Origin of the sequence: Flavobacterium terrae (assembly GCF_900142035.1) — a bacterium.
GTDB lineage: Bacteria > Bacteroidota > Bacteroidia > Flavobacteriales > Flavobacteriaceae > Flavobacterium > Flavobacterium terrae.
Genome location: NZ_FQZI01000002.1, coordinates 749,729 through 802,779 on the forward strand (window position 1 = coordinate 749,729; position 53,051 = coordinate 802,779).

The 53,051-nt window shown below is 32.3% G+C and carries 47 protein-coding genes and 2 tRNA genes (1 of these 49 cut by a window edge); 29 read left to right on the forward strand and 20 right to left on the reverse strand.

The window, feature by feature from the left end; all coding sequences use genetic code 11:
• The 6 genes from BUC09_RS07725 to BUC09_RS07750 all read left to right on the forward strand — a co-directional run.
• Positions 1–261 carry the 3' portion of a DUF6370 family protein gene (locus BUC09_RS07725; RefSeq protein ID WP_073310266.1) on the forward strand. It extends 66 nt beyond the left edge of the window, so the window shows 261 of its 327 coding nt (coding positions 67–327); the start codon falls outside the window, past its left edge; the stop codon is at positions 259–261.
• A gap of 3 nt (positions 262–264) precedes the next feature.
• Entirely contained in the window at positions 265–840 is a 576-nt protein-coding gene (locus BUC09_RS07730; RefSeq protein WP_073310268.1) for a Crp/Fnr family transcriptional regulator, read from the forward strand.
• Between the two features lie 263 nt (positions 841–1,103).
• A complete protein-coding gene (locus BUC09_RS07735) occupies positions 1,104–1,820 on the forward strand; it encodes a pirin family protein (RefSeq protein WP_200778482.1) in 717 nt (238 codons plus the stop codon).
• A gap of 92 nt (positions 1,821–1,912) precedes the next feature.
• Positions 1,913–2,443, forward strand: a complete 531-nt coding sequence (locus BUC09_RS07740; RefSeq protein WP_073310272.1) for a YceI family protein — start codon at positions 1,913–1,915, stop codon at positions 2,441–2,443.
• 386 nt (positions 2,444–2,829) lie between these two features.
• Complete coding sequence (locus BUC09_RS07745; RefSeq protein WP_073310274.1) at positions 2,830–5,634, forward strand: TonB-dependent receptor; 2,805 nt, start codon at positions 2,830–2,832, stop codon at positions 5,632–5,634.
• Positions 5,635–5,763: 129 nt separating this feature from the next.
• Complete coding sequence (locus tag BUC09_RS07750) at positions 5,764–6,156, forward strand: DUF1801 domain-containing protein (protein WP_073310275.1); 393 nt, start codon at positions 5,764–5,766, stop codon at positions 6,154–6,156.
• A gap of 59 nt (positions 6,157–6,215) precedes the next feature.
• On the opposite strand, the gene BUC09_RS07755 is transcribed toward BUC09_RS07750, so the two are convergent.
• The 4 genes from BUC09_RS07755 to BUC09_RS07770 all read right to left on the reverse strand — a co-directional run bounded on the left by BUC09_RS07755 (position 6,216) and on the right by BUC09_RS07770 (position 12,491).
• Positions 6,216–7,652 (reverse strand): TolC family protein, encoded by a 1,437-nt coding sequence (locus tag BUC09_RS07755; protein ID WP_394333002.1) that lies wholly within the window; start codon positions 7,650–7,652, stop codon positions 6,216–6,218.
• Positions 7,639–10,851 carry an efflux RND transporter permease subunit gene (locus BUC09_RS07760; RefSeq protein ID WP_073310277.1) on the reverse strand — a complete coding sequence of 1,071 codons (3,213 nt, stop codon included), beginning with the start codon at positions 10,849–10,851 and terminating at the stop codon, positions 7,639–7,641. The genes BUC09_RS07755 and BUC09_RS07760 overlap by 14 nt, the downstream gene beginning before the upstream one ends.
• A gap of 23 nt (positions 10,852–10,874) precedes the next feature.
• A complete protein-coding gene (locus tag BUC09_RS07765) occupies positions 10,875–11,942 on the reverse strand; it encodes an efflux RND transporter periplasmic adaptor subunit (protein WP_234972530.1) in 1,068 nt (355 codons plus the stop codon).
• A gap of 135 nt (positions 11,943–12,077) precedes the next feature.
• Positions 12,078–12,491 carry a hypothetical protein gene (locus BUC09_RS07770; protein WP_073310281.1) on the reverse strand — a complete coding sequence of 138 codons (414 nt, stop codon included), beginning with the start codon at positions 12,489–12,491 and terminating at the stop codon, positions 12,078–12,080.
• Between the two features lie 186 nt (positions 12,492–12,677).
• On the opposite strand from BUC09_RS07770, the gene fabD reads away from it, so the two are divergent.
• The 5 genes from fabD to BUC09_RS07795 all read left to right on the forward strand — a co-directional run bounded on the left by fabD (position 12,678) and on the right by BUC09_RS07795 (position 15,559).
• On the forward strand, positions 12,678–13,547 hold the full coding sequence (gene fabD, locus BUC09_RS07775; protein WP_073310283.1) for an ACP S-malonyltransferase: 870 nt from the start codon (positions 12,678–12,680) through the stop codon (positions 13,545–13,547).
• Between the two features lie 84 nt (positions 13,548–13,631).
• Positions 13,632–14,426 carry a HipA family kinase gene (locus tag BUC09_RS07780; protein ID WP_449404147.1) on the forward strand — a complete coding sequence of 265 codons (795 nt, stop codon included), beginning with the start codon at positions 13,632–13,634 and terminating at the stop codon, positions 14,424–14,426.
• The gene (locus tag BUC09_RS07785; RefSeq protein ID WP_073310286.1) at positions 14,404–14,787 is read left to right on the forward strand and encodes a DUF3037 domain-containing protein; all 384 of its coding nucleotides are present in this window, start codon (positions 14,404–14,406) and stop codon (positions 14,785–14,787) included. Before BUC09_RS07780 ends, BUC09_RS07785 begins: the two co-directional genes overlap by 23 nt.
• Before the next feature lie 126 nt (positions 14,788–14,913).
• Complete coding sequence (locus tag BUC09_RS07790; RefSeq protein ID WP_073310288.1) at positions 14,914–15,165, forward strand: hypothetical protein; 252 nt, start codon at positions 14,914–14,916, stop codon at positions 15,163–15,165.
• A gap of 184 nt (positions 15,166–15,349) precedes the next feature.
• The gene (locus BUC09_RS07795; protein ID WP_073310290.1) at positions 15,350–15,559 is read left to right on the forward strand and encodes a hypothetical protein; all 210 of its coding nucleotides are present in this window, start codon (positions 15,350–15,352) and stop codon (positions 15,557–15,559) included.
• 50 nt (positions 15,560–15,609) lie between these two features.
• On the opposite strand, the gene galE is transcribed toward BUC09_RS07795, so the two are convergent.
• Positions 15,610–16,629 carry a UDP-glucose 4-epimerase GalE gene (gene galE / locus BUC09_RS07800; RefSeq protein WP_073310292.1) on the reverse strand — a complete coding sequence of 340 codons (1,020 nt, stop codon included), beginning with the start codon at positions 16,627–16,629 and terminating at the stop codon, positions 15,610–15,612.
• A gap of 77 nt (positions 16,630–16,706) precedes the next feature.
• Entirely contained in the window at positions 16,707–17,846 is a 1,140-nt protein-coding gene (locus tag BUC09_RS07805; protein ID WP_073310294.1) for a DegT/DnrJ/EryC1/StrS family aminotransferase, read from the reverse strand.
• Positions 17,847–17,939: 93 nt separating this feature from the next.
• On the opposite strand from BUC09_RS07805, the gene BUC09_RS07810 reads away from it, so the two are divergent.
• The 4 genes from BUC09_RS07810 (at position 17,940) to BUC09_RS07825 (ending at position 22,782) form a co-directional block, all read left to right on the forward strand.
• Positions 17,940–19,187: a 3-deoxy-D-manno-octulosonic acid transferase gene (locus tag BUC09_RS07810; RefSeq protein WP_073310295.1), complete on the forward strand. Its 1,248-nt coding sequence runs from the start codon at positions 17,940–17,942 to the stop codon at positions 19,185–19,187.
• Positions 19,188–19,194: 7 nt separating this feature from the next.
• Positions 19,195–20,130: a hypothetical protein gene (locus BUC09_RS07815; RefSeq protein ID WP_073310297.1), complete on the forward strand. Its 936-nt coding sequence runs from the start codon at positions 19,195–19,197 to the stop codon at positions 20,128–20,130.
• A gap of 88 nt (positions 20,131–20,218) precedes the next feature.
• A complete protein-coding gene (locus BUC09_RS07820; RefSeq protein WP_073310299.1) occupies positions 20,219–22,378 on the forward strand; it encodes a S46 family peptidase in 2,160 nt (719 codons plus the stop codon).
• Between the two features lie 194 nt (positions 22,379–22,572).
• Positions 22,573–22,782 (forward strand): hypothetical protein, encoded by a 210-nt coding sequence (locus BUC09_RS07825; protein ID WP_073310301.1) that lies wholly within the window; start codon positions 22,573–22,575, stop codon positions 22,780–22,782.
• Between the two features lie 66 nt (positions 22,783–22,848).
• On the opposite strand, the gene BUC09_RS07830 is transcribed toward BUC09_RS07825, so the two are convergent.
• The 4 genes from BUC09_RS07830 to mutS all read right to left on the reverse strand — a co-directional run bounded on the left by BUC09_RS07830 (position 22,849) and on the right by mutS (position 26,300).
• Positions 22,849–23,214 carry a DUF1508 domain-containing protein gene (locus tag BUC09_RS07830; RefSeq protein ID WP_073310303.1) on the reverse strand — a complete coding sequence of 122 codons (366 nt, stop codon included), beginning with the start codon at positions 23,212–23,214 and terminating at the stop codon, positions 22,849–22,851.
• Between the two features lie 161 nt (positions 23,215–23,375).
• Positions 23,376–23,460 (reverse strand) — tRNA-Leu (locus tag BUC09_RS07835).
• Between the two features lie 24 nt (positions 23,461–23,484).
• Positions 23,485–23,557 (reverse strand) — tRNA-Gly (locus BUC09_RS07840).
• Positions 23,558–23,696: 139 nt separating this feature from the next.
• Positions 23,697–26,300 carry a DNA mismatch repair protein MutS gene (gene mutS, locus BUC09_RS07845; RefSeq protein WP_073310305.1) on the reverse strand — a complete coding sequence of 868 codons (2,604 nt, stop codon included), beginning with the start codon at positions 26,298–26,300 and terminating at the stop codon, positions 23,697–23,699.
• A gap of 144 nt (positions 26,301–26,444) precedes the next feature.
• Between mutS and BUC09_RS07850 the strand changes: the two genes are divergently transcribed.
• Both BUC09_RS07850 and BUC09_RS07855 read left to right on the forward strand, forming a co-directional pair.
• The gene (locus BUC09_RS07850) at positions 26,445–26,930 is read left to right on the forward strand and encodes a DUF1573 domain-containing protein (protein ID WP_073310307.1); all 486 of its coding nucleotides are present in this window, start codon (positions 26,445–26,447) and stop codon (positions 26,928–26,930) included.
• A gap of 64 nt (positions 26,931–26,994) precedes the next feature.
• A complete protein-coding gene (locus BUC09_RS07855) occupies positions 26,995–27,528 on the forward strand; it encodes an RNA methyltransferase (RefSeq protein WP_073310309.1) in 534 nt (177 codons plus the stop codon).
• Here the strand turns inward: BUC09_RS07855 and folK are convergent.
• Positions 27,525–28,661: a 2-amino-4-hydroxy-6-hydroxymethyldihydropteridine diphosphokinase gene (folK, locus tag BUC09_RS07860; protein ID WP_073310311.1), complete on the reverse strand. Its 1,137-nt coding sequence runs from the start codon at positions 28,659–28,661 to the stop codon at positions 27,525–27,527. The genes BUC09_RS07855 and folK overlap by 4 nt on opposite strands.
• A gap of 121 nt (positions 28,662–28,782) precedes the next feature.
• Here folK and sppA point away from each other — a divergent pair, with 121 nt between their 5' ends.
• Positions 28,783–30,561 (forward strand): signal peptide peptidase SppA, encoded by a 1,779-nt coding sequence (sppA, locus tag BUC09_RS07865; RefSeq protein WP_073310313.1) that lies wholly within the window; start codon positions 28,783–28,785, stop codon positions 30,559–30,561.
• 148 nt (positions 30,562–30,709) lie between these two features.
• Positions 30,710–33,349 carry an AsmA-like C-terminal region-containing protein gene (locus tag BUC09_RS07870; protein ID WP_073310315.1) on the forward strand — a complete coding sequence of 880 codons (2,640 nt, stop codon included), beginning with the start codon at positions 30,710–30,712 and terminating at the stop codon, positions 33,347–33,349.
• 27 nt (positions 33,350–33,376) lie between these two features.
• On the opposite strand, the gene BUC09_RS07875 is transcribed toward BUC09_RS07870, so the two are convergent.
• Positions 33,377–34,171 (reverse strand): DUF2797 domain-containing protein, encoded by a 795-nt coding sequence (locus BUC09_RS07875; protein ID WP_073310317.1) that lies wholly within the window; start codon positions 34,169–34,171, stop codon positions 33,377–33,379.
• An 83-nt stretch (positions 34,172–34,254) separates the two neighbouring features.
• Between BUC09_RS07875 and BUC09_RS07880 the strand changes: the two genes are divergently transcribed.
• Positions 34,255–35,772 carry a GH3 auxin-responsive promoter family protein gene (locus BUC09_RS07880; RefSeq protein ID WP_073310319.1) on the forward strand — a complete coding sequence of 506 codons (1,518 nt, stop codon included), beginning with the start codon at positions 34,255–34,257 and terminating at the stop codon, positions 35,770–35,772.
• A 158-nt stretch (positions 35,773–35,930) separates the two neighbouring features.
• Positions 35,931–37,499 carry an OmpA family protein gene (locus BUC09_RS07885; RefSeq protein WP_073310321.1) on the forward strand — a complete coding sequence of 523 codons (1,569 nt, stop codon included), beginning with the start codon at positions 35,931–35,933 and terminating at the stop codon, positions 37,497–37,499.
• 49 nt (positions 37,500–37,548) lie between these two features.
• Here BUC09_RS07885 and clpX read toward each other — a convergent pair whose 3' ends face one another.
• From clpX to BUC09_RS07915, 6 genes are all read right to left on the reverse strand, one after another.
• The gene (gene clpX / locus BUC09_RS07890) at positions 37,549–38,781 is read right to left on the reverse strand and encodes an ATP-dependent Clp protease ATP-binding subunit ClpX (protein WP_073310322.1); all 1,233 of its coding nucleotides are present in this window, start codon (positions 38,779–38,781) and stop codon (positions 37,549–37,551) included.
• A 65-nt stretch (positions 38,782–38,846) separates the two neighbouring features.
• Positions 38,847–39,503 (reverse strand): ATP-dependent Clp endopeptidase proteolytic subunit ClpP, encoded by a 657-nt coding sequence (gene clpP, locus BUC09_RS07895; RefSeq protein WP_073310324.1) that lies wholly within the window; start codon positions 39,501–39,503, stop codon positions 38,847–38,849.
• Positions 39,504–39,645: 142 nt separating this feature from the next.
• Positions 39,646–40,971, reverse strand: a complete 1,326-nt coding sequence (gene tig, locus BUC09_RS07900; protein WP_073310326.1) for a trigger factor — start codon at positions 40,969–40,971, stop codon at positions 39,646–39,648.
• Between the two features lie 96 nt (positions 40,972–41,067).
• Complete coding sequence (locus BUC09_RS07905) at positions 41,068–41,409, reverse strand: phage holin family protein (RefSeq protein ID WP_073310327.1); 342 nt, start codon at positions 41,407–41,409, stop codon at positions 41,068–41,070.
• An 18-nt stretch (positions 41,410–41,427) separates the two neighbouring features.
• Entirely contained in the window at positions 41,428–42,195 is a 768-nt protein-coding gene (locus tag BUC09_RS07910) for an alpha/beta fold hydrolase (RefSeq protein WP_073310329.1), read from the reverse strand.
• A gap of 1 nt (position 42,196) precedes the next feature.
• A complete protein-coding gene (locus BUC09_RS07915) occupies positions 42,197–42,922 on the reverse strand; it encodes a pyridoxine 5'-phosphate synthase (protein ID WP_073310331.1) in 726 nt (241 codons plus the stop codon).
• Positions 42,923–43,020: 98 nt separating this feature from the next.
• Here BUC09_RS07915 and BUC09_RS07920 point away from each other — a divergent pair, with 98 nt between their 5' ends.
• From BUC09_RS07920 to murI, 8 genes are all read left to right on the forward strand, one after another.
• Complete coding sequence (locus tag BUC09_RS07920; protein ID WP_073310333.1) at positions 43,021–43,680, forward strand: CBS domain-containing protein; 660 nt, start codon at positions 43,021–43,023, stop codon at positions 43,678–43,680.
• 3 nt (positions 43,681–43,683) lie between these two features.
• Positions 43,684–44,568, forward strand: coding sequence for an NAD kinase (locus tag BUC09_RS07925; protein WP_073310335.1), 885 nt, complete (start codon positions 43,684–43,686; stop codon positions 44,566–44,568).
• Positions 44,569–44,697: 129 nt separating this feature from the next.
• Entirely contained in the window at positions 44,698–45,384 is a 687-nt protein-coding gene (gene porG / locus BUC09_RS07930) for a type IX secretion system protein PorG (RefSeq protein WP_073310336.1), read from the forward strand.
• Between the two features lies 1 nt (position 45,385).
• Positions 45,386–46,126: an isoprenyl transferase gene (locus tag BUC09_RS07935; RefSeq protein ID WP_073310338.1), complete on the forward strand. Its 741-nt coding sequence runs from the start codon at positions 45,386–45,388 to the stop codon at positions 46,124–46,126.
• Complete coding sequence (locus tag BUC09_RS07940; RefSeq protein ID WP_073310339.1) at positions 46,059–48,833, forward strand: BamA/OMP85 family outer membrane protein; 2,775 nt, start codon at positions 46,059–46,061, stop codon at positions 48,831–48,833. The genes BUC09_RS07935 and BUC09_RS07940 overlap by 68 nt, the downstream gene beginning before the upstream one ends.
• A gap of 39 nt (positions 48,834–48,872) precedes the next feature.
• A complete protein-coding gene (locus BUC09_RS07945; RefSeq protein WP_073310341.1) occupies positions 48,873–49,883 on the forward strand; it encodes an OmpH/Skp family outer membrane protein in 1,011 nt (336 codons plus the stop codon).
• Between the two features lie 46 nt (positions 49,884–49,929).
• Positions 49,930–50,427, forward strand: a complete 498-nt coding sequence (locus BUC09_RS07950; RefSeq protein WP_073310415.1) for an OmpH/Skp family outer membrane protein — start codon at positions 49,930–49,932, stop codon at positions 50,425–50,427.
• Positions 50,428–50,492: 65 nt separating this feature from the next.
• On the forward strand, positions 50,493–51,272 hold the full coding sequence (murI, locus tag BUC09_RS07955; RefSeq protein WP_073310342.1) for a glutamate racemase: 780 nt from the start codon (positions 50,493–50,495) through the stop codon (positions 51,270–51,272).
• Positions 51,273–51,399: 127 nt separating this feature from the next.
• Here murI and BUC09_RS07960 read toward each other — a convergent pair whose 3' ends face one another.
• Both BUC09_RS07960 and BUC09_RS07965 read right to left on the reverse strand, forming a co-directional pair.
• Positions 51,400–51,909: a gamma carbonic anhydrase family protein gene (locus BUC09_RS07960; protein WP_073310344.1), complete on the reverse strand. Its 510-nt coding sequence runs from the start codon at positions 51,907–51,909 to the stop codon at positions 51,400–51,402.
• 41 nt (positions 51,910–51,950) lie between these two features.
• Complete coding sequence (locus BUC09_RS07965) at positions 51,951–52,955, reverse strand: PorP/SprF family type IX secretion system membrane protein (RefSeq protein WP_073310346.1); 1,005 nt, start codon at positions 52,953–52,955, stop codon at positions 51,951–51,953.
• Between the last annotated feature and the right edge of the window lie 96 nt (positions 52,956–53,051).

A 53,051-nucleotide genomic window follows, 5' to 3' on the forward strand; every position in this document is an offset into this window, starting at 1 on the left:
GAAATAAAAGACCAAGTTGTCGAAGCTTCTTGCGGTCAATGTAACTTTGGGATGACTTCAAAAAAAGGTTGTGATTTAGCCGTAAAAATAGATGGCCATTCGTACTTTGTAGAAGGAACAAAGATTGACCAACATGGGGATGCACATGCTGAAAATGGATTTTGCAATGCTGTGAGAAAAGCAAAAGTTAGTGGCGAAATCAAAAATGATAAATTTATAGCAACTGATTTTGCATTGGTTGACGAAAAAACAAAAAAATAGTTCTTGAACCTTCTTCTAGAAAACATAGCAAAACACGTTTCACTCACTTCACAAGAGCAGGAACGTGTTTTATCTTTTACAGAACCTTTACAATTCAAAGCTAAAACCATACTTCTTAAATCAGGTGAAGTTTGTACCCATTCCTATTTTGTAACCAAAGGTATTATTCGTAGTTATAACATGGATGAAAATGGTGTCGAACATGTAGTAAGTTTTGCTTGTCCGGGTTGGTGGATTGCCGATATGTATAGTTTTCTATCACAACGCCCAGGCCAATTATACATCGAAGTGAACGAAGACGCTGAAGTTCTTGCCATATCTAAAGAAAATCAAGAAAAAATGTATTCGGAAGTTCCTAAACTAGAACGTTTCTTCCGCATTATCATAGAAAACTCTTTAGTTGCGAGCCAGCAACGTCTTATCGACAACATGAGCTTTACTGCCGAAGCTCGTTATGATAAATTCCTTAAAAAATTTAACGATTTGGCACATTGCATTCCTCAAAAGCAAATTGCCTCTTATATAGGAGTAACTCCTGAATTTTTCAGTAAAATGAAAGCGCGACTTTTGAAGAAATAATTCTAAAACAAGGAAGTTCTTCTTTCGACTTTCGACTTTTGATCTAAAAACATTTCTTAATCTAGGTTAAGTACTTAACCCTACCTCCTGATATAACTTTGTACTATCAAAATGAACAAGTTATGAACCGAAAAGATTTTATCCGAAAAGTAGCTTTAGGTAGCGGAGCAATTCTAACAGGAACTGCTTTAGCTAAAAAAACTACCGAATCCGAAAAAGAAGCCATCGGATTCAATCACATCCAAAACACAAATTCAAAAATTATGGAAAATATCGTTTTACACAAAGCAGACACACGCGGTAATGCTAATCATGGTTGGTTACAAAGTTTTCACACCTTTAGTTTTGCTAATTATTTTAATCCAGAGCGAATGAATTTCGGGGTACTTCGAGTACTTAACGACGACACTGTTTCGGCTGGAATGGGTTTTGGTAAACATCCTCATCAAGACATGGAAATTATTAGTATTCCGCTTGAAGGTGATTTAGAGCACCAAGACAGTATGGGCAATAAAACTGTGATCAAAAATGGCGACATTCAGGTTATGAGTGCAGGAACTGGAGTACAACATAGCGAATACAATAAAAATGAAGATGAAGCTGTAAAATTCCTCCAAATTTGGGTTATTCCTAACAAAAAAGGGGTTACTCCACGCTATGATCAAATCACGTTAAATCAAGAGGATCGTCATAATAAATTACAACAGATTTTATCTCCAAACGCAGATGATGCAGGAGTTTGGATTCATCAGGATGCATGGTTTCACTTGGGTAAATTCGATAAAGATTTCACAACTGAATATACTTTTAAAAAACAAGGTAACGGATTGTATGTTTTTGTACTAAATGGAGATATAACTGTTGGCGGACAAGCCTTAAACAAAAGAGATGGTCTAGGAATTTGGAATACTAAAAATTTAACCATTAAAGCAGATTCTGATGCAGAATTTTTATTGATGGAAGTTCCAATGCATATCTAAAATTTCTTAATCTAGGTTAAGTAGTTGAACACCAACCTCAACATAACTTTGTCGTATCAAATTAGAATAATAAAATTTAAAAAATAATAATTATGTCAACAACAAAATGGGCAATAGATCCAACACACTCAACAGTAGGTTTTAAAGTAAAACACATGATGCTTACTAATGTATCTGGAAAATTTGAAAACTATGATGCAAACATTGTAACAGAAGGTGATGATTTCACAAAATCGAATATCGAATTCTCAGCAGACATCAATTCTATTGATACACGCAATGCAGATCGTGACAATCACTTAAAAAGCGCTGATTTCTTTGATGCAGAAAATCATCCAAAAATGACATTCAAAGCTTCTTCACTAACAAAAATTGATAATGAGAACTATGAAATCGCTGGTGATTTGTCAATGAGAGGCGTTACCAAATTTGTAAAACTACCAGCAGAATTCAGTGGTTTAATGACTGATCCTTGGGGAAATACTAAAGCAGGTTTAAATATTTCTGGCAAAGTAAATCGCAAAGATTGGGGACTAAACTGGAATTCGGCTCTAGAAACTGGTGGCGTTCTAGTAAGTGAAGATGTAAAATTAGATATAGAATTACAATTGGTTAAGCAATAAATTAAAATGGTTAAGTAGCAATAAGCCAAAAAGTTTTATTCTTTTTAAAGCTTTTTGGCTTTATTAATTAATTCAAATACCAAAAAAACAAAAGATTAAAAAATAACAGCACAACACACATTACCTTCTTTTTATAACATTTTTTTGTTGTTTCCTAAAACTATTCTTACAATACTATGAAAAACAAAAGAAATGGGAACCTCAAAAATCTTTAACATTTAACCTGAAAGAATAATAAAAAAAGTTAACCATTTTTATATATTATCTCAATAAAGCCAGTTAAAAAAACGATATAGTAATTTCTAAAGGCCCGTAAACAGAGCTGCTTTTTTTCTGTAAATAAAACAATCCTTAGTTTTGCCGCCCAAAATTAATTACTTACACAAATGAAAAAAAGCCAAATCATTTTTTATCTAATCCTATTCTTTCTGTCCATTTTCACAACATTTGGACAAAATACAATAACAATTAAAGGTGTCATTAAAGACTCAAATACTTTTGAGAATATTTATGGTGCAAAAATTTCAATTCTACCAAATGAAGGTGATAACGAATTGACCTCTTCATACTCAGATATGACAGGTACATTTAGTCTAAAAACTAATATAACTGAAAATCGTATCAAGATTAGTTTTCTAAATTACAAAACAACATTCATAGTAGTTAACCAAGTCTCTCTTAAAGATTCAAAGACAATTGACTTAGAAACTATTTTCTTAGAAAATGACATCAACAAACAAATTGAAAACACTTCATCAATTGTCGATGTTGTTGAAAATAGAAAATCACCAATTGCTTCTTCAACTTTATTTCAATCAGACATTCAAACTCAAGCTTCAAATAAAGACTTCATTGAATTAGTAAGTGATATGCCTGGAGCTTATGTTTCAAGAATGGGTGGTGGATTTGGAGACTCACAACTTAGAGTTAGAGGATTTGACCAAAACAATTTAACCCCTATGGTTGATGGTATTTCTCTTTATGACCTTGAAACAGGAAATGTAGACTGGACTGGATTAATGACAATTAATGAAGCAGTAACTTCAATTCAGTTGCAAAAGGGGCTAGGAGCATCAAAACTTGTGAATTCATCGGTTGCTGGAACTGTAAACTTTATTTTAAAAGATGCATTTTCTCCAAGAGGTGGAAGTTTGTTTACTTCAACAGGTAACAACGGATATAGAAAATTTGGAGCATCTTATGGTACTGGAAAAATGGAAAATGGATTTGGTTTCAATTTCATGTTAAACAATGTATCTGGTGATGGTTATGTTAACAATACTAACTTTAATGCTACAGGTTATTTTATTGCATTTGGTTATGAAAATAATAAAAATAACTTTCAGTTTAAATTACTAGGAACTCCTCAATGGCATAACCAACGAAATACGCCAATTGCACTTTTCCAATATTTTGATGCTAACGAAGAAAAAATGAATTCTCATTACAACAAAGATTGGGGTTACTACAATAATGATACTTATACTGCTCAAAGCAATAATAGTCATAAACCAATGGCTACCCTTCAATGGGATTATAAATTCAACAATACAGATCAATTATCTGTTAAAGCTTATGGTACAAAAGGAAAATCTAGTGATATTAGATTGAACGGAGACAATGTTGTATTTAACGGTTCACCCTATTTAACTTCAGAAAATGGAGTATTAAATAATACTGCACAAATAGATTTTGACTTTATACACGGATATAATAGCGGACAACTTTCTTACTTTAGATATGACCCTAGCATTAATGGATATAGAGATGCAATAAATGGTTTATATCTAAATTCAATTGTTGGAGAACAAACCTACACAGGTGTTTCTCAAATTGCCAACAATAAAGAAATCAATTCATATGGTTCAATTGTCAATATAGACAAACAATTAGGGAAATTTTTCAAAGTAAATACTGGTATTGATTATCGTAAAACTTCTTACCAAAATTACAGAACAATAGAAAACTTATTTGGAGCTGATGGATATGCTATTAACAATAATTATGGCGAACTTACTTCAACAGTTAATGCGTATCAAAACTATGTAACAAATGGTTATTCAACAGAAAGTAACATCTGGAATATATTCAAAAAAGTAGGCAATGAAAAGAAAGTAAATTATGATTACACATCAAAAATTGACTACTTAGGTGCTTATGCTCAATTAGAAGCTAACTTCAAAAAGGTTAATTTATTAGCACAAGGAGGTTTTAACAGACAATTTTTAAGTCGTAAATCAAACAACTTACTTACTAACGAGAGTAAGAACTCAAGCTCTGTTAATATTGATGGTTATAATGTAAAATTAGGAGCTAACTTTAATATTACAGACAAACACAATTTATGGATTAATGGTGGTATTGTTTCTAGAGCACCTATATACACTAATATTTTCTCAAGTTATTCAGAAATTCCTAATCAACAATTTAAAAATGAGCAATTTTATTCTGCAGAAGCAGGATACGGATTTACATCTTCAATTGCTACTTTTAAAATCAACGGTTATTATGCAAATCATGAAGATTCGACAATTCCTTATGCAAGTGAATTCTCAGGATTTTTAGGAGCGACTACAGATATTAACCGTAAAAATTATGGTGTTGAAGCTGAATTAAATATTAAACCAACTAAGAAAATAGACATCTATGCTTCTTTTTCTTATGGAGAATGGAAATACACATCTGATGCTAAATTCACTTATTATGACAGAGATGAAGTAGATACTCTTTTCGTAAAAGACAATAATGTTGGAGGGATTCCTCAAACTATGATTAACTTGGGAGTAAAAACTTTTATTGCAAAAGGACTTCAATTTGGTGTAAAAGGTAGATACAATGATCGTTTTTATACTAATGCTCCTATTGAAAGATTTGACCCTGTTACTTACGAAAACAACTATTTTAACTCAGTAGTTGAACTACCAAGTTATTTAGTATTTGATACTTTTATCAATTATACTTTAGCATTACAAAACCAACATAAATTAAATATTTGTTTCAATTTAGACAATACGCTTGACAGAAACTACATAATGGAATCTAATTCAAGTTATGGTAACAACCAACAAATTTCTACTACAAGTACTACTTATGGTGAAGTTTTTGGGAACTACAAAGGAGTTTCTAAAATAAACAATGCTTATTTAGGTTTTGGAAGAACATGGAATTTATCAGTTAGATATAACTTCTAAGATATACTTACTATATAAAAAAGGCAGCACTTAAGTGCTGCCTTTTTTTATTAATATAATTCAAATCTCGAAAAACAACTCGTACTTACTACAACATATTTTCCTTAACTTTAATTAAAATACTAGTTAATGAATTCAGAAATCCAAAAATATAATGACAAACAAGAACCTGAGGAAAAATTCATCTGTCAAACTTTAGAAAAAGAAATAAACAAAGGTATTCCAGAAGCTGAAAGCAAAATTTGGCACGCTCACCCAGTCTGGTTTTTAGATGGAAATCCTATTGTAGGTTACAGCAAACAAAAAGCTGGTATTCGATTAATGTTTTGGAGTGGGGCAGATTTTGATGAAGAAAAACTAAAATCAGGAACTGGTAAATTTAAAGATGCATCCATTTTTTATACCCAAGCGAGTCAAATTAATTCTAGCGAATTACAAAGATGGCTAGAAAAAAGCAGAAACATTCAATGGGATTATAAAAACATCGTAAAACGTAAAGGAGTATTGGAAAAGCTTAAATAAAAACTAAAGCCATCATACATAATGTATAATGGCTTTATAACTAACTCAAATGTACCCTTTTAATTCCAACCACCACCTAGTGCTTTGTAAATATTTACCATAGCATTAAGCTGTTGCATTTTTGTCTCTATTAAATCAAATCTCGATTCTAGTGCATCACGTTGCGTTAATAAAACTTCCATATAATCTGCTCTTGCAGAACGAAACAATTCGTTTGAAATCGAAATTGAAGCCGTAAGCGCCTCAACTTGTTGAGCTCTTAAATTATAACTTTTTTCTAAGTTGCTGATTTTTGAAACTTGATTAGCCACCTCAACATAACTGTTTAAAATTGTTTGTTCATAGTTATAAACTGCCTGAATTTGTTTTGCATTTGCAGTATTATAACTTGCTTTTATTGCATTACGATTTATAAGCGGTGCTACTAAATCACCAGCTAAAGAATATAGTAATGATTTTGGTTTAAAAACATAACTAGGATCAAAAGCCTGATAACCTATTCCTGCTGTAATACCTATAGAAGGATAAAATCTAGCTCTTGCAGCCTTTACATCTAATTTAGAAGCTTCTAATTCAAATTCTGCTTGGCGAATATCAGGTCTGTTCTTTAAAAGTTGAGATGGAATTCCTGCATGCACAATATTTGGCAAAATATCATTAAACGCTACTGTACTTCTATCTACATGTTGCGGAAATCTACCTACTAAAAAGTTGATTTTATTCTCTGTTTCAACAACTTTTTGTTGCACCTCAAACTGAAGACTTTTTGTTTTAAATACCTCAGCTTCAAATTTTTTCACTGCCAATTCAGTAACACGAGCAGCTTCTTTTTGAACTTTTACAATTTCTAAAGCATTACTTTGAATTTCAATATTTTGATTAACAATCAGTAATTGATTGTCTAAAGCTAATAACTCATAGTAAGAGTTTGCAATCTCACTAATTAAATTAGTAACCATAAAATTTTTACCTTCAACTGAAGAAAGATATCTATTTACAGCTGCTTTTTTTCCATTACGAAGCTTTTTCCAAATGTCTAACTCCCAATTGGCAACTATTCCAATATTGTAATCTTGTAAAGGCTCAGGCATTTCTTTTCCTTCTTCAATTTCGGTATTAGCCTCCATTGCACCAATATTGGTATAACGAGCACGTTTATCAACTGCCGCTCCTGCTTTTAATCCAACAAATGGAAGATACTCTCCTTTTCGTGCTTTAATTTCATTTTTTGCAATTTCAATTTCTTGCATTGTAATATTCAGTTCCTGATTATTTTTCAACGCCTCATCAATTAGTGCTTGCAGGTAAGTATCATTAAAATACTCTTTCCATGAAATTTTTGCAGAATTAACAGTATCCTGAACAGTCGCAAACTGTTCAGGCATATTTTTATTTTCATTTCTTTTAGCAACATCAGGAGTTTTACAACTAATTATAGTCAACAAAACTAAAGCAGAAGCTACTAACGAAATTTTAAAATTTTTATTTACTCTCATCATTTTCTTCGTCGTGTTTATTTGTTTTAAAATCATCTATCATGTGAACAAAATTCTCTGTTAAAGAACTTTCCTCTTCATCTTTAATTAACTTTCTACCATCTGCTAATGTTCCAAAAATGTAATACAAACCAGGAACAATAATTACTCCGAAAATAGTTCCAAATAACATTCCTCCTAGAGCTGCACCACCAATGGTTCTATTACCAATTGCTCCAGCTCCTGTTGCAATGATTAATGGAATTAATCCGGCGATGAACGCAAATGATGTCATCAAAATTGGACGGAAACGAACTTTAGCTCCTTCAATAGCCGCATCTAGAATCGTAAATCCTTCATTGCGCTTCTGGATGGCAAACTCAACAATTAACACGGCATTTTTACCGAGTAATCCAACAAGCATGATTAATCCAATTTGGGCATAAATATTATTCTCTAAGCCCATTAACTGTAGTACAAGGAAAGAACCAAAAATACCTACAGGAAGAGAAAGTATTACCGATAACGGAATAATGAAACTTTCATACTGTGCTGCTAATACAAAGTATACGAATGCTAACACAATTAAGAAAATATAGATTGATTCGTTACCTCTGTTTGATTCATCAAACGAAAGTCCTTCCCAAGCAATATCATATCCTTTTGGTAATGATGTTTGAGCTACTTCTCGTATTGCTTGAATAGCATCGGCAGTGGTATAGCCTTCAGCAGGTAAACCTTGAATAGCCGATGAATTATACATGTTATAACGTGTAATCTCATTTGGTCCTTGCCCCTTTTTAAGTGTCATAAACGCTGAATACGGAACCATTTCTCCATGATCGTTTTTAACAAACATGTTTAGGATGTCTGAAGGAAGTCTTCTAAATTTAGGATCCGACTGAACATACACTTTAAAGAAACGGCCAAACTTAATGAAACCTTGTTCGTATGTACTACCAATCATAATGTTAAGGTTCTCCATAGCTTTCCCTATAGAAACTCCTTTTTGCATTGCTAGGTCATTATTAATCTCTAATTCATATTGAGGATAATTAGCCGCAAAGAATGTAAACAATCCAGTTAACTCTTTACGCTTACCTAAATCTTCCATGAATTTTTTATTAATTCTGTCAAAATCTTGGTAATCAGTAGTTGTATTTTTATCTAACAAACGCATAGAGAAACCTCCAGAAGAACCAAATCCTGGGATTGCTGGTGGCTCAAAGTACTCCACAATAGCTCCTAATCCATGAGACTTTTCTTCTAAATCTTCCATTATCTCTTTTACAGTATGCTCACGCTCATCCCATGGTTTTAAGTTGATAAGACAAGTTCCTGCATTAGATCCTCGACCTTCCGTCATAATTTCATAACCTGCTAATGAAGATACTGACTCAACACCATCAACTTTTTCACATATTTTTTGAAGTCTTTGTGAAACTTGATTTGTAGTTTCTAATGTAGATCCAGGAGGCGTTTGAATAATAGCATAAATAGTACCTTGATCCTCACTTGGAATAAATCCAGAAGGTAAAATTTTGTTCACATAGAAAGTACCAGCACAAAACACTAATAGCACTCCAAAAGTTACAACTCTTCTACTAACAATTGATTTCAATAAGGCTACATATTTACCTGTCATTTTATCAAATGCCATATTGAACTTATCTAATGCTTTTGTCAATATATTCTTTTTGCGTTCATGACCATGATGATTTTTCAACATGATAGCACATAAAACAGGCGTTAACGTAAGAGCGATTAGTGCCGAAATCACAATTGAACTCGCCATTGTAATCGAGAATTGACGATAGAAAGTTCCTACTGGACCGCTCATGAATGAAATTGGCAAAAATACCGAAACCATTACCGCAGTAATTGCGATTACCGCACCACTTATTTCTCCTAATACTTTTTTAACAGCTTTGTATGGTGTAATATGTGGATCTTCTTCAAACTTGGCATGCACCGCCTCCACGACGACTATGGCATCATCGACCACAATACCAATAGCTAGTACTAATGCAAACAATGTCACTAAGTTAATTGAAAGTCCAAAGAACTGTATTACAAAGAAAGCTCCAATTAACGATACCGGAACCGCTAAAATAGGAATCAAAGTAGAACGCCAATCCCCTAAGAAAACAAACACTACCAAAGCCACAAGAATGAAGGCATCACGTAATGTATCTATTACCTGCTCGATTGAAGCATCTAAGAACTGTGAAACGTCATAACTAATTTTATAATCTACTCCCGGAGGGAAAGATTTTTTCATTTCTTCAAGCTTGGCTTTAATTTCCTTAATTACATCACTTGCGTTACTTCCATAATTTTGTTTTAATACAATTGCTGCTGAAGCATGTCCATCTAGATTTGAGTAAATATCAAAGAATTCACTTCCTAACTCAACTTTTCCAATATCTTTTAAACGAATGCTTTCTCCTTGCGAATTAGCTCGAATAATTACATTTTCATACTCACTAGGCTCACTATATCTTCCTTTGTATGTTAATACATATTCTAATGATTGCGCGGCAATACCCGAACTTTGTCCAATACGTCCTGGACGACCAATGATACTTTGTTCACCAAGTGCATCCATTACTTCATCTACAGAAATATTGTAAGCTCTCATACGATCTGGATTTAACCAAACACGCATAGCATAGGTTCTACTTCCTAATATTTGCGAACGAGCAACTCCTTTTAATCGGTTGATTTCAGGAATCATTTTAACACTAGCATAGTTGTACAAGAATTTTTCGTCGATACTCTTATCTTTTGAAAATAAATTCACGTACATCAACATACTTGGCTGGATAGGTGTAATTACTACTCCTTCACGCTGAACCAATTCAGGTAAAAGAGGCATTACTTGATCAACCCTAGTCTTTACTCGAACTACAGCTTGATTGGGATCTGTTCCAGGTTCAAAAATGATTCTAAGGGTAGCTTCACCAGCACTAGTAGCATCTGTAGCCATGTAACGCATTCCTTCAACACCATTTATGGAATTTTCAAGTGTAATAAGCGTTGATTTAACTAAAACATCGGCACTAGCTCCTGGGTAAGCAATAAATATGTTTACCGTGGTTGGTGCGATTTGGGGGAACTGAGATATTGGCAATTGTTTGATTGCCAATGACCCTACAAAAAGTATTATGATTGAAATTACAATCGCAAATACAGGTCTATGTATAAATTTGCTAAACATTTTTCTCTTTATTTACGATTAAATTATTCGGCGTATAGTTCTAAATGAGACAATACAGATTGTGGCTTAACAAACTCAAATTCAATCTTTTCATTCTCTTTAACTAGTCTTAATCCTTCCAAAAGAATTTTATCTCCTTCAGATAAACCACTGCTAATAGCAAATATGTGTGGTAATTCAGCAGCAATTGTAATAGCTCTTGATTTCACCTCATTGTTTTTATCAATTACATACACATACTTTTTCTCTAATACTTCAAAAGTGGCTTTTTGCGGAATCAACAAAGCATTTTTAAGAGGAAGACTCACTTGTACACTTCCTGTTTCTCCATGACGCAGTAATCCCTTAGGATTAGGGAATGTAGCTCTAAAAGGAATGTTACCTGTTTCGTTATTAAAGTCGGCTTCGATAGTTTCAACTACGCCTGTGTAGGGAAAAATTTCATTGTTAGCCATTAATAGACTTACCTTTGTTTTAACATTGGTACTTGCTTTAGACTTATAATCTAAATATTCAGCCTCAGGAACATTGTAATACGTCCACATCTTACTGTTATCAGACATATTTGTTAGTAGTTCACCTTCTTCAAGCAAACTACCTAAGCGTACGTGAAATTTATCTACAATTCCATCAAAAGGAGCTCTAATCTCTGTAAACTGTAGATGAACTTTATTTAAAGCTAATTCAGCGTTAGCTTTATCCAATTTGGCCTTTGCCATAGCCAATTCGTTTGGAGAGACTACATTTTTATCTGAAAGCTTCTTAGTGTTTTGGTATTCAATTTGAGCAAAATTAGCTTCTGCTTGTGCTCTTTGTACTTCAGCTCTGTAAAGATTAGGCATAATTTGGAACAACAATTGTCCTTTTTTTACAAATTGACCTTCATCAACGAAAATCTTTTGCAAATAACCTCTTTCCTGAGCTCTAAGCTCTATATGGTTGATAGATTGGATTTGGCAAACGTATGATTTAGTAATTAAAGTATCCTTTTTAACAGGACTAGTTACTAAAAATTTTGTTTCTTCTTTTTTTTCTTCTTTTTTGCTGTTGCAGCTAGCATTAAACAATAAGCCACATAAGCTAACTAGCATTAAAATTCTTTTAGCCATAATAATAAACAATAAATAAATGGAAATAATTTCGGGTAATAATCAAATCTTAAAGCAGTCAAAAAAAGACATACTTATAGATGCTAATTATTAAAAAATGATGTTAATTGTGAAAAATCAAATTCTGTAAACACAGAAAATAATGTGTAAAGAATCAATTGTCGATAAGTACGACATGAACTTAAAAGAGCTAAGTCCGTTCTTTTTTACAATATCATAATTTCCAGAAAGAATTCCAGAGAAGAAATTTAAATAGTAAACTGGTGAAGCAAACGACTGAGAAGGAACATGGTAATCTTCTGTATCATTCTCATTTTCTGAAATCTCAATTACATCTCTACTACTTTCTAACGTTGAAACATAATGCTTGTAATGAGTTCTTAAACTAAACTCAGAAAATTTTACACCTGATGGTGTTGTTTGATCAATATTTAGTAACGAAGTATCATCCTTTGTCGAATAAGCAAATACTGCATTTCCAATCAACAAGGATACTAAAAAGAAAAAGATATATTTTAAAAATCCCTTCATACTTGGCGCAAAAGTATACAAACTAAACATTTAATACAATAAGTAAATGTATAATTTACTGTTAATAAATCACTATTTCATTAAAATCATTTAATAATACACAGAAAATTCAGAGTCATTTTTAGTACAAAATTTGTGTATTTTTGCTTTTACAAATAAAACAAAATCAATTTATAATTTAATATAATGAAAGCATACGTTTTTCCTGGTCAAGGTGCCCAATTTACAGGAATGGGTAAAGATTTATACGAATCATCTGAATTAGCAAAAGAGTTATTTGAAAAAGCTAATGAAATTTTAGGTTTCCGTATCACAGACATTATGTTTGAAGGTACTGCCGAGGAATTAAAAGAAACAAAAGTAACACAACCAGCCGTTTTTTTACATTCCGTTATTTTAGCCAAAGTATTAAATGTAAAGCCAGATATGGTTGCTGGTCACTCACTAGGAGAATTTTCTGCACTTGTTGTAAATGGAGCATTATCTTTTGAAGATGGTTTAAAATTAGTTTCTCAAAGAGCATTGGCTATGCAAGAAGCCTGTGAAATTACTCCAAGTACTATGGCCGCTGTTTTAAACCTAGAAGACAAAGTAGTAGAAGACATTTGTGCTTCTATTGACGGAGTTGTAGTAGCGGCAAATTATAATTGTCCTGGTCAATTAGTAATTTCAGGAGAATTAAAAGCGGTAGAAGTTGCATGCGAAAAAATGAAAGAAGCAGGAGCAAAACGTGCATTAATTTTACCAGTTGGCGGTGCTTTTCACTCACCAATGATGGAACCCGCAAGAGAAAAACTTGCTGCTGCTATTGAAGCAACCATTTTCAACACCCCGTCTTGCCCTGTTTATCAAAATGTTACAGCAAGTGCAGTAACTGAACCATCTGAAATCAAGAAAAATCTAATTGCTCAATTAACTGGAGCAGTAAAATGGACTCAATCTGTACAACAAATGATTGCAGATGGAGCAACTAGCTTTACTGAGGTTGGTCCTGGAAAAGTGCTTGTAGGTTTAGTTAATAAGATTAACAAAGAAATTGAAACGATTTCCGCTTAATCTACAACATAGATATATAGAAACTCCGATGCTAAAACGTCGGAGTTTTTTATTTTAGTAATATATTTGTTTCAGAAGATTTCTATTATGACTCCAATTGCTTTACGAAAAATTAACGTTATGCGTTACATCACTCCTTTACGGGAAGGTGGTTCATTGCCTGCTTTGGCAGAAGCCGATGATGATTTCAAATATGTATTAAAATTTCGAGGTGCTGGGCATGGCATAAAAGCCTTAATTGCCGAATTATTAGGTGGGGAAATTGCCCGTTATTTAGGTTTAGCAGTTCCAGAATTGGTTTTTGCCACTTTAGATGAAGCCTTTGGTCGTACTGAAGCTGATGAGGAAATTCAGGATTTATTAAAGTTCAGCCAAGGATTAAATTTAGGTTTGCACTATCTGTCTGGAGCCATCACGTATGATGCCTCAGTGAATGATTGTGACGAATTGCTTGCTTCAAAAATTGTATGGCTAGATGCTTTTATCACCAATGTAGATCGCACATTCCGTAACACCAACCTGTTAATCTGGCACAAAGAATTGTGGTTAATTGACCACGGTGCTTCATTTTACTTTCATCATTCATGGAATAATTGGGAAGCCAGCGCCATTACACCTTTTGCACTAATCAAAGATCATGTTTTGTTACCGAAAGCAACAAAATTAGAAGAAGCTCATAAGGAATTTACATCAAAATTAAACGAAGATGTACTGCGTAAAATTGTAGCACTAATTCCTGAAGATTGGTTACTTTGGGAAGACCATTCCATTACTCCAGAAGCAATCAGAAACGTTTATTTTCAGTTCTTGATGACCCGTTTACAAAATGCCGATTTATTCTTAAAACAAGCCCAAGATGCACGAAAAGTACTTATATGAATATGCCGTAATTCGTGTTGTGCCAAGGGTGGAACGCGAAGAATTTCTAAACATTGGACTGCTTCTTTTTTGCAAACAAAAAAAATACCTTCGCATGGAATATGTTATTCCGTCGGATAAAATTAGAATGTTGTGTGCGGATTTCGACTTAGAGCAGTTAGAAGAAAACATGTTTTCTTTTTGCAAAATATCAACAGGAAGTCCGGATGGAGGACCCATTGCACAATTAGATGTTGCAGAACGTTTTCGTTGGCTCACAGCAGTACGAAGCTCCAGTATTCAAATCTCAAGACCACATCCAGGATTCAGCTTTGAATTAGACATGACTTTTCAGAAACTTTACCACGAATTAGTTTTATAATGTAATGTTTTAACCTATCTCTTAACAATGATCTCTGCATAATTATTAAAATATTTGGATTTTTGAAATATTTTACTTAATATTTGCGTTAAATAGATTCATTATTAATTCTAAAACCTACAAAAAATGAAAAAAACAATTTTTAGCCTAGCACTAGTTGTTGCTTTAATGACATCTTGCAAAGAAAAAACTCAAGACGAAGCTGCTGAAGCTGTTGATGCTGTTGGAACTGAAATGACAGAAGCTGTTGACTCAGCTGCTGCAACCATGGACTCAGCTGCAACAGAAGTAAAAGACGCTGCTAAAGACGCTGCTGCTGCAGGAGCCGCTACAGTGGAAGAAGGAGCAAAAGCAGTAAAAGAAGAAATGAAAAAATAATTTTTTATCATTCTATAAAAAATAAAATCTGCCATAGTGCAGATTTTTTTTATCTCTAAAACCTTGATTTTAAAGGTTTTTTTAATTTTTTTTTACTGGGAAGAAAAAAAATTTTTTTTGATAAGATATTTTTATAATTTTGCGCCCGAAAATATTATTATTATTAATTCTAATTTACAACGAAATGAAAAAAACAATTTTAAGCTTAGCTTTCGTAGCTGCTTTAATGACATCTTGCAAAAATAATGATACTGCTGCTGAAGCTACTGCTGAAACTGTAGATACTGCTGCTGTTGCTGTTGATTCAGCTGCTACAACTGTAGATACTGCTGCTGTTGCTGTTGATTCAGCTGCTGCTGCTGCTGCTCCAGCTACTGAAGAAGTTAAAAAATAATTTTTGACTACTCAATAAATAAAAAAAACCGAGCAATGCTCGGTTTTTTTTTATTGAACTTTTCTAATTTTTTGTTCCCATTTCCAAGCAGAACTTAAAGCATCTTCAAGTGTTAATTTTGCTTTCCATCCCAAAATCTCATTAGCTTTTTGAGTATCTGCATAAGCCTCAACAACATCCCCGTCTCTTCTTCCTACTATTTTATATGGCAACTTATGATTTGTAACTTTTTGAAATGACTGTATAACTTCTAATACTGAGCTTCCTTTGCCTGTTCCAATATTAAAGGTCTCAACTCTCTCAATATTCTTCTTTTCTATTAACCTCTTCAAAGCTATCACGTGTGCTTTTGCCAAATCGACCACATGAATATAATCTCTTATTGCTGTCCCATCTGGTGTTGGATAATCATTACCAAAAACAGATAATTCTTTTCGCAAACCCACAGCAGTTTGTGTTATGAAAGGCACTAAGTTTTGAGGCACTCCTAGAGGCAATTCACCAATTTCAGCCGATTCATGTGCACCAATTGGATTAAAATAACGCAACAATATCGCATTTATAGAAGAAACCCGAGATACATCTATAATAATTTCTTCCCCTATTTGCTTAGTATTCCCGTAAGGCGACATTGCCTTTTGAACTGGAGCATTTTCAGTTATTGGCATTATTTCAGCCTGACCAAAAACAGTACAAGAAGAACTAAATATTAACGAAGACTCATTTTTTCTCTGTAACTCTTGCAGTAAATAAACCAAAGAGTTGATGTTATTTTCGTAGTACAACAAAGGATTTTCGACGCTTTCTCCTACAGCTTTACTAGCTGCAAAATGAATTACACCACTAACATCATTATATTTTTTAAAAAAATCTTGAACCGATTGCTTTTCTCGCAAATCCAAATTTTCAAATTCAGGCTTTTTCCCGGTAATATTTTCTATTCCTTGCAAAACATCAACTGAAGAGTTTGATAGATTATCTACAATAACAACCTCAAAACCCTCATTTTGCAATTCCACAACGGTATGAGAACCTATAAAACCCAAACCTCCTGTTACTAGTATCTTCATTTTAATTTAGATGAAAAATAATAGACTTTTAGATAATAGATTTTCTAGTTCCTAAAAGTCTTTTATCTATTTGTCTTTTATCTATTTGTCTCTAAAAACTCTAAAACTGAATCTGTGATAAATTTAATTTGCTCATCATCTAACTCGGTATGCATTGGCAAAGCAATAACTTCTTTAACTAATTGATTTGTTACTGAAAAATCTTCTTCTTTATAACGAGCATCCACATAAGCTTTTTGACTATGTAGTGGAATCGGATAATAAATTGCACACGGAATACCTTTAGACTGTAAATGCTCTAATAAAGCATCACGCTTACCATTTAAAACTCTAAATACATATTGATGAAAAACATGGCAATCACATGCTTCACAAATTGTTGGCACCCAAACATTAGAACTCACTCCTAAAGCCAAAGAATACTTACGTGCAGCCTCTTGACGCGCTTTATTATAGGTATCTAAATGAGGTAATTTTGCCTTTAAAACACCAGCTTGTATACTATCTAAACGAGAATTAACTCCAACAACGTCATGATGATAACGCACATACATTCCGTGATTTACAATCCCTCGAATAATATGAGCCAACTGATCATCATTAGTAAAAATTGCGCCTCCATCTCCATAACATCCTAAATTTTTAGACGGAAAAAACGAAGTTGCTCCTACATGTCCTATTGTTCCAACTTTTTTCTTAGTACCATCTTTTGAAGTATAATCCGCACCAATAGCTTGAGCATTATCTTCAATTACATACAAATTATGTTCAGTTGCAATTTCCATAATTGCGTCCATATTAGCAGCACGTCCAAACAAATGCACAGGGACAATCGCTTTTGTTTTTGGAGTTATTGCTTTTTTGATAGCTTCAATAGAGATATTCATGTTATTCATATCAACATCCACTAAAACTGGAGTTAACTGCAATAACGCAATCACTTCAACTGTAGCCGCAAAAGTAAAATCGGCAGTAATTACTTCATCTCCTGGTTTCAAACCAAGTCCCATCATCGCAATTTGTAATGCATCAGTACCGTTAGCACATGGAATTACATGTTTTACACCTAAATATTTTTCTAAATCCGCTTGAAACTGATGCACTAACGGACCATTTATGTATGTTGTAGTATCTAAAACCTCTTGAATTGAGGCATTTACTTCGTCTTTTATTTTATCATATTGACTTTTTAAGTCAACCATTTGTAGCTTTTTCATGAACTAAAATTTAGAATGCAAATCTACTAATTTAATACCTTTTTTAATAAGTTTTAGAAAACTAATGTATTTTAGCAACACAAAATACAAACTATGTTTTTTCTTTATACTTTACTGACAGAAGTAGTACAACAGTTACTCAAGATAGTAGCACTTTTTAATCCAAAAATTCAATTGTTTGTCAATGGTCGAAAAGATGTTTTCAAAACATTACAAACAAAACTTTCTAAAGAAGACAAAACCATTTGGTTTCATGCTGCTTCTTTAGGTGAATACGAACAAGGATTACCAGTTATGGAAAAAGTAAAAATTAAATTTCCTAACCACAAAATAGTCCTTACATTCTTTTCCCCTTCTGGATACGAGGTTCGTAAAAACAACACCGTTGCTGATGTGACTATTTATCTTCCACTAGACACTAAGTCGAATGCAAAACGTTTTTTAGACATCGTAAATCCTGAAATTGTTTTTTTCATCAAATACGAATATTGGCCTAATTACTTAAATGAACTAAAAAACAGGAACATAAAAACCTATTTAATTTCTGGAGTCTTTAGAAAAAAACAAGCCTTCTTTAAATGGTACGGTGGGTTTTACAAAAATGCTTTAAAAAGTTTTAATCATTTTTTTGTACAGAATAACACTTCAAAAGAGCTAATACAAAGTCTTGGCTTTACTAATGTCACAGTTTCTGGAGATTCGCGTTTTGATCGCGTAGTCGCTATTTTAGAAAAAGAAAATACTTTAGATTTCATCGAAACTTTTTGCAAAAATCCATCACATGAATTTAAAATGACAACTATAGTAATTGGAAGTTCATGGCCTAAAGACGAAGAACTATTGGTTAACTACATCAACAGAACTTCTCACCGATTAAAATTCATTATTGCACCACACAATATCAAACCAGATCAAATAGCCAATTTGAAATCTGAAATTGCAAAAAAAACAGTGTTATTTTCTGAAATGGAAGGGAAAAATCTTGCGGACTATGATGTATTCATCATTGACACGATTGGAATTCTAACTAAAATTTACAGTTATGCAGATATTGCTTATGTAGGAGGAGGTTTTGGCAATCCAGGGGTTCATAATATTCTAGAACCTGCAACTTTTGGCATTCCTATTGTCATTGGACCTAACTATTCTCACTTTGCTGAAGCAACAGCTTTGGTTCATCAAGAAGGATGTATTTCTATAAATGATCAAAAAACAATGAATCAAGCCCTTGACTTATTAGTACAAAATCCTGATGAGCGCCATGAAAAAGGACATATTTGCAGCACTTTTGTACAAATGAATAAAGGAGCTACTGATAAAATACTTAAACAATTATTATAAGCCAGCTATGAAAAGAATTATTTTCATATTCTTTCTAATTACAATTTCTTGCAAAAAAGAAGAAAAAGAAAATATTATTCAGACAAATAAAATTGATGAAGTACAAAAGTTTGTTGAGCCTAAAGACAAAAACATAGACAAACTATTTGAACAATTCATAATTGCTTTTAATTCAAATAACCCTAAAAAGATTGATCCTTTTATTGATCCTAAAATAGGTTGCCTTTTTTCCTTTAAAGATGGTTATTATCCAATCCTTTTATTTGACTATTCAATAGCAAAACATATCGATTGGTATAAAAGTAAAATTTACACTACAATCGAATCGAATGATTCGCCAGAATATTTGGGAGATTTGGAATTTAAAAAAGAAGCTTTTTTCTATAAAGAATATAAAAACAAATTTTTGTTTGAAGATTTTAACAATGACTATGTAAACATTTCCGAGGAAAAATTTGAGTCTCACAAAGAGATAAAAAACAAATGCAACTTTATTGGGTATGGTATTTCAAAAAACAACAGAAAAATATACAATTTCTATTTTTCAATAAATAAAAATTCTATTAATCTTGTCGCAATTGATTATGAAATTGTTTCTGATGACTCTTATGCAGACTCATCAAAAAAAATAATCCCTTTCGGTTCTGTAGAAGAAGTTCAAGCTTTTATTGAGGAAAAACAGTTATTCGAAGACAATAAAAATCATGCCTATGTTGATTTTTCAAAAAGAGAAATAATTTATTGTGATTTTGGCGATGAACCTATTCAGTTTTCATCATATAAAATAAGTGAAATAGAAAATATAAATTCAAAAATAAAAACAAGAACCATCGCCCTAATATTTTCTGAAAATCAAGAAGATAATTTCTCTTTAACCTTAACAAATAAAGGGGTTATTTTTAAACCCCCAATGGGAGCTAGACCTCCATATGAATACCGATAAAGCTTATATTTCTTAACAAAACCTTAAATAAAAAAGTCGATTTTTATAAAAATCGTACATTGCAAACTCAAAATCAAAAATTAGAATAATGAAATTTTTACGATTACTTATTATTTTATTCGTTTTACCCACATTTGCGCAACAAGGCGGAATGTGGATTCCTTCTCTTCTAAAAGGGATGAACGAAACAGAAATGAAAAATTTAGGCATGAAAATCTCTGCCGAAGACATTTACTCGGTTAACAAGTCAAGCTTAAAAGATGCTGTTCCTCATTTTGACGGAGGATGTACTGCCGAGGTAATTTCTCCAAAAGGATTAATTTTAACTAATCACCACTGCGGTTACGACAATATTCAAAGCCATTCAACTGTTGAACACGATTATTTAACCAATGGTTTTTGGGCTTATAAAATGGAAGAAGAACTTCCAAACAAAGATTTATTTGTAACCTTTATTGTTCGTATTGAAGATGTAACAACAAAAGTATTGGAAGGCGTTGCTGCAATATCTGATGAAGCTTCAAAACAAAGAACAATCCAAGAAAATATTGCAAAAACCATCAAAAGTTCAACAAAAGAATCTTGGCAAGAAAATCAAATCAAAACTTTTTACGATGGTAACCAATACTTATTATTTGTAACAGAGACTTTCCGCGATGTTCGTTTAGTGGGAGCACCTCCTAGCTCGATTGGTAAATTTGGTTCTGACACAGACAACTGGGTTTGGCCACGCCACACTGGCGACTTTTCTTTATTCAGAATTTATGCTGACAAAAACAACCGCCCAGCTGAATATTCTAAAGACAATATACCTTATACTCCCAAGCATTTCTTCCCTATTTCTATAAAAGGAATCCAAGAAAACGACTTTACAATGGTGATGGGATATCCTGGAAGAACTCAGGAATACTTACCAAGTTATGCTGTTGAGCAAATCATGAATGATTTGAATCCAGCAAAAATTGAGGTTCGTGATGCTGCTTTAAAAGTACAAGACGGATTTATGCGTAAAGATCCTGCGATCAAAATTCAGTATGCTTCAAAATATGCTTCGGTTGCCAATTATTGGAAAAAATGGATTGGCGAGACTAAAGGTTTAAATAAAACAAACGCAGTTGCTGTCAAACAAAAATTTGAAGCTGGATTAACCGAAAAAATAAACAAAGCAGGCAAACAAGCAGAATACGGAAACTTATTAAACGAATTTAAAACAAACTATAGCAATATACGTGAATATGCTATTGCACGTGATTACTATACAGAAGTAGTTATGCGTAATTGCGAAATATTAACTTTTGGTTACCGCTTATACCAGTTAGAACAAGTTTTAAACAGTAAAGGCGAACAAGCATTTAATGATAGAAAAAATAATTTAATTAATGGTTTTGAATCTCTTTACAAAGATTTCAATGCAAATGTTGATGAAAAAGTTTTTGAACAATTGATCAATATTTATGCGACTAAATCACCCAAACAATTCTTACCAATATCATTAAACAATATCAATGCAACAGAATTAGCAACGGATATCTTCAAAAATTCAAAATTAACTTCATATGATGGTTTAAAAGAATTATTGAATGGAGACGCTAAGTCGGTAATCGAAAAAATCAACCAAGACAAAGGCTATGCCTTAGTAAAATCAATCGCTGAAGCTTTTGATAAAAATGTAGCGCCTAAGTTCAATGAAATGAATTTGAAAAACATTGCTTTACAACGTACCTACATGAAAGCAATTATGGAATTAAGTCCAAAATCGGCTCGCATATTCCCTGACGCAAACAGCACACTTCGTGTAACTTACGGAAAAGTAAAAGGCTACAAACCTTCTGATGCTGTAACCTATTCTCCTGTTACTTATTTAGACGGTGTGATGGAAAAATATGTACCTGGCGATTATGAATTTGATGTTCCAAAGAAACTTATCGAATTATACAACAATAAAGATTACGGACAATATGCTGATAAGAACGGTAAAGTTCCTGTGGCTTTCATCGCAACAAATCATACTACGGGTGGTAATTCAGGATCTCCAGCATTAGATGCCAATGGAAATCTTATTGGATGTAATTTTGACCGTGTATGGGAAGGCACAATGAGCGACATTTATTATAGTCCTGAGATATGTAGAAACATAATGGTAGACGCACGATATATTTTATTCATTATTGATAAATATGCTGGAGCAAAAAATATAATTGAGGAGTTAAAAATTGTAAAAAACAAGACAAAGAAAAAAACAAAATAACCCTCTAAAAAAAAATGATTTAAGCTAATTATTTTTAAAAGTAATTAGCTTATTTTTTTGGCACACAAATTGTAAAATACATAGCAACGGTAAAAGTTTGAATTTTTGAAAAAATTTTTGAAAAAAAATATTTCATATCAAAAAATTTATATCTTTGCCACGAATTAATAATTAACCTTTTATAATTAAGTAAGATGAAAAAAGTTGTTTTAAGCTTAGCATTCGTTGCTGCTGTATTAGTTTCTTGTAAAGATCAAGCTGCTGCTGAAGCTACTGAAGCTCCAGTAATGGAAGAGGCTGTTGAAGCTGCTGCTGAAACTGTAGATACTGCTGCTGTTGCTGTTGATTCAGCTGCTGCTGCTGCTACTGAAGCTGCTCCTGCTACTGAAGAAGTAAAAAAATAATTAGATAATTTCTAATATTTTTAGTTAAAGCTCCGCAATGCGGGGCTTTTATTTTTTTAAGAATTTTTAATCTTGAAAAGCTTCTATTTCAGGAAACACAAAATCATTTGAAGCAAAATCTAAAACTTCTGCCGCAGTTGCTGCTCGCATCATTTCATCAATACCTCTTTGCATCAATAATTGTGTAGTATATTTACGGCTTGTTGCCATTTCTTTTTTATCGATAATTAATCGGAAGTAAAATTTACCACTAGACGTTTTAAAACGCATTATTGTGGCTGAGTCTAAAGCTATTTTAAGTTTTTCAATATCTTCTTCACACTCAAAACGCAATTCATAACTATCGCTAGTCAAAATTGTTTTCCCTTTTCGGGATACAAATTCAAATTTATAGTTTTCGTCTAATCGTTTACTAATTACAAAGGTAGCCATGAAGCAAATATAAAGGCAAATAGAGAACCTTAAAAAGATTGTTTTCACAAAATATCAACAAACAGCAAGAAAGCGCCTATTTATGCTGATTATAATTTTAATCACCAAAAAACGGTACATTTCAAAAACAAAAAAGCCTTAAACAATGTTTAAGGCTTTTGTACTCAAGGCGGGACTTGAACCCGCACGAACGAAATGTTCACTGGATTTTAAGTCCAGCGTGTCTACCAATTCCACCACTCGAGCAAATATATTTTAACTTGGTAGTCGAGCGAAAAACGGGGTTCGAACCCGCGACCTCAACCTTGGCAAGGTTGCGCTCTACCAACTGAGCTATTTTCGCATTGCGTTTTTTAAGAACTTCGCCATACTTGTTCCGTATTGCGAGTGCAAATATACAACAAGAAATTACTTCTGCAAGAACTTTTTGAAAAAAAATTACATGTTTTTTTTAAGCTCTTGAAATGTAATTATTTACAAAATTATTTTTTTGACAACATTCGTTTAATTTCATTCAATTTCATCAAAGCTTCAACAGGAGTAAGCGTATTGATATCTAAATTTTGGATTTCTTCTTTAATTTCTTCCAACAAAGGATCATCTAAATTAAAAAAACTTAATTGTAATTCATCTTGAGGTTTTATTCCACTCAATACTTCTCCCGAATGATTCTTTTCCAACTTCTTCAATATCTTTCCTGCTTTTTGAATCACTGTTTGTGGCATTCCAGCCATTTTAGCTACATGAATACCAAAACTATGTGCGCTTCCTCCTTTTTCCAGTTTACGAATAAACAAAACCGTATCTTTTAATTCTTTTACAGATACATTATAATTTTGAATTCGAGGCAAACTCTCAGTCATCTCATTTAACTCATGGTAATGCGTCGCAAATAATGTTTTAGGCTGTGCTGGATTTTCATGCAAGAACTCTGCGATTGCCCAAGCAATTGAAACTCCATCATATGTACTAGTCCCACGACCAATTTCATCCAACAACACCAAACTTCTATCAGAGATATTATTCAAAATAGAAGCCGTTTCATTCATTTCCACCATAAATGTCGACTCTCCCATTGAGATATTATCGCTTGCTCCTACTCTAGTGAATATTTTATCCACCACACCCATAGTCACTGCATCTGCCGGAACAAAACTTCCCATTTGCGCCAACAACACAATTAAAGCCGTTTGACGCAATATTGCCGACTTACCCGACATGTTAGGCCCAGTAATCATTATTATTTGTTGTGAATCTCTATTTAGATATACATCATTAGCAATGTAAGGTACACCAATTGGCAATTGTTTCTCAATTACGGGATGACGCCCATTTTTTATATCTAATTCAAAAGAATCGTTAATTTGAGGACAAACATAATTATGATCAATAGCTTGTTGAGCAAAAGAAGACAAACAGTCTAACTGTGCCACTAAATTAGCATTGTGTTGCACTGGCTTTATGTAAGTTGCAATCCAAGCCACCAACTGTTCAAACAATTGTGTTTCTAATTGATGTATTTTTTCTTCAGCACCAAGGATTTTAGCCTCGTACTCCTTTAATTCTTCTGTAATATAACGCTCAGCATTTACTAAGGTTTGTTTACGAATCCATTCAGATGGTACTTTATCTTTATGTGTATTCCTTACTTCGATATAATATCCAAAAACATTATTAAACGAAATCTTTAATGATGGAATCCCTGTAGCTTCAGATTCCCTTTTTTCGATTCCTTCTAAATATTCTTTTCCTGTATTTGAAATCGTACGCAATTCATCTAATTCAGGATTCACGCCAAAAGCAATTGCATTCCCTTTATTAATAGCAACGGGCGCATCTTGGTTTAAAGTTGTTGCAATTTTTTCGCGAAGCAAATCACAAGCATGTAAACTATCACCAATCACTTTCACAGCTTCTTGTGGACTCTTCAAAGCCAATTCTTTAATGGGCACTATCGCGTCTAAAGATTCTTTTAGATAAATCACTTCTCTTGGAGAAATTCTTCCTGCTGCTACTTTTGAAATCAAACGCTCTAAATCTGAAATTTGTTTGATTTGGTATTGAATTTTCTGTAAGACTTCTTGGTTATCCTTCAAATAAGCAACCACTTCATGACGCCCAGTAATTTTATTGATATCTTTTAACGGAAGTGCCAACCATCTTTTCAACAATCTTCCTCCCATTGGCGAAAGCGTTTTATCAATCACATCTAAAAGAGTAACTGCATTTGGGTTGTAGCTATGATATAATTCCAAATTACGGATGGTAAATCGATCCATCCATACATAGGCATCTTCGGCGATTCGATGAATAGAAGTGATATGCTGAATTTTATTATGTTGTGTTTCTGACAAATAATACAAAATAGCACCCGAAGCAATAATACCATGTGCTAATTCTTCAATCCCGAATCCTTTCAATGAATTGGTCTGAAAATGATTCATCAAACTTTCTTTAGCATAATCTTCTTTATAAATCCAATCTTCTAAATAAAAAGCATGAAAATTATCACCAAAAGCTTCAAGAAAATCTTTCTTATTTTGTTTAGGAACTAAAATCTCACTTGGACTAAAATTCTGCAATAACTTATCTACATATTCTGCATTTCCTTCAGATGTTAAAAACTCACCTGTAGAAACATCAAGAAAGGCAACTCCTAATTGCTTTTTACCAAAATAGACAGAAGCTAAGAAATTATTAGACTTTGAAACCAAAACCTCATCGTTCATAGAAACACCTGGCGTAACCAACTCGGTTACCCCACGTTTTACAATAGTTTTAGTCATTTTAGGATCTTCTAGTTGATCACAAATTGCAACACGAAGTCCAGCTTTTACCAATTTTGGCAAATATGTATTCAAAGAATGGTGTGGAAAACCTGCCAATGCTGTTTCAGATTCACTTCCTGCACCTCGTTTTGTCAGTGTAATTCCTAATATTCTAGAAGCGCGAATAGCATCTTCTCCAAAAGTTTCATAAAAATCCCCCACACGAAACAATAAACAAGCATCAGGGTATTTAGCCTTGATTTCATTATACTGTTTCATTAATGGAGTTTCCTTTGGTGCTTTTTCTTTTGCTGACAAAACTTACTTTTTTAATTATTGGCGACGAATTTAACCATTTTTGGCCTAATATTTGTTTAAAATATTTAACAACAATTTTAGAGTTAATCTTAATTGTCAATTAAAATTATTTATACATTTGTTACTTAACAAAAAAATTACGTTATGAAAAAAATATTATTAATGGTTGCTGCTGTAGCTTTCTTTGGAACTTTTAATGCTAATGCACAAGAAGTTGCTGCAAAAACTAAAATTGAGAAAAAAGCTAAAAAAGCTAAAGCAGAGGCTTTACCTAAGGTTGATGGCGTAGGGATGGTTTTTGAAAATGAAACTATTGACTATGGAACAATCGAACAAAATGCTGATGGAAAACGCGAATTCGTTTTAACAAACAATGGCAATAAACCATTAATCATTAGCAATGCTGTAGGTTCATGTGGCTGTACTGTTCCAACTTTCCCTAAAGAGCCTATCATGCCAGGCCAAAAAGCTGTTATTGGTGTTAAGTATGACACTAACAGAGTTGGAGCGTTCACTAAAAACGTAACTATTACTTCTAATGCTACAGTAAATCCTTCAAAAGTTTTAACTATTAAAGGAACTGTAAATGCTCCAGCTGTTAAACCAGCAATGGATGTTCAAAAAAGCTAATTAATTTTACTTATTATATAAAAGCTCTCTTTTTAAGGGAGCTTTTTTTATTTATTTTTGTGGCATGAGAAAAATTGAGAATAGCGAATTAGAGCGAAAATCTATCGATGAGTTTAAACAAGCAGAAAAAACTCCAATTATTGTAATTCTAGACAATATTAGAAGCTTACACAATATTGGTTCAGTATTTAGAACAGGAGATGCTTTTTTAATTGAAAAGATTTATCTCTGCGGTATTACTGCCACTCCTCCAAACAAAGAAATCAACAAAACTGCTCTTGGCGCTACAGATACTGTAACTTGGGAATACAAGAAAGATGTACTTGAAGTAATACAGGATTTAAAATCGCAAAACGTTGATGTGTTTGCAATCGAACAAGTTGAAGGAGCTATTTTTCTGGATAACTTCAAAGCTGAAAACAATAAAAAATACGCTTTAATTTTTGGCAATGAAGTTTTTGGTGTAAATCAAGAAGCTGTAAAACTATGCGATGGCGCTATTGAAATTCCACAATTAGGAACCAAGCATTCTTTAAATATTTCTGTAAGCACAGGAATTGTAATTTGGGATTTATTTTGTAAACTTAAAACAGTTTAACTATCCAGTTTCTCCTGAATTGCATCAAGAATCTTAATGTAATCTGTTTGCTTTTTGACAAAATCAAATTCAGAAACATCGATGACCAATACATTTAAGTCTGTCTGTGTTTTTATGTAATCAAGATAGCCTTGATTAATTTTCTCTAGATATTCAGCAGGAATTTCTTGCTCATAACTCCTACCTCTTTTCTTGATATTCTTTAAAAGTCTATCCGTATTTTGATATAAATAAACATACAAATCAGGTTTTGGCATCTCTTTATAGATTATATCAAACAATGTTTTATACAATCTAAACTCATCTTCTTGCAGCGTTACTTTAGCAAAAATCAAAGATTTGAATATATGATAGTCAGCAACTACAAAATCTTTAAACAAATCGAATTGAGACAAATCGTCTGCCAACTGTTGGTAACGATCAGCTAAAAAAGACATCTCTAATGGAAAGGCATAACGCCCTTGATCTTTGTAAAACTTAGGCAAGAAAGGATTATCAGCAAAGCGTTCTAAAACCAGTTTCGCATTAAAATCTTCTGAAATACGTGCAGCTAGAGTAGTTTTCCCTGCTCCAATATTCCCTTCAATAGCAATATAATTGAGTAAGTTAACGCTGTATTTTTTTGTTGGCAAAATCAAATCCTCGACAGCAACACATTCACTAGTGTCATTACTATTTTTATAAAGTTGTTCTATTGATTGATGCAAAACTGGATGTTGGTAATCAACTTTCAAATCTAGCATAGGAAGCAAAACAAACTTTCTATTTTGCATTTGAGAATGCGGAATAATTAGATGTTCAGATTGAATTACTAAATCTTCAATCATAATTATATCAACATCAATAATTCTTGCCTCGTAAGATTCTGTTTTTTTACGAACCCTACCTAATTCTTTTTCAATAACTCCTATTTTCTTTAAAATTTTTTCGGCAGAAAAAGAAGTATGTATGAGTAGTGCACAATTGTAAAAAGCATCACTTTCGAACCCCCACGCTGGAGATTCATAAAGTTTTGAAACACGCAAAACCAACCCAATATTCTCATGAATTAATTGGATACAATTTTGAATATTTTCTAATCTATTCCCTATGTTACTTCCTAAAGAAAGAACTACCTTTTTTTGGCCACTCATAACTGGCACAAAATAACTAAAAAGAATTGTAGAATTAGAAGATATTCTTGAAGCTGTTAATAACTATTTTTTATGTAACATTTTTTAAAAAAAGCTACTAATCAGTAAAAAATAATATAACATGAATTTTTTAAAGAATATTTTATCTACCGTTATCGGGATTTTTGTTTTTATCTTTTTATTTTTCGTTGGAATAATTTTCCTTGGATTAGTATTTGGGGGAGAAGAAAAAGTTGAAGTAAAAAATAAATCGGTTATTGAATTAGATTTAGCTAAAGTCACAAACGATTATGGAGGAAAGTTCAACTATAAAGATATGCCTTTCCTAAATGACAAAGCCAAAAAAGATGGTTTATCAGATGTATTAAAAGCCATTGAAATAGCAGCAAACGATAATAAAATAGAAGGGATTTCTATACTTAACAACCCACTTAATCTCGGCGTTGCACAAACAAAAGCGCTACGTGATGAACTAGAAAAGTTCAAAAAATCAGGCAAATTTGTTGTAGCTTATAGCAATGTAATGTCACAAAAGGAATATTACCTAAATTCTGTTGCCTCAAAAGTGTTTTTGAATCCTGTAGGCGAGCTTGACTTTAAAGGTCTTTCAAGTTCAATTTTATACATGAAAGATTTTCAAGATAAATCTGGAATCAAAATGGAAGTTATCCGTCATGGAAAGTACAAAAGTGCTGTTGAGCCATTTTTAACTAACTCTATGAGCCCAGAAAACCGTGAACAAATCACAGTATTTTTAAATTCAATTTGGAACTCAATTGTAGAAGATATTTCTAAATCAAGAAATATTTCAGTTGAAAAACTAAACAGTATTGCTTCTGATTTGTCTGCAAGAACACCACAATTAGCTTTAGACAACAAATTAATTGACGTTGTTGCTTACGAAGACAAATACCATGATTACATCAAAAATGTAATTGGTATAAAAGATGAAAAAGAAAATTATAATAAAATTTCTATTTTAGATTATGCAGAAAGCACAATCGAAGACGAAACTTTTTCAAGTAAAGATAAAATTGCGATTATTTATGCGCAAGGCGAAATTAAAAGTGGCGAAGGAGATGTAAATGAAATTGGCGAAGGTTCTATGCGTCGTGCGTTAGAAGAAGCTCGTGAAGATGACGATATTAAAGCCATTGTTTTAAGAGTAGACAGTCCTGGAGGAAGTGCCTTAACATCTGACTTGATTTGGAGAGAAATCGAATTGACAAAAAAAGTAAAACCAGTAGTAGTTTCTATGGGTAACTTAGCCGCTTCTGGCGGTTATTACATTTCATGTAATGCAAATAAAATTTTTGCGGAATCATCAACAATTACAGGATCTATAGGCGTATTTGGGATGCTGCCAAATTTACATGGCATAGCTACAAAATATGGTTTCAATTCTGAAATGGTAGAAACCCATAAAAATGCTGGCGGTTACGATCCTTTCCAACCAATAGACAATGATTTCAAAAACTTCACTCAAGAAGGTGTAGAAAATATCTACAAAACATTTGTTAGCAGAGTGGCTGCAGGTCGTAAAATGACGTTTGAACAAGTAGATGCTATTGCGCAAGGTAGAGTATGGAGCGGAACAGATGCATTAAAATTAGGATTGGTAGATAAAATTGGTGGTATGGACGATGCCATAGCCTATGCAGCATCATTAGTGAAAGCGAAAGATTTTGTTACAATCGACTTTCCAGAATATGAAAAAGATATCGATTATTTATTTGGTGGAAACGGTTTCTTTAGTTCATTAGGTTTATTCCAATCGACTGAAATGATCCTTAAAGAAGAATTAGGCGAAGAAAACTACCAAATGATTCAAAACATAAAAAGTCTAAATTCTAAAAAAGGTGTGCAAGCCATTATGCCTTTTGAAGTAAATATCAACTAAACTAAATACTATTCAACTCACAAATCCGTTCTAAATTTAGAACGGATTTTTTTATGAAAACTTTACATCATTAATACGTCATAAATGTTATTTTTGTAAGAAGTACAATCTTAAAAAAACCCAATTCTAAAACATAAATTCAATAGCAATGAAAAAGAAAATTTTTATAGGCATAGGTGTTTTTCTGTTAGTTACCATCGTAGCCTTAGCCGCTATTCCAATCTTTTTTAAAGATCAGATTAAAGCAAAAATCGAACAAAGTATTAACGAAAATGTTGATGCAAAGGTAACTTTTGACGATGCTACTTTGAGTTTATTTAAAAACTTCCCCAATGCAAATATGGGAATAGAAAAGCTTGTTATCATAAACAAAGCACCTTTTGTGGGAGATACTTTAGTTGCTTTTGAGGAATTAAACCTTCAAATGTCGGTTACTGAATTGTTTAATGGTGAAAACGAGCCAATGAACTTAAAGGCAATTTCTGTAAAAAATGGAAAGGCAAATATTCTTTTTAATAAAGATGGTATTGGAAATTTTGATATTGCCATTAAAGACAACAAACCAAAAGAAGAAGAAACAAAAGAAAGCAAACCTTTTGCTATGAACATTCAGAATTATGAAGTTGAAAACTTCAAGTTCAAATACTATGATGAGCGTTCTAAAATTAAATTGGTTTTAAGCGAATTAAACCATACTGGAAAAGGAAATTTTGCTTCGGAAGTTTTAGACTTGGATACTAAATCGACTACTAAAATATCGTTAGACATGGATAAGATGACCTACATGAAAAATGTAGCGATTAGTCTTGACGCAATTTTAGGTATCGATTTAAAGAAAAGCAAGTACACTTTTAAAGACAATAAAGCCAAGATTAATGAGCTCCCTCTAGAATTTAATGGATTCATCCAACTTTTAGAATCAGGACAGGATTATGATTTAACTTTCAAAACCCCTACTTCATCATTTAAAAATTTCTTAGGATTAATTCCAGCAGCTTATGCAAGCAACATTGAAACAGTAAAAACTTCGGGCGATTTTACAGTAAACGGAAAAGTAAAAGGACAATTAACAGACAACACAGTTCCTAAATTTAACATTGCTATCGCATCAAACAATGCTTCATTCCAATACCCTGATTTACCAAAATCGGTACAAAACATTATAATTGACACTAAAATAATCAACGAAACAGGATTAATAGAAGATACTTATGTAAACCTTGACAAGCTATCATTTAAAATTGATCAAGACGTTTTTAGTGCCAAAGCAAATATTAGAAACGCCATAACAAACGCATTAGTAAATGCATCATTAAAGGGAACGATTAATCTTTCTAATTTTTCTAAAGCGTATCCTGTAAAATTAGACCAACCTTTATCTGGAATTTTAAATGCAGATGTAACGACTAAATTCGATATGCAATCAGTAGAAAAAAGTCAATACCAAAACATACAAAACTCTGGTATGATGACATTAACTGGATTTAATTATGCTGGTCCAGAAATGGCTAAACCAGTTCAAATTCAAAAAGCTGCTGTGGCTTTCAATACTAGTCAAATCAAATTAAACCAGTTAGACATGAAAACTGGTGGTTCTGACATTCATGTGAACGGAACATTAGATAATTTTTATGGTTTTTTATTTAGAAACCAAATTCTGAAAGGAAACTTCAACATGAACTCTAATCAGTTTTTAATTGCAGATTTCATGGAACCAGCATCAGCATCTGCTAAAAAACCTGCAGAAGAATCTTCATCAAAATCAGGTTCAGGAAGTACAGCGAAAAAAGAAGCCGTAAAAATTCCAGCGTTTTTAGATTGTGCTGTTAGTGCAAAAGCAAATACTGTTGTTTATGACAATTTAACCCTGAAAAATGTGGTTGGAAAAATGATCATAAGAGATCAAGCAGTAACTCTTCAGGATGTAAGAACAGATATTTTTGACGGACAAATAGGATTTAACGGGGTAGTTTCTACCAAAGAAAAAACACCTAAATTCAATATGAACTTAAACTTAGACAAAGTTGATATTGGAAAATCGTTTACACAATTAGACATGCTTAAAGCTATTGCTCCAATTGCAGGTGCAATTAGTGGTAAATTAAATTCTACTATCAAACTTAACGGTAATCTTGATTCAGTAGAAATGACTCCTGTTTTATCTTCTCTTACTGGAGATTTATTGGGCCAACTATTATCATCTTCTATAAACTCTAATAATTCTGAAATGCTTACAGCATTAACTTCTCAATTTAAGTTTATCGATATGAAAAAACTGAATTTAAACGACATTAAAGCAGCTATTTCTTTTGATGAAGGTAAAGTAGTAGTGAAACCTTTTAAAATAAAATACGAAGACATTAATGCAGAAGTTGGAGGAGCTCATGGTTTTGACCAAAATATGAAATACAACATCAAGATGGATGTCCCTGCAAAATATTTAGGCGGAGATGTTAATAAACTTCTAAGCAAACTAACTCCAGCTGATCAGGCAAAAATTGAAAGTGTTCCTATCACAGCATTAATGACTGGAAACTTCAAAAGTCCAAAAATAAGTACTGATATGAAACAAGCTACAACAAATTTAGCTTCTCAAATCGTACAAATGCAAAAAGACAAGCTTCTAAACCAAGGAACAGGAGCTTTAAGTAACATTTTAGGCGGCAAAAAGAATACTGCCGATACCACTAAAACTACTGAACCAAAAAAAGATGCAGTAAAAAACACAGCCAATCAAGTTCTTGAAGGTTTATTTAAAAAGAAAAAACCTGCACAACAAACACCATAATAAAAAAGCTCCTGTAAAGGAGCTTTTTTATATTTCAATCTTCACAACATATCCTTCAAAAGTTCTAATATTAAAAACAGTGCCATCTTCAAAAATGAGGTACTGCCCTTTTATACCAGACAACTTTCCTGAGTAAACTGTTGATTTATCTAAATTCAAACTAGCAACTTTATTTGGATACTGTAATACAGGATAAAACAATTCGAAAAGTTCTTCTTTAGTTGTGTCAAAATATTCTTCAACTTCTTTAGGAAGCCATTTTTTAACTTTTAACCTTTCGTCATACAAATCCGTCTTAAGCACTTCATTTTTAAGCATTTTTTGCCAGTGGGTTTTATCTACAAAATGATCTTTCAAAGCCACTTCAGTGATACCCGCTAAATACCTATTAGGAACCTCAACGATTGGAATGGCTTGTTCAGCTCCTTGATCAATCCATCTAGTTGGTACTTGAGTCTTTCTTGTAACCCCTACTTTAACTTCACTCGAAACCGCCAAATAAACAACGTGAGGTTGCAATTGAACCTTTTTTTCATATTCTAAATCACGATCCTCAATATCTAAATGAGCAGTACTTAATTCGGGTTTCATAATCCAATCTCCAGCCGAAGCGCTGCCCATAAAGCAGTCATAACAAAATCCTTGTCGAAATATTTTTTTCTTTTTTCCACATTCTAAACATTGATAGCCTTGAAAAGAAATTTCCAATTCTTTTCCAAGTAACTGATTTACATTTAAAAAGCTGTTTTCAAAAACTAAATAATATTGAATTGGATTGGCAAATTCGGTTTGCATTTTGGTTAAAACTCCTTCGTAAATCATCTGTGATTTTGATTTTATATTTTATATTTAATTTCTATTTTTGGTAAAGTTATAATTCATAACGTTAAATTCATAATTAAAAAATGCCTCTACCTATAATAAATTCTATTGCTTCTTGGGTTTTAAAACAACGCATTCACGAAATAGAGTTGTTTTTAAAATATCCTAATGAAGTTCAGGAAGAATTACTTATGAATTTAATTCGTCAAACTGAATATACCGTATTAGGCAAACAATATGATTTTAGTTCTGTAAAAACCTATCATACTTTTCAAGAAAGAGTTCCAATATCGAGTTATGAAGATTTAGAACCTTTTATAGAAAGAACTCGAAAAGGAGAACAAAATGTTTTTTGGAATGAACCAATTAAATGGTTTGCTAAATCGAGCGGAACTACAAACGCAAAAAGCAAGTTTATCCCTGTAAGTGGACAAGCTCTTGAAGATTGTCATTATAAAGCTGGAAAGGATTTGCTTTGCCTTTATCTTAACAACAACGAAGAATCACAATTATTTACTGGAAAAAGCCTTAGACTAGGAGGAAGCAAACAATTGTACGAAGACAACAACACCTATTTTGGAGATTTGTCGGCCATTTTAATTGATAATATGCCTTTTTGGGCAGAATTTAGTAGTACACCCAGCAACAAAACATCATTAATGAGTGAATGGGAAACCAAGCTAATGGCAATTGTAAATGAGACAAAAAGAGAAAATGTAACCAGTTTCGCTGGTGTTCCTTCTTGGATGTTGGTTTTATTGAATAAAATTTTAGAAGAAACTAAGAAAACTAATTTATTTGAAATTTGGCCTAATCTTGAAGTTTATTTCCATGGTGGTGTAAGTTTCGATCCATACAGAGAGCAATACAAAAGTATATTACCTAAAAATGAGTTCAAGTATTATGAAATCTATAACGCATCGGAAGGTTTCTTTGCTATTCAAGACTTAAACAATTCGAACGATTTACTGTTAATGCTAGATTATGGGATTTTTTATGAATTTATTCCAATGGATACATTTGGCACACCAAATCAAAAAGTAATCCGTTTAGCAGAAGTCGAGTTGAATAAAAACTATGCTGTGGTTATCACAACAAACTCTGGCTTATGGAGATATCTTATTGGCGATACTGTTCGATTCACTTCTCTTAAACCATATCGTATTAAAGTTACAGGTAGAACTAAACATCATATTAATGTTTTTGGCGAAGAATTAATGATTGAAAATACGGATCAAGCTTTAGCTAAAACCTGTAAACTAACCAATACCGAAGTAGTCGATTATACAGTTGCTCCTGTTTTTATGAATGGAAAAGAAAAAGGAGCTCACGAGTGGATTATAGAATTCAAAAAGAAACCAGAAGATTTGTCTACATTTAGTGAATTACTTGACCAAAATATTCAATCCTTAAATTCGGACTACGAAGCAAAGAGATATAACAACATGACTCTCAATCCACTAACAATAAACATTGCTCGTGAAAATTTATTTTATGATTGGTTAAAAAATCAAGACAAGTTAGGTGGCCAACATAAAATCCCTAGACTTTCAAATAATCGAGATTATTTAGAACAACTTCTTTCATTACAAAACAGCTAATTGGCTATTTTTCAGGCAAAAAAGCTTTTCAAAAAATCAAAAAAGTGCATTTCATCGATTTTTTTGTGTATTTCAACAATTAAATTGAATAAAACTCAGTCACACCTGTAGTTTTGTGCGAAATTTTTCAAAAACACAAACACAGACCCATTAAAATTATGAAAAAGACAACTTTTTCAATTGTATTGTTCTTTTTATTTAATACTACTATAAACGCTCAGGGTTCTTTTTTACCTGATACTCCTGTAAGCTACGGCAAAACAAAAACTATTTCTGAATTAAAAGATACATATAGTGTTAGCAGTACTAATGTTAATACCAAACAATCAGAAATTGGATCAACTTTTTTCATGGATAAATACATCATGTATTCATCTAGAAGAACTGGAGCAATAGGTGCTGGAAAAGACTCTGAAACTAATTTACCTTACAACAGTCTGTACTGCATGAGTATAGATAAAAATGGTAATCTATCTAAACCATACTTCTTTGCATCAGTATTAGACTCTAAAGGTAATGAAGGAGGATTGACATTTTCTCCCAATGAAAAAATAGTATACTATACTAAAAGTGACGAGAAAAATCCAAAAAACTATCAATTATACAAGAGAATCTTTGACGAAGAATGTCGTTGTACTTGGATTCAAGAAAGTGCAATCAGCTTTAACAGTGCAGAGTATTCTATTGAAGATCCACGTGTTTCACCAGACGGAAAAAAGTTATACTTTTCATCAAACATGCCGGGTGGACAAGGAGGATTTGACTTATATGTAGCAGATATCGAAGAAAATGGGATGCCTGTAAATCCACAAAACCTTGGAAGTAAAGTAAACACTTCTGGAGATGAAAAATACCCTTATGTTTCTACAGAAAAAGAATTGTACTTCTCTTCTACAGGTCATGATGGATATGGAAATTTTGATGTTTTTGTTTCTAGAATAAAGAAAAATAGTTTTTCTTCTCCTTTAAACCTAGGCAAAACAATAAACTCAAGCGCTAATGATGTTGCTTTTATATTAGCTTCTAAAAACAAAGGATACATTTCTTCTGATAAAGATTCAGGGCTTGGTTCTTATGATATTTATATGTTTGATTTACAAAAGAACATTATAAAAATAGAAGGAAAAACTATCGAAGAAAACTCAAAAATTGCCTTACCAAATACAACTATAACACTTCTTGACGAGGAAGGACAGGAAATAAGCTCACAAAAAAGCTCTCCTGAAGGTAATTACAGTTTTGAAGTCTCTCCTATTGAAAACTATTCAATTGTTTCTAAAAAAGATGGTTACTTAGATTCATCTAAACCTTTTTCAACAGACAACAGTAACTCAATGCTTACTATTGAAATGCAACAGAAAAAAGCTGAAATAACAGAAAAAGCAATAGTTATTGAGAATATTTATTTTGATTACAACAAAGCTACCCTTAAACTTGAATCAACTTTATCCTTAAACAAAATTGTTGACGTTTTATTAGCAAATCCTGAAATGAAAATTGCTATTAACGCACATACAGATTCAAGAGGAAGTGAAAAATATAACATGACACTTTCTGAAAAAAGAGCTCAAGAAACTAAAAAATACTTAGTAAAAAAAGGAATCAATACGTCAAGACTTTTAGCTAAAGGTTTTGGTAAATCACAACCATTATCAAACTGCGGTGACAACTGTAATGAGAATGATTTTGAAGCAGACAGACGAACTGAGTTTGTTATACTTAAATAAAAGGATGTTATTATTTTAAATGAAAAATCCCGCTTGAAGCGGGATTTTTTTATGATGCTATTTCTAATCTTTTTAATAAATTTTTTGTCAAAGCTTCTTCAACATAATGCTTGTCAATATCTAATTCATTTTCATCAGATCCAGGAATTTCATACATTGCATCTGTTAAGATTGCTTCACACAAAGAACGTAAACCTCTAGCTCCAAGTTTATATTCTAAGGCTTTATCTACAATATAATCCAAAGCTTCATCTGTAATTGAAAATTCAATCCCATCCATACCAAACAATTTCTTATACTGTTTGATTAAAGCATTTTTAGGTTCTGTTAAAATAGCGCGTAATGTAGCTCTATCTAATGGATCCATGTGTGTTAAAACTGGAAGACGACCAATAATTTCAGGGATCAAACCAAATTCTTTAATATCCTTTGGTATGATATATTGTAATAAATTAGTTTCATCAATTTTATCTGTCTCTTTAGATGCACTAAAGCCCATTGCTTGTCGGTTCAAACGTTTTGAGATTATACGTTCAATACCATCAAAGGCTCCACCAGCGATAAATAAAATATCTTTAGTGTTTACTTCAACAAATTTTTGATCAGGATGCTTTCTCCCTCCTTTTGGTGGAACATTCACAACTGTACCTTCTAATAATTTCAATAAAGCTTGTTGAACTCCTTCACCAGAAACATCTCTTGTAATTGATGGATTATCACTTTTACGAGCAATTTTATCTATTTCGTCAATAAATACAATTCCTCTTTCTGCTTTAGTAACGTCATAATCTGCAGCTTGTAACAATCTTGTTAAAATGCTTTCCACATCTTCTCCCACATAACCTGCTTCAGTCAAAACTGTTGCATCAACAATTGCTAAAGGTACATCAAGCATTTTCGCAATAGTTTTAGCTACTAAAGTTTTCCCTGTACCTGTTTGCCCAGCCATAATGATGTTACTTTTTTCGATTTCAACATCATCACCATGATCTTGCTGCATCAATCTTTTATAGTGATTGTATACTGCTACCGACATGACTTTTTTTGTTTGATCTTGACCAATAACATATTTATCAAGGAAAGCTCTGATTTCTTTTGGTTTTTTTAAAACTAAATCGGTTGTGTTTTTTGCAATACCGTTTGCTCTTAATTCTTCCAAAACAATTCCATGAGCCTGCTCAATACAACGATCACATATATGCGAATTGATTCCAGCAATCAAAAGGTTGGTTTCGGGTTTCTTTCTTCCGCAGAAAGAACATTCTAATATTTCTTTTGCCATTTTTATTTGGTAAGCAGTGAAGTTTTTTTGACAGCATTAAAACTGAAAAGAAAACTAAACCTGAATTATCTTCTTAATACTTCGTCGATCATTCCGTATTCTTTTGCTTCATCTGCAATCATCCAATAATCACGTTCGCTGTCTTTATATACTTTATCAAACGTTTGTTTTGAATGTTTTGCAATGATTTGATATAGTTCATCTTTTAATTTCAACATTTCTTTTAAGTTGATTTCCATATCTGTAGCTACACCTTGTGCACCTCCTGATGGCTGATGAATCATTACTCTTGAGTGAGGTAATGCAGAACGTTTACCCTCTGCCCCTGCACACAATAAAACCGCCCCCATAGAAGCTGCCATTCCTGTACAAATAGTTGCTACATCTGGCTTAATATACTGCATCGTATCATAAATACCTAAACCAGCATACACACTCCCTCCAGGAGAGTTTATGTAAATTTGAATGTCTTTAGAAGCATCTACACTTTCTAAAAACAATAACTGTGCTTGAATGATATTAGCCATGTAATCATCTACTCCTGTTCCAAGAAAGATAATTCTGTCCATCATTAAGCGTGAAAAAACGTCTAGTTGTGAAATATTCAATTGACGCTCTTCTATAATATACGGAGTCATACTGCCAACAATTTTGTCATAGTACATACTATTAACTCCGTGATGCTTTGTTGCAAATTTTTTGAATTCTTTACCGTAGTTCATGCTAACGTATTTAAGAGGTTGTTTATCTAAATCATTAAGACAATGTAGCAAATTTCGTACCTTTTTGAAAATATGTCATTTTGTCTATAAAAAAAGCGTCAAATTTAAAATCTGACGCTCAAATATAATGATTTTTTGAAAATTATTCTCCGTACATTTCTTTAACAAACTGATCAAAAGAAACTTCTTTAGTTTTTGCGTTTAATTTTTCTTTAAACAAGTTTAGCATTTTTTCACTCATAACTTGTTCTGACAAACGACGCACCTCTTCTTGATTAGACATTACACGCGCAACGATTCCATCTACATCAGCATCACTTGGGTTTGTTTGACCAAATTGAGCCATTTGTTTTTTAATAACGTCAGCAGTGTGTGCTTTTAAATCTTCAAAGTTGATTTGTAAATTATTGTCAGTAATAATTTTACTTTCAATTAATTGGTAACGTAAACCGTTTTCAGACTTATTGTATTCAGCCTCTGCCTCTTCTGCAGAAAGTGGTTTTTCACCTACTGTTTGAATCCATCTTTTCAAAAATGCAGCAGGTAGTTCAACTTGGTTGTTTTCAATTAAGAATGAAGTTGCATCATTATAGAATTTTTGATCTGCTTGTTGAGCAAATTGCTTTTCAGCATCTTCTTTAATTTTAGCTTTTACTTCTTCAACAGATGATACAACACCAGCACCAAATAATTTATCAAATAATTCTTGGTTTAATTCTGCAGGCTCGCTAGTTGTTACTTCTTCGATTTTGAAATCTACATTAATATCTAAACCATGAACATCATCATGACCTACTTGCAAATAATCCATTAATTTGTGATCATCGTCAAATAATCCTTTTGTTCCAATAGTAACAACATCACCAGCTTTTTTGCCAATGAATGCTTTAACCGCTGCTTTACTTTTGAAAATATCTAAAGTAATTTGAGCAGGTGCATTGATTCCTTTTTCTTCGTTTACAAAAGTACCACGGATATCATCTCCTTCAGCAACTTCAGTTTTAGAAATCATTTTACCAAATTGTTTTTGAATTCTTACAACTTGCTCATCAAGCATTTTGTCGTCAGCAACAATTTTGAAATATGTTAAATTGTTTTTACCCTCTAATTTAACATCAAATTGAGGTGCTAAACCTAATTCGAATTCAAATTTAAAATCTTCGGCTTCCCAGTTGAAATCTTCAGTGAATTTAGGAAGAGGATTTCCTAAAATATCTAACTTTTCATCAACTAAAAATTTATTTAAGCTTTCTTGTAATACTTTATTAACCTCCTCAGCTAAAACAGCTTTACCATATTGTTTTTTCACTAAAGACATTGGCACAGCTCCTTTTCTAAAACCTGGAATGTTAGCACTTTTACGGTAGTTTTGCAAAACTTTCTCTACATTATCAGCGTAATCATTTTTTGCAACTTCTACAGTTACCACTGCGTTTAACGCATCGATATTGGTTTTTGTAATATTCATTATATACGTTTTTTACATACTAAATTTGGGTGGCAAAATTACATAATTTATACCACCCAACAAATTTTATTTAACTCAAATTTAAATCGTTAATTTTTAGTCTTTTATAAACTTGTAAAGTATCCATTGCGAAACCGACAAAAGAATACTAAAAAGCATTGCTGTAAGAAAACTGTTTACTTCAAATCCGTCAACTAAGTAATCACAAGCATAAACCATTATTGTATTAATTACCAACAGAAACAATCCTAATGTAAAAAAAGTAATTGGAAGTGTAAAGAACACCAAAACTGGTTTAACAAAAGTATTCAAAAGACCTAAAACCACAGCAACGATCAAGGCAGTTGTAATTCCATCTACTTGCACTCCAGGCTTTAAAAAATAAGATAATAACAATACAATGATTGTTGAAATAAGTAGCTTTTTTAATAAATTCATTTTATTTAATATTTTCGATTAGCTCTTCAAAAAATGTACCGTTTTTTCAAAAAATTCTTTTGGATTTTCGGCATGAAGCCAATGACCTGCATTTGAAACAGTTTCAATTTTAGCATTCGGAAAATGATGATAAATAGTCTCAAAATCAGAATCTAGAATATAATCAGACTTATCTCCTCTTACAAACAAAGTTTCTTTCTCAAAATGATTTTCGAATGGTAAAGCATCTCCAATCACAGAAGTATTTTCAGTAAAAACTTTCAAATTAAATCTGAAATCCAATTGTCCAGGCACCTTCCAATATAGGTTCTTCAATAAAAATTGACGTGTTCCAAAATCATGAATATATCCCGAAACAATTTCTTCAACTTCTGCTCGAGAAGGTTTTTTAGAAAAATCGACAGCATTCAATGACGCTAAAATTGTTTGATGATGGGGTGCGTAAAATTTCGGACCAATATCTGCAACGATTAATCTATCAACCAAGTCAGGATAATTTGTCGCTAACAACATGACTACCTTTCCTCCCATTGAATGACCTATTACATCTACCTTTTGCAATTGATAAAATTGACAATATTCCACCACATCCTGCACCATAAAATCATACCCCCAATCATTAGAATGGAAACTTTTACCATGATTGCGCAAGTCTAAAGTGTGGACTTGAAATCCTTGCTCTGCATATTGAGAAGCAAGCGTTTTCCAGTTGTCAGACATACCAAGAAAACCGTGAATAATAAGCAATGGTCTTCCTTCTCCTATTATATTTGAATGCAGTAACATATTATTTAAGTTTTTGCAAATACATATTCACCACATTCTCCAATCCTAAATACAAAGACTCAGAAATTAAAGCATGACCAATAGAAACCTCCATTAATCCTGGAATATTTTGATTAAAAAACTGAATATTCTCCAAGCTCAAATCATGCCCTGCATTAATCCCCAAACCTAACTCATTTGCCAATTTTGCCGCTTCTACATAAGGAAGGATTCCATCCTTATTTCCTAAACCATACTGATGCGCAAATGCCTCAGTATACAATTCAATTCTATCGGTTCCTGTTTCTTTTGCTCCTTCAACCATTTGCAACACTGGATCAACAAATATAGATGTACGGATTCCATTTCTTTTGAACTCATCAATTACCTCTTTTAAATAAGCTTGGTGAGTTATTGTTTCCCATCCTGCATTCGAAGTTAACGCACCAATAGCGTCAGGCACCAATGTAACTTGAGTAGGCTTACACTCTAACACTAAATCAATAAAATTATGCTGGGGGTTTCCTTCAATATTATACTCGGTATAAACTACATCTTTTAGATCTCTTGCATCTTGATAGCGAATATGTCTTTCATCAGGTCGAGGATGAATTGTAATACCATGTGCGCCAAACCCTTGAATTCTTTTTGCAGCTTCAACCACACTTGGTGTATTACCTCCTCGGGAATTTCTTAAAGTGGCAATCTTATTAATATTTACACTTAACTTACAGTTATTACTTGTCATTTTGACGTCATTTTTAAATGATTTGACAAAAATACGAACTTAAACAAGGCTGTTATCTTATTTTTTAATTATTTTGCAGGAGATTACTACAATTCATTATGACCAATTTAGCAGACTATATCACACAAGATTTAAAACCTCTTGACATACAGGAAAGTATTGCTGTTGTCCAAGATTTTTTTCTTGATTTACCCTTTTCTCACTTCCCCGTTTTAGAAAATGGCATTTTTATAGGCAGCGTATCATCAGAAGATATAGAAAACTTCGATTCTTCAAAAAGATTATCCGATTACAAATATACTTTTGAAGGATTCTTTACAAGAAAATATTCTGTTTTACTAGACGTTCTAGATGATTTTGCTAAAAACGAAACAACAGTACTCCCTGTTCTTGATGATCAAAACAATTTTATTGGATATTATGAACTAGAAGATGTAATAAAGGTATTTAATGAAACTCCTTTCTTAAAAGAATTAGGAGCTGTTATTATTGTTGAAAAAGGAATAAACGACTACTCTTTTAGTCAAATTGCACAAATAATTGAAGGGAATAACAGCAAAGTATTAGGTGCTTTTTTATCAAATATAGAAACTGACAAAGTTCAAATAACAGTTAAAATTGCCGAAGGTGGAATAAACGAAATCATTCAAACTTTTCGTCGCTATGAATACGAAATCATTTCTGAACATCAAGAAGATGATTATTTAAAAACCTTAAAAGAACGTTCTGATTATTTAGACCGATACCTTAATATGTAATTTATGAAAGTAGCGATTTTTGGACAATTTTATCAAAACACTACTTCGCCCATCATGGAGCGACTTTTGCATTTTCTTGAAATAAATAAGGTTGACTTTACAATTGAAGCAAACTTTTTACAAATGTTGCAAGAAAACAAGGCTATCACAATTGACTTGCCAACTTTCTCAAACCACACCGATCTAGACAATACATATGATATGTTATTAAGTATTGGTGGAGATGGAACTTTTTTAAGAGCCGCCACTTATGTCAGAGACTCTGAAATTCCTATCCTTGGTATTAATGCAGGACGATTAGGTTTTTTGGCAAATGTTCAACAAGAAAATATAGAGCGCTTTTTAAAACTAATTATTAATAAAGAATATAAGATTTCTCAAAGAACATTGCTAAGTGTAACGAGTTCACCTGAAATTGAATCTCTACAAGAGATAAATTTTGCAATGAATGAAATCACAGTGAGTCGCAAAGACACCACTTCAATGATTACTATTGAGACATACCTTAATGACGAATTACTTACTTCTTATTGGGCTGATGGTCTTATCATTTCTACCCCAACAGGTTCGACTGGATATTCGTTAAGTTGTGGAGGACCTATTTTAACTCCTGACACTGCAAGTTTTGTAATTACTCCTATTGCTCCTCACAATCTAAACGCAAGACCAATGGTAATTCCTGACAACACTATTTTAAAACTTAAAGTAACTGGTCGAGAGGAAAATTATTTGGTTTCATTAGACTCAAGAATAACCTCTGTAAAGAATGAGAGTGTACTTACAATTCAAAAGACACCTTTTAAAATTAATATGGTAGAAATCACTGAAGAAACATTTCTAAAAACTTTAAGAAACAAACTTCTTTTTGGTGAAGATAAACGTAATTAAAACATAGACAAATACTACAACACTTTCTTTTTCGTTTAACTAAAATAAAAATACAGAACTTTTATTGTAGAATGAAAGTTTTACTTTGTTTAGTGCCCATAATTAGTATATTTGCAACCTGTTATAAAAATGAAGAACTTTTTTTACATAATCACCTTATTATTAAGCTATAATATTGTCCAGTCACAAATTCACGAGTTAGGTGTTTTTGCTGGAGGAAGTAATTTTATTGGGGATGTTGGAAAAACAACCTACATTTCACCCAATGAACCTGCTTTTGGTATTTTGTACAAATGGAATAAAAGTCCAAGATTTTCGTGGAGAGCATCTATCATTCATGCTAAAATTTCAGGTAATGATCTAGACTCTGAAGTTGAAGGAAGAAAAGAAAGAGGGTTACAATTTAAAAATACTATAACAGAGTTTTCAGCTGGTTTTGAGTTTGATTTTTTCGATTTCGACCTGCACCAAACTGGTTTTATTGCCACACCATACATTTCATCAGGTCTAAGTTATTTTTTATCCGACAACTTATATGTAGTTAATAAAAAATACTTCAATGAAGACAATAAAGGGAAATTGGCTATACCAATGATTGTTGGTGTTAAAATGAAAATTTCTGACAGTTTTGTTTTAGGTATTGAAAGTGGGGCTAGATACACATTCACAGATGATATTGATGGCAGCTTACCTAAAAACAATACTTTGAAGCAATATGCATTTGGAAACATAAATAGTAAAGACTGGTATGTATTTACCGGAGCAACATTAACATATACCTTTGGACAAAAACCATGTTTTTGTTCTGATAAATAGAATGAGCTTATTAAACAAAATTAACACAGAAAACCTACCTAAACATCTGGCCATAATAATGGACGGTAATGGTCGCTGGGCCAAACAGAAGGGTATGCTACGTGCTTTTGGCCATGAAAATGGGACAAAATCTGTGCGAACTACAGTTGAAGCTTGTGCTCGCCTAGGCATAGAAAACCTTACTCTCTATGCTTTTTCTACTGAAAATTGGAATAGACCAAAACTTGAAGTAGAAACGTTAATGAAACTTCTAATTTCTTCTCTAAAAAAAGAACTTAAAACTTTAGTTAAAAACGATATAAGACTAAATTCCATAGGCAATTTAGAAACCTTACCTAAAGGAGTTCAAAAAGAATTAATGGAGGTAATCGACAAAACAAAAAATAACAGTAGAATGACTCTAACTCTAGCATTAAGCTATGGCTCAAGAGAAGAAATCTTAAATGCTGTTAAAAAAATATCAGATAAAGTTAAAAATAATATAATTTCAATTGATGGTATTGACGAATCGATATTAAATAATCATCTTTACACGCACAATTTACCAGATGTCGATTTAGTAATAAGAACAAGTGGTGAACATCGTATAAGTAATTTTTTACTTTGGCAAATTGCCTACGCAGAATTTTATTTCACAGACGTATTGTGGCCTGATTTTAAAGAAGAGGATTTATATGAAGCAATTATTAGCTATCAAAAAAGAGAACGCAGATTTGGAAAAACAAGTGAACAAATTAAATAAATTATTAAGTATAAAAAACAGTGTTAAATTAGCATTGTTATTCATATTTTTCGGTCATTCATATAACGTAAATGCTCAAGACAGACTTTCTTTTGAAGAAGGCAAGCCTTACATATTGAAAAAAGTAACTGTTACCGGCAAGGTAACTTATAATGAGCAAACCATTGTTACATTTGCTGGTCTTGAAAAAGGTCAAAAAATAACAGTCCCTGGCGAAGAAATTAGCAACTCAATAAAGAAACTTTGGCGTTTAGGTCTATATAACGATGTAAACTTTTATGTTGACAACATTGAAGGTGATAGTATCTCTCTAAATTTACATTTAACTGAACTGCCAAAATTAAAAGAAGTTAAAATTGTTGGTGTTAAAAAAGGCGCCGTTGAAAGTCTAATTAAAGATAACAGTTTAACACCAGAAAAAATTGTAAACGAAAATCTTCTCACAACTACCAAATATTATATTGAAAACAAATATAAAAAGGAAGGTTATTTTAATACAAAAGTACACATAACTACTGTTGAAGATACCTCTACTATAAACCATGTTAATATGCTTGTAAATGTTGACAAAGGAAAGAAAGTAAGGATTAAAAAGATTATTATTGAGGGCAATTCACAACTTACAGATGCAAAAGTTAGGAATGCAATGAAGAATACGAAACAAAAAGGTTTTTTTAGAAAAGGAATTCTAAATGTTTTTAAATCTTCAAAGTACATAAAAGAAAAATACAAAGAAGACCTTGCATCAGTTGTTGATAAGTATAAAGAAAATGGTTTTAGAGATGCTCGTGTTAAATATGACACAGTAAACTACAACAAAGAAAAAAACAACGTTACAATTAAATTAAACATAGAAGAGGGTAACAAATATTATTTTGGAAATATTGATTTCTTAGGTAATACTGTTTACACTGATCAAGTTTTATCAAGAGTTTTAGGGATACAAAAAGGCGACACTTACAACGGAATATTATTACAAAAGAGAATTGCAGATCAATCTAAACCTGACGGTAATGATTTAACCAACTTATATCAAAACAATGGTTATCTATTTTCAAATATCAATCCAGTAGAAATTCGCACGGCTAATGACACTATTGATATGGAAATTAGAATTGTGGAAGGACCGCTCGCATATTTCAATAAAATATCTGTTGTAGGAAATGACAAAACAAATGACAAAGTAATTTATCGTGAATTACGTACAAAACCCGGCGATGTATATAGTAAAGAAACTCTCGTTAGAACTATTCGCGAATTAGGACAACTTGGTTTTTTTGATCCTGAAGCTATTAAACCTGATTTCGAAAATGTTGATCCTGCAGCTGGAACAGTAGACATAAAATACAATTTAGTAGAAAAAGGAGCTAGTCAAATAGAACTTCAAGGAGGTTATGGTGGCGGTGGATTTATTGGCACCTTAGGATTATCTTTTAACAACTTTGCTTTATCTAATATATTCAAAAAAGATTCTTATAAACCTCTACCAATGGGGGATGGCCAAAAATTAGCATTAAGATTACAAGCTAGTACTTATTTCCAAACCTATAGTTTTTCATTCTCTGAACCATGGTTCGGAGGAAAAAAGCCTGTGCAGTTTTCAGGTTCACTTTCTTATAGCAAACAGTTTTCAAACAACTTTGCAACTGGTAGAGTTGACAAAACAAAAAGCTTTAATATATTTACTGCTTCAATTGGTTTAGCTAAAAGATTAAAAGTTCCTGATGATTTCTTCGTATTATCACAAGCAATTAGTTATCAACACTATGATTTAAAAAATTATAATGTTGGATTATTCACATTTGGAAACGGAAACTCAAGAAACCTTTCTTATACTGTTGGATTAAGTAGAAACAACAAAGGTTTAAACCCTATATTTCCAACTTATGGTTCTGAATTCAGTTTAACGGGTAAATTTACGTTACCATACTCTTTATTTAATGGAGTTGATTATGCAAATCTAAAAAATGAGGAAGCTTATAAAAGAAAATATACTTCAACATTAGGAATCTACCCAATTGAAAACGACAATGGATATACAGCTCAAGAAGGAGATTATATAGCATTTGGAACCAATAGCAATGGGCAAACAGGATACTATGCAGTTGACAGTTACGACAAAGCTGATGCTGATATATCAAAAGTGGATCAAAAGAAATTTAATTGGTTGGAATACTACAAAATTAAATTTAAGGCTGAATGGTTTACTCCTATCTATGAAAAACTTACACTTCGCACACTTGGAGAATTTGGATTTATGGGAGCTTATAATCAAGCAAGAGGACTGGTTCCATTTGAACGTTTTTATTTAGGTGGAGACGGAATGGCAAATTACTCTATGGATGGTAGAGAAACAATCCAACTAAGAGGCTACCCTAACAATTCATTAACGCCAGTAAATTCTAATGGAGAACAAATTGGAGCTACTATATACAATAAATTTACATTAGAATTACGTTATCCTATTACATTGAAACAAGCCGCATCTATTTATGCATTAACATTTTTGGAAGGTGGTACCGCTTACCCTGACTTTAAAAAATACAATCCATTTAACTTACAACGTTCAGCAGGCGTTGGCTTAAGAGTTTTCATGCCTGCATTTGGGTTATTGGGAATTGATTTTGGTCATGGTTTTGATGCAATACCTGGAACAAATGTTAAAAATGGCTGGGAAACGCATTTCATAATTGGTCAACAATTTTAATTATATTTGAATAGTCTTTGAACATTTAAATACTGTTTTATGAAAAAAATATTTTTATTCGTTATTACTATTGTAGCTACAAATTTATCTAGTGCACAAAGTAAAGCAGGTGTAAAAATTGGATATATCGACATGGATTATATCCTAGAGAATGTTCCTGACTACAAAGAAGCTGCAACACAATTAGAGCAAAAAGCTCAAAAATGGAAGCAGGATATAGAAGTCAAAAAAAATGACATCAGTAAACTTAAAGAAGGGCTTAAGAATGAAAAAGCCTTACTTACAAAAGAGTTAATAGAAGAAAGAGAAGGAGAAATCAAATTTCTTGAAGCTGAATTATTAGATTATCAGCAAAAAAGATTTGGCCCACGCGGGGATCTTGCTATACAAAAAGAATCAATCATAAAACCAGTACAAGATCAAGTTTTCAATGCTGTACAAGATATTGCCGAAGCTAAACAATATGATTTTATTTTTGATAAATCATCTGACTTGACTATGCTTTTTTCTGCAAAAAGATTTGATATTAGCGATCAAATTGTTCGAGTAATCACTCGTGCCGAAAAAAGAGAAGAGCTTAGCAATAAAAAACGTAAAGCACTCGAAGAAAAGCAAGAAAAACAAGATGAAATTGCAGACAACCCTGGCTTAGCAGAAAGACAAAGACTTCTTGACGAAAAGAAAGCGCTTCGTAATAAAGTGATAGAAGACCGAAGAAATTCTGCAGCACAAAAAAAGAGAGAATACGAGGAAAAAAGAAAAAAACTTCTTGAAGAACGTGCAGGTAAAAAAACTGGCACAACAATTGATTCTACATCTTCAAAACAACCTGTTATTGACACTCAATTAGAAAACTTTAACAAAGTTGAAAACAAAAAAATAGCACTTGACTCAATAAAAAAAGCACGTGAAGCAGCTAGATTAAAAACAATTGAAGATAATAAAAAAGCTTTTGAAGCAAGAAAAAAAGCGTTAGAAGAAAAAAAGAAAAAAGTACAAGAAGAAAGAGAAGCTGCGGCAAAAAAAGCCAAAGAGACTAAAACAAATTAAAATAGAGAACAAAAATTAGAAATTAATTACACTAATACTAAAAATGATGAAACAGATTAAAACTTTACTTATTGCAGCAGTAATGATGTTAGGAGCTAGCCAAATGAATGCTCAAGCTAAGACAGCTCATATAGATGTAAATGATTTATTGTCAAAAATGCCAGAAATGACATCTGCAAAAGCACAGTTAGAAAAATTAAGCAAGACTTTTGATGGTGAATATTCTACAATGGTAACAGAATACCAAACAAAAATGAAAAAGTACGAAGGTGAAGCTGGCACTCAAACTGATGCTATAAACGAGACTCGTGCTAAAGAAATGCAAGATATGGGACAACGCATCCAACAATATAGAGATTCTGCTCAAAAACAATTACAAGACAAAGAAATGGAAATTGTTAAACCTATTATGGATAAAGCTAAAGCAGCTATCATCAAAGTAGCAAAAGCAAAAGGATATCAATATGTGATGGACTCTGCAAGTTTGATCTTAGCTGATGGGCCAAATTTATTCGAAGATGTGAAAAAAGAATTAAAATTCTAATTACTTACAATATTTTTTTAAAAACTGCGCTAAAAACTAGCGCAGTTTTTTTTTACATTTGTTTTATGAGTAGTACAAAACCTATTGGTTTATTTGATTCCGGAATTGGCGGCACTTCAATTTGGAAAGAAATTCACAATTTACTTCCAAATGAAGATACAATATATTTAGCTGATAGTAAAAACGCCCCTTATGGCAAAAAAACAAAGCAAGAAATAATAGATTTATCTGCAAAAAATGTAGAATTTCTGCTAGAACAAAACTGCAAAATTATTGTTGTAGCCTGTAACACAGCAACGACTAATGCTATAAATGAGTTAAGAACAAAATATAACGTTCCTTTTATAGGAATAGAGCCTGCAATAAAACCTGCAGCTAATCAATCTAGCACACAAACTATTGGAATTTTAGCCACAAAAGGAACTCTAAACAGTGAATTGTTTAACAAGCAAGTAGAGAACTTAACTAATGTTAACATTCTTGAACAAGTTGGCTATGGTTTAGTTGAGTTAATAGAAGGAGGTAAAATTGACTCGGAAGAAATGCGTAATCTTCTAAAAATATACCTCCGCCCGATGATTAAAGCCAACATAGATTATTTGGTTTTAGGATGTAGTCATTACCCTTATCTAATCCCTGAAATAGAAAAAATCATTCCAAAACATGTTAGAATTATAGATTCAGGGCAAGCCGTTGCAAAACAAACAAAAGCAGTTTTAGAAAAAAATGATTTGTTAAATGTTAATGAGCATAAAAGTCAAAACATCTTCTATGCAAATAGCGATCCTAAAGTGCTAAAAAATATTTTAGGTTTTTCTAACAATGTATCCTATAAAGATTTTTAGAAGCAAAGACCTTATCCTTTTACACAAATTACATCCCGCTTTCCGCTATATCTTTTTTGGTGTCTTCGAAAACCTCAGACTACAAAAAAGGATGTCGCTACTATCGGGGCTATTAATCGAGTTACTTTTATTTAAACCAGCTGGAATACATCACATAATTGTTCGAAATTCGCTCAATTTCGCCTGCAAAATCACTTTGGTCAATATCTTTGACCTTTTTAGCTGGTATACCAGCATAAATAGTACCTGATTCAACAATTGTGTTTTGAGTAACAACTGATCCTGCCGCAATGATAGAATTACTTTCAATTACACAATTATCCATAACAATAGCCCCCATTCCAATCAATACATTATCATGGACAGTGCATCCATGCACAATTGCATTATGACCAATTGAAACGTTATTTCCTATTAAAGTAGGATGCTTCTGATATGTACAATGTATAACTGCTCCATCTTGAATATTTACTTTATCTCCTATCTTGATAAAATTAACATCACCTCTCACAACTGCATTAAACCATATACTGCAAGACTCTCCTATAGTAACATCTCCAACAATAGTCGCATTTTCTGCAACAAAACAATCAGCAGGAATATTAGGATATTTTCCGTTAACTTCTTTTATTACCATGATTTAAAAAAATTGTCCCGAATAAATCGGGACATATATTATTAATTAATTGCTGGACAGTTACAGTCGTATTTTTCTTTCTTACAACCAAAATCATATCCCAGTGTAATTTGATGAAAACCTCCAGTATCAAACTTAATATCACCCATTACATTTGAGTATGTATAAGCAAACATGAACTTCTTATAGTTTACACCTAAAATAGGAGTTATATATTGTAATTTTTGATCTTTGATTTCTGTTCCATCAACATATTGCGCTCCATCAAAACTTCTTCTATAAGAAAGAGCTGCCCAGATTTTTCCAAAATCTACTGGCTTATAAACTTTCATATTGACATCTAACGCTTTTTCTTTAGTTCTTTCAGTCAATTGAAATAATATTGATGGTTCAAAAAGAAGTTTTCTTGAATTCCCAAAGTTATAACCAAAACTCATTAAATATTTTCTCAAATTATCAGACTCATATTTAGTATACAAACCTCTACTTTGAAATAAAGCATTTTTAACAGTTACGTGTGCATAAAAATCAAACACATTATAAGATGCCCCAAAATCAACATTTAAATAAGAAGAACGCTGTAAAATACCAGCAATAATCGGATCAAAATCATTTTGATCCCTTAAAAAGGTCGTCTCATCTAATTGATTTTGAACCAATCCCCCACTTAAACCGAAAGATAATTGATTTAAATCCGTAGTACTTCTAGAAAACATAATATGGTGAGCATAAGTTACCTTTACTCCTTTTTGAGCATGATATCCATTCTTATCATTAAATAAAATCACACCAATTCCTGATTTACCATCTTGATCTATTGCTCCGTTAAAACTTACTGTTTGTAATGCAGGCGCATCCGAGTTTCCAAACCACTGTTGACGTGCAGTTAATCTAATTTTAGAACAATTTGCTGCTCCAGCCATTGAAGGATGCAATAAGTAATAATTATCTGATAGGTAGTCTGAATAAACAGCTATTCCTTCTTGAGAAAAAGAAAAGTTTGAAACAACCAAACCTATTAAAAGTGCTATTTTTTTAAAGTTCATTATTTATCGTTTTAAAGAGAAATGGGATTTAAATTCTTTGTTTTGTCCTTTTTCTTGGTAAAACACCACAAACCAGTAATCTGTCGAAGGCAGGTC

Bases quoted from the DNA above. Each gene is read 5' to 3' on its own strand.
- clpP (WP_073310324.1), bottom strand. From the start codon at position 39,503: ATGAACTACGGTAAAGAATTCAAAAAATTTGCAACAAAGCATCACGGA.
- BUC09_RS07735 (WP_200778482.1), top strand. From the start codon at position 1,104: ATGGAAAATATCGTTTTACACAAAGCAGACACACGCGGTAATGCTAAT.
- BUC09_RS07910 (WP_073310329.1), bottom strand. From the start codon at position 42,195: ATGTTACTGCATTCAAATATAATAGGAGAAGGAAGACCATTGCTTATT.
- BUC09_RS07825 (WP_073310301.1), top strand. From the start codon at position 22,573: ATGAAAAAAGTTGTTTTAAGCTTAGCATTCGTTGCTGCTGTATTAGTT.
- BUC09_RS07795 (WP_073310290.1), top strand. From the start codon at position 15,350: ATGAAAAAAACAATTTTAAGCTTAGCTTTCGTAGCTGCTTTAATGACA.
- BUC09_RS07915 (WP_073310331.1), bottom strand. From the start codon at position 42,922: ATGACAAGTAATAACTGTAAGTTAAGTGTAAATATTAATAAGATTGCC.
- BUC09_RS07820 (WP_073310299.1), top strand. From the start codon at position 20,219: ATGAAATTTTTACGATTACTTATTATTTTATTCGTTTTACCCACATTT.
- BUC09_RS07755 (WP_394333002.1), bottom strand. From the start codon at position 7,652: ATGAGAGTAAATAAAAATTTTAAAATTTCGTTAGTAGCTTCTGCTTTA.
- BUC09_RS07925 (WP_073310335.1), top strand. From the start codon at position 43,684: ATGAAAGTAGCGATTTTTGGACAATTTTATCAAAACACTACTTCGCCC.
- BUC09_RS07770 (WP_073310281.1), bottom strand. From the start codon at position 12,491: ATGAAGGGATTTTTAAAATATATCTTTTTCTTTTTAGTATCCTTGTTG.
- galE (WP_073310292.1), bottom strand. From the start codon at position 16,629: ATGAAGATACTAGTAACAGGAGGTTTGGGTTTTATAGGTTCTCATACC.
- BUC09_RS07905 (WP_073310327.1), bottom strand. From the start codon at position 41,409: ATGAATTTATTAAAAAAGCTACTTATTTCAACAATCATTGTATTGTTA.
- BUC09_RS07765 (WP_234972530.1), bottom strand. From the start codon at position 11,942: ATGCTAGTTAGCTTATGTGGCTTATTGTTTAATGCTAGCTGCAACAGC.
- BUC09_RS07790 (WP_073310288.1), top strand. From the start codon at position 14,914: ATGAAAAAAACAATTTTTAGCCTAGCACTAGTTGTTGCTTTAATGACA.
- BUC09_RS07920 (WP_073310333.1), top strand. From the start codon at position 43,021: ATGACCAATTTAGCAGACTATATCACACAAGATTTAAAACCTCTTGAC.
- folK (WP_073310311.1), bottom strand. From the start codon at position 28,661: ATGAGTGGCCAAAAAAAGGTAGTTCTTTCTTTAGGAAGTAACATAGGG.
- BUC09_RS07785 (WP_073310286.1), top strand. From the start codon at position 14,404: ATGCACGAAAAGTACTTATATGAATATGCCGTAATTCGTGTTGTGCCA.
- BUC09_RS07850 (WP_073310307.1), top strand. From the start codon at position 26,445: ATGAAAAAAATATTATTAATGGTTGCTGCTGTAGCTTTCTTTGGAACT.
- porG (WP_073310336.1), top strand. From the start codon at position 44,698: ATGAAGAACTTTTTTTACATAATCACCTTATTATTAAGCTATAATATT.
- BUC09_RS07880 (WP_073310319.1), top strand. From the start codon at position 34,255: ATGCCTCTACCTATAATAAATTCTATTGCTTCTTGGGTTTTAAAACAA.
- BUC09_RS07815 (WP_073310297.1), top strand. From the start codon at position 19,195: ATGAAAAGAATTATTTTCATATTCTTTCTAATTACAATTTCTTGCAAA.
- fabD (WP_073310283.1), top strand. From the start codon at position 12,678: ATGAAAGCATACGTTTTTCCTGGTCAAGGTGCCCAATTTACAGGAATG.
- BUC09_RS07945 (WP_073310341.1), top strand. From the start codon at position 48,873: ATGAAAAAAATATTTTTATTCGTTATTACTATTGTAGCTACAAATTTA.
- murI (WP_073310342.1), top strand. From the start codon at position 50,493: ATGAGTAGTACAAAACCTATTGGTTTATTTGATTCCGGAATTGGCGGC.
- sppA (WP_073310313.1), top strand. From the start codon at position 28,783: ATGAATTTTTTAAAGAATATTTTATCTACCGTTATCGGGATTTTTGTT.
- BUC09_RS07745 (WP_073310274.1), top strand. From the start codon at position 2,830: ATGAAAAAAAGCCAAATCATTTTTTATCTAATCCTATTCTTTCTGTCC.
- BUC09_RS07750 (WP_073310275.1), top strand. From the start codon at position 5,764: ATGAATTCAGAAATCCAAAAATATAATGACAAACAAGAACCTGAGGAA.
- BUC09_RS07760 (WP_073310277.1), bottom strand. From the start codon at position 10,851: ATGTTTAGCAAATTTATACATAGACCTGTATTTGCGATTGTAATTTCA.
- BUC09_RS07805 (WP_073310294.1), bottom strand. From the start codon at position 17,846: ATGAAAAAGCTACAAATGGTTGACTTAAAAAGTCAATATGATAAAATA.
- BUC09_RS07935 (WP_073310338.1), top strand. From the start codon at position 45,386: ATGAGCTTATTAAACAAAATTAACACAGAAAACCTACCTAAACATCTG.
- BUC09_RS07830 (WP_073310303.1), bottom strand. From the start codon at position 23,214: ATGGCTACCTTTGTAATTAGTAAACGATTAGACGAAAACTATAAATTT.
- BUC09_RS07870 (WP_073310315.1), top strand. From the start codon at position 30,710: ATGAAAAAGAAAATTTTTATAGGCATAGGTGTTTTTCTGTTAGTTACC.
- BUC09_RS07740 (WP_073310272.1), top strand. From the start codon at position 1,913: ATGTCAACAACAAAATGGGCAATAGATCCAACACACTCAACAGTAGGT.
- BUC09_RS07950 (WP_073310415.1), top strand. From the start codon at position 49,930: ATGAAACAGATTAAAACTTTACTTATTGCAGCAGTAATGATGTTAGGA.
- BUC09_RS07965 (WP_073310346.1), bottom strand. From the start codon at position 52,955: ATGAACTTTAAAAAAATAGCACTTTTAATAGGTTTGGTTGTTTCAAAC.
- BUC09_RS07940 (WP_073310339.1), top strand. From the start codon at position 46,059: ATGAAGCAATTATTAGCTATCAAAAAAGAGAACGCAGATTTGGAAAAA.
- BUC09_RS07855 (WP_073310309.1), top strand. From the start codon at position 26,995: ATGAGAAAAATTGAGAATAGCGAATTAGAGCGAAAATCTATCGATGAG.
- tig (WP_073310326.1), bottom strand. From the start codon at position 40,971: ATGAATATTACAAAAACCAATATCGATGCGTTAAACGCAGTGGTAACT.
- BUC09_RS07810 (WP_073310295.1), top strand. From the start codon at position 17,940: ATGTTTTTTCTTTATACTTTACTGACAGAAGTAGTACAACAGTTACTC.
- BUC09_RS07885 (WP_073310321.1), top strand. From the start codon at position 35,931: ATGAAAAAGACAACTTTTTCAATTGTATTGTTCTTTTTATTTAATACT.
- BUC09_RS07960 (WP_073310344.1), bottom strand. From the start codon at position 51,909: ATGGTAATAAAAGAAGTTAACGGAAAATATCCTAATATTCCTGCTGAT.
- BUC09_RS07875 (WP_073310317.1), bottom strand. From the start codon at position 34,171: ATGATTTACGAAGGAGTTTTAACCAAAATGCAAACCGAATTTGCCAAT.
- clpX (WP_073310322.1), bottom strand. From the start codon at position 38,781: ATGGCAAAAGAAATATTAGAATGTTCTTTCTGCGGAAGAAAGAAACCC.